Below are 54472 nucleotides of genomic sequence, written 5' to 3'. Positions count from 1 at the left end.
AAATCGAGCCGCCCCGGCTGCTTGGCGATCATCGCGGTCGAGGCGACGGCGTATTCGGCGCAGGCGCCGGTAAAGCCGGGATTGGAGACACCAAACACGGCATCGCCAGGCGTGAAATTCGCCACGCCAGGTCCCACCGCCGCGACGACGCCGGCAAGCTCAGAGCCGAGGGTCAACGGCAAAGGCGCGGACGGCGAAATCCTGCCCGCGCGGATCCACGCATCCAAAAGACTCACGCCCGCGGCCTTCACCCGAACCAGGACTTCGCCCTCGGCGGGATGGGGCCGCTCTACGACGTCGAGATCAATGACCCCTGGGGGCCCATAGCGGTGGATGCGAGATGCCGTCATCAGATTGCGAACGTGCGAGATGGGCCGCCGCGGCGTGAGAATGGAGACGTCCACCAGAGCTCCTTCCTGCCACACAGCCGGCGGCGCTTGCTCTCAGGAAGGATGCGGCGTCGCCGTGCGTGTGATAATTCCCGGAGTATTGGAAGGATCATTTGTCAGGGGCGGATAATCCGCAGAGTTCATGGATAGGCTCACCAGCCTGATTGCGTTTGGCCGCGTCGTGGAATGCGGCGGCTTCTCCGCTGCAGCGCGGCGCCTCAACATGTCGGTCACGATGGTGAGCAACCATGTCCAGGCGCTGGAGGATCGCCTCGGTGCACGTCTGCTCAACCGCACGACACGCAAGGTCAGCCTGACCGAGGTCGGCAAAACCTATTACGAGCGCTCCAGCCAGATTCTGATCGATCTTGACGATGCGGACCGAATGGTGGGCGCTCTGCACGCGACGCCGCGCGGCACGCTCAAGCTGCACACCAGTTTGCACATCGTCCCGTTCCTGGCGCCGGTCATCGACGAGTTCCTGACCCTTTACCCGGCGGTTTCGCTGGATCTGGTCGTTGGCGACCGGATGGTCGACCTCATCGAAAATGACCGCGATCTCGCGATCTGGACCGTGTCGCCACCGGATTCCAGCCTGGTGTCCCGGCGCCTGACGCCTTGGCGCCACATCCTGACCTGCGCGCCGGCCTATCTCGAGGCACACCCCGCGCCCACCCGAGTTGCCGACCTCGCGCACCACAACTGCCTGCGATACGTGTTCTACCCTTACGGCGATGATTGGCGTTTCGAGGGGGCAGGCGGCAAGCCGGAGACCGTTCGAGTCACGGGCAACGTCCTGACCAACAGCGCGGAGACCCTTCGCGCGCTGACCTTGAGCGGTCGAGGCATCATGCTGGCGCCGAGCTTCATGATCGCCGGCGAGATCGCGTCCGGCGAGCTCGTGCGGCTTCTGCCGGATCACCGACCGGTGGAATTTGCGATCAACGCCATCTACCCACACCGCCATCACCTCTCGACCAAGGTGCGCAGCTTCATCGATCTCGCCGTCGAGCGCTTCGCCGAGCATCGCAAATGGATGACCGCGGGTGCCGGGGACGAAGAGTAGATCCCCGACGTCGCTCGGCGTGGTCGCGCCCTCGGCCCGATCGCGGAGAGGCCTTACACGACGGCTCGACCGCCCGATTGCGCCATCATGCCACCGGACCGTTCAGCAGTCGTGACGACCTATGTCCGCTCGAGCTATCGGTGGGCCAGCTGGTGCGCCACGGCCCGCTATGCAGCGCGCCCTGCGACGCACTCAACCGTCTCGGCGGGTGGTTTCAAACAGGAACCAGTGCCTGCGCTCGGCTTCGTCGATCCAGTTTTCCAGCAAGCTGGCGCTCGCCACATCATTGTGCTCGTCGCAGAGCTCGTGCGTCTCGCGCATCAGGGCAATCAGCAGCTTGTTGTCCTCGCGCAGCTCGGCGAGCATGCCGTCCGGCGTGACGAAGTCCGCGTCGTTGTCGGAGATGCGCTGGAGGCGTGACGCATGGCCGATGGAGCGCAGCGTCGTGCCGCCGATCTTACGAGCACGCTCGGCAATCTCGTCCGTCATAGCGAAAATCTGAGCGGCCTGTTCGTCGAGCAGGAGATGATAGTCCCGGAAATGCCGGCCCGACATATGCCAATGGAAATTCTTGGTCTTGAAATAAAGCGCGAACACGTCCGCGAGCAGCGCCGTCAGAGCGGCCGCGATATCCTTGGTGGCATTCGCCCCTAGGTCGGAAGGCGTGTCGAGAGCGGCATGCTTGCGATCACTGGCGGCACCAATATTCGACATAGATCGATCCCTCTGATGGTTCGGCGCAAGTGGTCGCTGGCCTCCGAGGAGACGGCCGAGCATCCCATCGTGCCGATGTCGATTGCAGCATCCTTCGATTATCGGATCTCGGGTCGCATCCTGTTCAATCTGGGATAGTCAGGCGCCGTTGTCGGGACCCGTCAGGACCGCGCAGATCCGCATGTGCAATTTCATGCCAGCGCGTCAGCGGCTAGTCTACCCTTCCGCGACGCCCTCGGGCTCGAAGCGACATCAACGTACAAATAAGGTGCCAAGCTCCAATACTTCGGAACCGCGTCGGCTCCACCATTCACGCCTAGGCCCCACCAAAATCTAACGGGATCGCGAGCCGCTGCCGCGCGCGATTCTATGCTTGCGTGATACTCAATCGGAGAGAGTAATGACCGATTTCCTGACGGTTAGCGATGGAACCGAGATCTTCTACAAGGACTGGGGCCCGCGGGACGCGCAGCCCATCGTGTTCCATCATGGTTGGCCGCTGAGCTCCGACGAGTGGGATCCGCAGCTGATGTTTTTCCTGTCGCAGGGCTTCCGGGTGGTTGCCCATGACCGGCGCGGACACGGACGCTCGTCGCAGACCGAACGCGGCACCGATATGGACACGTATGCGGCGGACGTCACCGCCCTCGTCGAGCATCTCGACCTGAAGGGCGCGGTGCATATCGGACACTCGACCGGCGGCGGCGAAGCAACGCGGTACGTCGCGGGGGCGAAGCCGGGCCGGGTGGCAAAGGCGGTTCTGGTGGGCGCGATTCCGCCGGTCATGCTGAAGTCGGAGAAGAACCCCGGCGGCCTTCCCATGGAGGTGTTCGACGGCTTCCGGAAGGGGCTTGCGGCCAATCGCGCCCAGTTCTACCTCGACGTCGCCAAGGGGCCCTTCTATGGCTTCAACCGCCCGGGCGCAGCCATTCAAGAAGGCACCGTCCAGAACTGGTGGCGCCAGGGCATGGAAGGCGCGATCAAGCCGCATTACGACTGCATCAAGGTCTGGTCGGAGACCGACTTCACGGAGGACCTGAAGCGGATCGACGTGCCCGTGCTCGTCATGCACGGCGATGACGATCAGGTCGTCCCCATTGCGGATTCCGCGCTGCTGTCGGTCAAATTGCTGAAGCAAGGCGAGCTCAAGGTCTACAAGGGGTACCCGCACGGAATGCTGGCGACCCAGGCCGACGAGCTCAACGCCGACATCCTCGCCTTCATTCGCAAATAGCCCGGGAAACGCACCGGCACCCGCCTCGGATCAACAGAAGGGATAAGTCCGGTGCGAACTTCCCACGAGCGACAGCGTCCCACAAAAGTCGGATACCGAGGTTTCCTATGACGGCATTTCGATCAATCCCGATCGTGCCGGCCGGGTTCTTCGGCATCGTGCTGGGCCTGGCGGGCCTTGGTGGCACCTGGCGCGCCGCCCATCAGGCATGGGGACTTCCCGAGGCCTTCGGTGAAGTCATCATGCTTGTCGCCGCGGTCGTGTGGGCGGTCTTGCTGGTGCTTTACGTCCTGAAATGGTTTGCCGCGCCCGACGCGGCGCTGGCCGAGATTGCTCATCCCGTCCAGTGCTGCTTCGTGGGCTTGATCGGCGTCGCAACCATGCTCGTGGCTGGCGGCGCCGCGCCCCATGCGCACGCCTTTGCCGTCGCGCTCTACATTGTCGGCTTTGCCGCGACCATTGGGTTCGCGGTTTGGCGCACGGGCGGACTCTGGTTCGGCGGGCGTGATCATAGTCACACCACGCCCGTTCTGTATCTGCCGACCGTCGCGGGCACTTTCGTCGCCGCGGCCGTCGGAGCCGTGCTCGGGTTTGCCGATTGGGGGCAGCTCGCATTCGGCGCGGGGCTGTTCTCCTGGCTCGCCATCGAATCCGTCCTGCTTCATCGCTTGCTGACCGAGCCAGGCATGGCGAGCGCGTTACGCCCGACGCTCGGCATTCAACTCGCGCCTCCGGTCGTTGGTGCGGTCGCCTTGCTCAGCGTCGCGCCCGACGAGTCGACCTTCTTCGCCCACGCCCTGATCGGCTACGGTCTCCTGCAGTGTCTGGTGCTCCTGAGGCTGCTGCCTTGGATCATGGAAGAACGGTTCACGCCGTCGTATTGGGCCTTCACCTTCGGCGTCACGGCTCTCGCGACCGCTCCACTGCGTCTCGTCGCCCAAGGCGATACGGGTGCGATGACGGTCGTCGCCCCGATCGTGTTCGTCTTCGCCAATGGCGTCGTCGTGCTGATCTCGGCGTTCACCGTCGTTCGCGCACTCGAGGGGCGCCTATTGCCGTCCAAGGGAGGGCAGCACGAAACCGCCAAGCCAGCTGGCGGATCTGAAATGCCGGATCACAACGGAGGGAAGGCCTATGAGCGTTGAGGTGAAGGAAGCCGCCGAACCCGACTATGATGCGATCCTGCGCGCCAATGCGCAGCAGGTCTTCAGCGAACGCGATCCCGCCGCGCGGCGCGACGCACTTGAGCGGCTCTGGATGCCGGATGGCGTCCTGTATGAAGCCGGCCATGTCGTGACCGGCCTCGACGAGATTTCAAAGGCCGTGGGCGCGCTTCTTGATACGCTCCCCCAAGGCATGACCTTCGCACCTGCCGGTCCCGCCGTCGGCCATCATGGTCTGGGACGCCTGAGGTGGCGAGCGCTCGATGGCAATGGGCAGCCGGCACCCGTTTCGGGAACCGACGTTGCGATCTTCCGGGAAGGCAAGATCGATCAGCTCTACGTCTTGCTCGACCCAAACGAATAGCATGACAGCGGACCTTGAGAGACGCCTTCGGGCTCTGGAGGACGAGGCGGAAATCCATCGTCTTGCCGCCCGCTTCAGCGATGCCGTCAACGAGCGCGACCTGGCGGCGTTCGGGCGCTTGTGGGCGGAGGCAGGGGCGGTCTGGAGCATCGGCCCGCCTTTGACGTCACGAGCCGAGGGGCGGGAAGCGATCGTCGGCCTGCTCGAGAGCCTCTACAAGCTCGAGCGCTATTTCATGCAGATGACGCATTCGGGGGTCGTCACCCTGGATGGGGATCGAGCAACCGCTCGATACGTCGTGCGGGAACACGGGCGCGGCGATGGAACCTATTACGAGAATCTCGCCGTCTACAACGATGAGCTCGTCCGGGAGGCCGACGGCTGGCGCTTTGCCACGCGCAGTTATGTCTATCGGTTCCTGAGCCAGAAACCGGTCGACGAAGAGGCATTCGAGGTCACGGGGGACCATCCCGACCAAATTTCTCAATGAGAAACTCGATCAGGACTCTTACCTTTCGGGTGAGGTGTTGCGCAGACGGTCGCACGACGAAGATGCCGACGGATGGCAGCGAGTAGTCCGTCATCACACGGACCAACTCGCCGGAGGCCAGGTCGCGTTCAGCGATGACATCCGGCAGAGCGGCGATCCCGACACCCGCTGCCGTGGCTTCTGCGAGTGCGATCGCGCTGTCCGCCTTGAAGCGGCCGTGTGGGTGGATGGGGAAGGTCTTGGTGCCGTCGCTGAACTTCCAGCTCTCCCTGCCCTGCAAAATGGCCTCGTGCGCGAGAACCTCCTCCGGCGTTTTCGGCGCGCCATGTTCGCTGATGTACTGCGGACTGGCAAAGAGATGCACGGCGAAGGATCCGATCTGGCGCGCGAGCAAGTTGGAGTCGGCCAGATATCCCACGCGGATTCCGCAATCGAAGCCCTCGCCGACGAGGTCGACATAGCGGTCGCTGTAATGGGTATGGATGTGCAATGCGCGGTGGCGGCGAGCGAGCTCGGCAAGCGCTGGAGCGAAATGGGAAGGGCCGAACGAGGAGGGGGCAGCGATCCGCAGCCGGCCCCGCAATTCTCCAGAGGGCAGGACGTCTTCGCGCGCCGTCTCGATTTCGGCACAGACCCGGGCGGCATGATCGCGAAAGGTCACCCCGGCTTCTGTCAAAGCCGCGCCCCGCGTGCTTCGTGCCAGCAGCTGGACGCCGAGCTCGGCCTCGAGCCGGGACAGACGCCGGCTGACGATGGACTTGGCGACGCTCAGGCGTTTCGCAGCCGCGGAGATACCTCCCGAATCCGCAACCTCTACGAAGGTCTCCAGATCCTCGATTTCCATAACGTTGTTCCCCGATTTGAAACAGAGCATGCCGGATCGTGGAGCTAGTGTGCCGGCGTGCGGGACGCTACTTTAAGCCTCAAGATTTCGCTTCTGCAAAATGCGCCCCTGATAAATTACGGGTGGTAGAGGCGGACGAACGAAAGGACGTCACATCATGGAACAGCTCAAGATCGAACCGGCGATGAGAAGAGGCGACTGGAATAGTGGCTTCAGCATCGAGATCTTCTATCCGGGCGACGCGCTCAACACCGGCGACAGCGGGATCGGCGCTTTCGGCCGGATCGACCGCGCACGAATCCAGGCTGGCCATGTCATTGCCATGCATCCCCACCGCGACGACGAGATCCTGACCTATTTGCGGGCTGGCACCATGTTGCACCGCGACAGCGTCGGGAACGAGGAGAGGCTGAGCCCGAGCCGCCTGATGATGATGAATGCAGGCCGCGAATTCCAGCATGAGGAAGAGATGCTCGGATCGCAGCCCGTCGAAGCCCTGCAGATTTTCATGCGCCCGCGTGTCGCAAGCCTGGACGCACGGGTGCAGTTCCACGATTTCGACGACGCGCTGAGCCGAGGCGCGTGGCGTCTGCTCGCCGCCCCGCAAGGTGCGCCGTTCGAGGTTCGCGGCCAGGCCTGGGTGCAGGATGCCCATCTCGCGGCGGGCGAGGGCCTCACCTCGCCTAAGCTCCCGGCCGATGGTGCGGAGAGATTCCTGCATGTGTTCGCCGGTGAGGTTTTCATCGACGGTGTGGAGGTGCATGCGGGTGAAACCCTCTATCTCGCGGCCGCCGATTGGAAGGTGATGGCTCGAACCGTGTCCGACCTGGTGCTGTTCACGACCGATGCAGACGCCCCCGTGTTCGCCGGCGGCATGTTCAGCGGCAATGTCCGCGCGGTCAGGAAGCAGCTTCCCGTGTCAGCCTGACCCATTCCCGCCAGAAATGCACTCTCACCGACAACGAGCGCGAGACTATGTCCCACGGATTCTTAGATATCGCTGTCACCCCAAGCGTTCGCACAGTTCAGGCGAAGATGGGGGGTGGATCACATATGGGATGACTTCAACGGAAGCAGGACGTTCGATCGCTTCGGCGATAACGAAGCCGCCTTTATCTCGACGCGCGATAGTTTCTACATGGCATCCGTCTCAGAAACGGGATGGCCTTACGTCCAACACCGAGGCGGCCCTCCCGGCTTTTTGAAGCTGGTCGACGAGCGCACGCTCGCCTTCGCCGACTATCGCGGCAACCTCCAATACATCAGCACCGGCAACATCGCGGCCGACAGCCGGGCTTGTCTTTTCCTCATGGATTACCCCCACCGCGCCCGACTCAAAATCTATGCTCACGCCGAAATTGTCGAGCTCGGGCGCGATCCCGCCCTAACCGAGCTTGTGACCATGCCGGGGTACCGGGCAAAGATCGAGCGCATCTTCCGGTTGACCCTGAACGCCTTCGATTGGAACTGCCCCCAGCACATCACCCCGCGGTTTACCGAGCAGCAAGTCTCCGAGGCGGTGCAGCCCCTTCGCGACCGGCTCGTTCGTCTCGAAGCCGAGAATTCAGAGCTCCGCTCTCGCCTGGCGGAGCTCGGCAAATCTCCAGCCTGATCCAAGCGGGGGCGGCGCTGGGCGCGCCTCACGCCGCGTCTTACGATTGGAAGGCTGTCGTCTCGTCCTGCAGGCGATCTCTCAATCGCGGAGCGGCGAAATCGAGGAACGCGCGCAACTTCCTCGGCGGCAGCTGCTGGCCCGCATGGACAAGGCTCACGGGCCAAGCCGGCAATTCGTACTCGGCGAGAACGACTTCGAGCCGACCGGTGCGCTTTTCGCGTGCGATCTGGTAGGACAGCAGGCGGGTGAAGCCCAACCCCGCCACTGCCCCGTCCACTGCAGCTTCCGCTGTGGTCACCGTCAGCCTCGAACGAACCGGCACCTGGACATCGCCATTGGGCGACGAAAACCGCCAGCCCGCCGGCGATGCCAGATTGTCGAAGGTGACGCAGATGTGTCGCTTCAGGTCCTGGGGTTCCTGCGGCCGACCGTGGGTCGCAAGGTAGGTCGGGCTGGCGCAGGTCACGCGACGCACGGCGCCGACCCTCAGCGCGACCAGGCTGCTGTCGTCCAGCTCGCCGATGCGAAGCGCGACATCGACATCTGCCTCGAGGAGATCGAGGAGGCGATCGGCGAGCACGAGCTTGACGTCGATCTCGGGATATTGGGCCAGGAACTCCGCGATGATCGGGATCATGTGCGTTCGTCCGAAGACGACGGGCGCTGTCACGGTCAGCTGCCCTTTGGGGTCCTTGTAGACGCCCATCGCCGAACGCTCGGCCTCCTCGACCTGCTCGAGGATGCGTCGGCTCGCTTCCACGTATAGTCGCCCCGCCTCGGTGAGGCTCAGCCGCCGGCTCGTTCGGTTGAGGATGCGAGTGTCGAGATGTGCCTCGAGCTCGGCGATGCGCCTACTCACCGTCGCGAGCGGCACACCAAGTTGCTTGGCCGCGGCCGAAAGACTTCCCGTCTCCACAACCTTCAGCAGAATTGCCATCGCACCCAATCTGTCCACGCTTCGATCCTCTCAAATCTAGCAATCTATGTTCTCGAAACGAGATGTTTTGTCGATTTCTGCAATCATATATTGAAAAGTTCGAGAGCAACCACACTCCTTTTGAGGGCTTTCGAACGATGTCGACTAGCCCGCCCTGCCTCGAAACGGATGATAGCGCCAAGCTATTCGATCGATGGCTTGGTGCGCGTCCGACTTCCAGCGCGGATAGCGACCTCGTTTCGACACTGCTCACCGAAGCGCTCTCGCTGTTCGAAGAGGACCCGCCCGCGGCGCGGCGCTGTATCGAGAGCGCTCGCCTGCTTATTCGCGCGCCACCGAATGAGGAGCGCCCGAAAAATTGCCGCCTTGCCGATTGGCAGGTGCGGCGCGCGAAGGAATTCATCTGCAGCAATCTTGGCGCCAGCCTGAGGATCGAGGCGGTCGCCAAACTTGTGCATCTGAGTGCCAGCTATTTTTCTCGATCGTTCAAATCCACGACTGGCATCGCCTATTCGGACTATGTCGCCGGCGCCCGCATCGACCTGGCGAAGAAAATGCTGCTCACCACCGATGCCCCGATTTCGGAGGTCGCCTTGGTGTGCGGCCTGGCCGACCAGTCGCACCTGACAAGGGTCTTCAGCCGCATCGTTGGCTTGCCGCCCAATACCTGGCGCCGTCAGCTCCTGGGAAGCGAGCTCGCGAAGGATCCCTCCGGGAGACAGTCGAATGCGGCTGCCGCGCCGGACGCTCTTGTGGCGGGCGATCTCGCCGATCACGAATGGGAGAATTCGGAAGCGCTAGAGGTTCAATATGCCGCAGAATAAGGACCATTTCAGCACCTCCGTGTCGCAGAGCGGCCGCGACGCCTACTCGACCTTCTTCAGGATCTCGCCGGAGGAGCGCAAGCGCGAAGGCGATCGGCGCGATTATTTCGCGCGGTTTTGGGCCGAAGCAGGCCCCGATGTGCGGGCTGCCTACGATCGCTTCATCTCCGCCTGCCCGTTGTCGGACGGTGTAACCCTCGAGCAGGTGGATGAAGGCGAGGTTGGCGGCTGGTGGCTGCGTCCGGACCATCCGCCAGCCGGCCAAGCGATCTTGTTCATTCACGGCGGTGCCTATGTGTTGGGTTCCGCGCTCGCATATCGAGGCCTCGCCAGCCAGGTCGTGGACCGCACGCGGATTCCTGCGCTCGTCATCGACTATCGCGCGGCAGATCTGATCAAGCAAACCTTCGGGACCTGACTGATGCGGGTTCGGTGAAGACACCCGCTCTCTCCACGATGAGCCGGTCGCTGCCGCTCCGGGCGCTATTTCCAGCAAGCGAAGAAAGCAAGACATGCGAGCTGTATTCTACGAACGCCAGGGTGCGGCCGAGGACGTTCTCGTCCTCGGGGATCTGCCCAAACCTCTGCCCGCCGCCGGCGAAGTGCTTGTCCGCGTCCACGTGTCGGGGATCAATCCCAGCGACATAAAGAACCGGACCGGATTCGTATCCAAGATGGCGTTTACCCGCGTCATCCCTCACCAGGATGGCGCGGGTGTTATCGAAGCAGTCGGCGAGGGTGTGGCGCCGGACCGAATAGGGGAGAGGGTCTGGATCTTCGAAGCGCAGACCGGCCGAGCCGGCGGAACCGCTGCCGAGTATGTGGCGGTGCCGTCGGACAATGCCGTGCGGCTCCCCGATGCCACATCATACGAAGTCGGTGCGTCGCTCGGCGTTCCGGCACTGACGGCGCATCGCTGCCTCTTTGCCGACGGCGACCTTCGTGGGCGGCGTGTCCTGGTCCAGGGCGGAGCGGGAGTGGTCGGCTCCGCCGCCATCCAGCTCGCCAAATGCGCGGGTGCATGGGTCGCTGCCACGGTTCGTCGACCAGAGCAGAAGGAAGTCGCGCAGCAGGCGGGAGCGGACCTCGTCCTCGATCTCAACGCCGCCGACGTGGCGGCGAAGATCAAGGCCGAGACCAACAACGCAGGTGTTGACCGCATCGTGGAGGTGGATCTCAGTTCGAACATCGAGCTCGATCTCAGATGCCTTGCGAATGGCGGTGTGATCGCAGCCTATTCCGCCCACGACGCGGCGGAGCGGGTCCCTGTTCCGATGGTGCCGGCGATGGTCGTCAATGGCGCGGTCAGGTTCGTCTATGTCTACACGATGCCGGACAGCGCGAAGAAGGCGGCGATCGCCGACATCAACGACTGCCTGCGAGCCGGTTCGTACAATCCTCGGATCGCAATGATCCTGCCCCTCTCGCGTACCGTCGATGGACATGTCGCGGTCGAAAAAGGCGCGATCGGCAAGACCCTCATACGAGTCGTCGACGAATGACCTCGGCTCGCCGCTGGTCCGATCCAGATGCGACGTTCCGGCGGCTCGTGCGCGAACAGATCGCAGGGCGGTGAAAATCGCCAACGGGTTCAGCGATCTCGCGGCGTGCGTCAGAGCAGCGGACAGATCCGCCCATGGGTCCGATGGCGACGGTTTCGTAGCCTGCCAAAACGTCACAGTTTCCGCGAGACACCAACGTTCAAAGGAAGCACGAGCCTTCAAGAATTCCAGCCTGGCCCAGGTCAATAATAGCCTGAATGGTCGGAATGATCGGATCGATGCGACGGATGAATTCTCCCAAAGGCTCCTCCACCGACGAAGAACGGGCAACCTCCGATTCCGTGTCGGCCGGGCTTGGGGATTTGGCATCTGCGTCGGAATGGCCCTCTCTTAGCCCGCTGGAAACCGGCCTGCGCGGCCGCTGCCCTAGATGTGGTCAGGGGCGTCTGTTCAAGGGTTTTCTCACGCTTCGACCCCGCTGCGACGTCTGCGGGCTCGACTATTCTTTCGCCGACCCGGCTGACGGCCCAGCGTTCTTCGTCATGATGTTCTGTTGCCTGCCTTCAGTCGGCTTCGCGGTCTGGCTTGAGATCGCATATGAGCCGCCGGCTTGGGTGCACTTGGTCACGACGCTGCCATTGACACTGCTGACCTGCATCCCGCCGCTGCGACCGCTCAAGGGATGGTTGGTCGCTTCCCAATATTTCTACAAAGCGGAGGAGGGTCACCTGGCCCCACCCGAGGAAGCGAACAAGTCCTCCTAAAATAAATCGCTTCTTTTCAATGGCGCATTTCTTCCGAACCACAAGCTCAGGTCCAACATCCACGACACCGGTCGAACGGGCTGAGGCCACTGACCGAGGATGATTGTGAAGAATGTTCGGCGAGGCGCCGCTGGGGCTGCCGCGATGTTCTAAGCGGCGGCCCACCATACAGACGCTTTTGCGACCAAACCTGTTTCTGACCCAGAAGGAGATCGAGAATGTCACGTCCGCCACTGCCGCCTTTCAACGAGCAGACCGCCATCGAAAAAGTTCGGCTCGCCGAGGATGGCTGGAACACCCGTGACGCCGCCAAGGTCGCGCTCGCCTATACGCTCGATACGCACTGGCGAAATCGTGCCGAATTCGCAACCAACCGCGCCGAAGCCCAGGCCTTCCTCACCCGCAAATGGAATCGCGAGCTCGACTACCGGTTGATCAAGGAGCTCTGGGCGTTCACCGGCAACCGCATCGCGGTGCGCTATGCCTACGAGTATCGCGACGACAGCGGCCAATGGTTTCGGGCCTATGGCAATGAAAACTGGGAATTCGCCGAGGACGGTCTGATGCGCAACCGTCACGCGAGCATCAATGAACACCCGATCGCGGAATCGGAGCGGAAGTTCCACTGGCCGCTCGGCCGGCGGCCGGACGATCATCCTGGTCTCAGCCATTTCGGCTTCTGAGCCGCCCGCGTTTCATCGGCCGGGGCGGACGGGTCACCCTCGTGGCCTCTTCGCCCCAACCGATGCGCGCCGCTGTCGAAGGGCACGGGCGTAAGCCCGGCCCATGGTCCATCACAAGGAGATCATCATGACTCGCACTCACCACCCGATGCTCACACGCCGCGGCTTCTGTCTGTGTTGTGTCGCTGCCACCGCTTTCGGAGCTTCGGGCGGGTGGCTCACGCCGCGAGAGGCATTCGCGCAGGCCAAGAATATCGTCGACCTGATCCGGGAGCATGCGGCGACCGATCCGATCAAGGTGACGAAGCTGCGTGGTGGTGTGAGCGTCCTCGAAGGCTCGGGCGGCAACATCGCCGTTCTTACGGGTCCGGACGGGAAGGTATTGATCGATGCCGGGATCACCGCATCGAAGCCTCGGATTCTGGAAGCCCTCGCCGGCCTCGGCAAAGAGCCCATTAACAGGCTCATCAACACGCATTGGCACTTCGACCACACCGACGGCAACGAATGGCTTCATGGCGCCGGCGCCGTGATCCTGGCGCATGAGAACACCAGGAAGCATCTTGAGTCTGCTCAGCGGGTCGAGGACTGGGACTTTACGTTCCCGAAATCCCCATCAGGCGCGCTGCCGAGCGAGACCATGGGCGCGGCAAGCACCCTCAAAGCCAATGGCTCGACACTGCATCTGAAATACTACGGACCGGCCCACACGGACAGTGACATCTCGGTCCATATCGCCGAAGCGGATGTGCTGCACACCGGCGATACCTTCTGGAACGGCGTCTATCCCTTCATCGACTATTCGACCGGCGGAAATATCCGCGGCACGATCGCCGCGGCAGAAGCCAACGTCGCCATGGCGAGCGACAAGACGATCGTCATCCCCGGTCATGGTCCCGTGAGCGACCGGGCCGGATTGGTCGCCTTCCGTGACATGCTCGTCGCGATTCACGCGAACGTCGCGAAATTGAAGGCCCGGGGCATGCCGCTCGAGGAGGTGATCGCCGCCAAGCCGACCGCCGCCTTCGACGAGAAGTGGGGCCAGTTCGTGATCAATCCCGCGTTCTTCACGCGCCTCGTCTACGCGGGCGCCTGAGACGCAGGGTCGGCGGTCTTGGGGCGCTGAGAGAGCGCCCCAAGACCGCCGACTGATAATTTCCTCGGAAACCAACCCTCGGGTGTCGACATGCTGAGCAGAGACAGCACCAGAGCCAGCTCTTCCGAGCTGGTCAACCGCCGAAAGTTCCTCGTGGCGGCCTCTGCCGGCATCGCCGGCAGCACGGTCACGTAAGGTGCTGCCGCCGAGAGTCTCGCCGATGTGCCTCCTCGCGAGCCGGGCGCCGATCTTACCGGTCTCAGCGCTCGCTCCCGCTACGTCAAGATCAGCCGCATCCCGGAGGCCGGCCCGGGCCGCCGCAGCATCGATCCGAGCGAGGCGATCAATTCGAAGGCGCCTCTCCAGGACCTGGTCGGGACCATCGCCTCAGGCCAGGCTCGACAAGAACGCGCTCGTGAATGTTCGGATGCCGAACCGCGATGGGTTTATCCCCGAGCCCGAATTCAGCGGCGCCAAGAAATGAGCTCCGCCAAGGTCTTGGGGCACCGATTGTTCCTTCTGTTCGCGCGCATCGGCATGCTGATCACGCGCGGCCTCGACAGCGGCACCGTTCCGCGGCTTCGCTCGGTCGCCATCGTCGTGGTTGCGGCGAGCGCCTTTGTTTCAACGATCTCATTGGGAGGGCCGGCTATGGCCGCGGATGGATTGATATCGGTGAAGAGCCAGTACCAGCCGCAGGAGACCTTGGCGCGGCTGGAGGCCACGATCTCCGAGCGCGGCTTGACCGTCTTCGCGCGGGTCGACCATGCGGCCGGTGCCGCGCAGGTCGGCCTGTCGCTGCGCCCCACCGTGCTGGTGATCTTCGGCAATCCCAAGGCGGGCACGCCCTTGATGCAGTCCGTTCAAACGGCGGGTATCGACCTTCCGCTCAGGGTGCTGGTCTGGCAAGACGCGGACGGGTCGACGTGGCTGTCCTACTATGACGTGGCCTGGATCGCCGGCCATCATGGAGCAGGGGCGGAGGCAAAAGCTGCGGTCGCTAGAATGTCGACTGCTCTACAGGCGATCGCTTCGCAAGCCGCCGAAGGGTGGCCACCTACGAAGTAGATCTTTGCTTTCTACCGTGGACAGCGGGTCGGTTGTTCACCCACCAACGCCCGCGACGCAGCTTATGGTCGCGTCGCCGAGAGTCGGCGATGAGATTTGGTCGGCCAAAGTTGATGACGCGATGACTTGCGCAGAGAAAGCGGCGGGGCCATCGAAAAGAATCCAGTCGAAATGGGCCCGTTTCGAAAGGCTCGTGACTGCGGCACTCCCGATTGGCTGCGCTCGCTCGCTATTAAGAGGGCTGTAAGAGCAGGATCGGTCTGCTCTCCGCACTTGTCCTCACGCCGAACGAACGAGGTCACCTAAAAGGTGGCGCATATTGCAGGCCCCCGTTCGTCCACAGCGCGTTGAGACCCCGTTCGAGCGCCAGTCTGGAGCCCTTTCCAAGGTTTCGCTCGAAGCTTTCCCCGTAGTTGCCGACGGCTGCAATCATGCGCACCGTCCAGTCGTTGGATACGCCTGGCCCTTCTCCGAACCTGCCGCCGATGCCCAGGAAGCGCCTGATTTCAGGGTTCTCCGTCTTGAGTAACGTCTTGACATTGGCCTGAGGGTCAGGACTCACTGATCAGAGCCAGAAGATGACGGTGGCAGCGAGTGCGATCGCCGAGAAGAAGGCGGTAGGGCAGCGGTCGTAGCGGGTGGCGACACGGCGCCAGTCCTTCAGGCGGCCGAACATGATCTCGATCCGATTGCGGCGCCTATAGCGGCGTTTGTCGTATTTGATGGGCTCGTTGCGCGATTTTCGGCCCGGGATGCAGGGCTTGATGCCCTTTTCCTCCAGCGCGTCCCTGAACCAGTCGGCATCATAGCCTCGGTCGGCGAGCAGCCATTGCGCCCTGGGAAGTTCGTCAATCAGGGCCGCCGCACCGATGTAATCGCTGATCTGGCCGGCGGTCATGAAGAAGCTCAAGGGACGGCCGTTGGCATCGGTAACGGCATGGAGCTTGGTGTTCATGCCGCCCTTCGTCCGGCCGATCAGGCGACCGAGATCCCCTTTTTTACCGCCAGGCTCGACGCCGTGCGGTGCGCCTTCAAATAGGTCGCGTCGATCATCACCGTCTTGCGCTCAGCGCCGGCCGAAAGCCCTTCCATCATGCGCGTGAAGACGCCCATCTGACCCCAGCGCTTCCAGCGATTGTAGAGCGTCTTGTGCGGGCCGTAATCCTTCGGCGCATCCCGCCAGCGCAGCCCGTTACGATTGACGAAGATGATCCCGCTCAGCACGCGCCGATCGCCCACCCTCGGTCTGCCGTGGCTCTTCGGAAAATACGGCTCAAGCCGCGCCTTCTGCTCGTCCGTCAGCCAGTACAGATCGCTCAAATCCAGTCTCCTCACGGAGCCTGAATCACATCACGCCGCTCACATCAATGGGTCCTGACCCTAGGGCCATTTGTATCGCAAACCGGACTGTCGGCAAACCACCCCAACATCGACAGACCGGCAACATATCCTGCGCGTTAAAGCGGCCATCCGCGCAACCTTGGATGGCCGCCCAACGTCAGATTTCCGTCCGCTCTGCCAGCAGCAGTGCGTCCTCCACGTCGACACCCAGGTATCGGACCGTATTCTCAATCTTGGAGTGACCGAGCAAGATCTGAACGGCGCGGATGTTGCCCGTCGCAGATCATGGACGCCTTCGTGCGACGGAGCGAGTGGGTGCCATACTCCTCTTGACGCAGCCGATCGCGGGAGCGGACATTCGATGCCGCTCCAAGGTAAGTGGTAGCGGAGGCCTTTGACGGCGTGCCCTAGCGCGTGTAACTGCCGCGTCCGCGCCGCTGTCTGTCAACATCGCCGCGACTGAACTGATGCGGATCCCGTTTCGCGTCCTGCTCAGTCCTCGTCCTGCCACCTGCGCAGATCCGTCTGGTCATGATAGGCCATGCGGTCCGGCGTGGTGATGAATTCCATCGTCGTGCCCCAGGGCATGCGGCAATAGCAGACCTTGTTCCCCGGGCCTTTTTCGGTTGCGTAAGGGATAGCGCGCGGTGCGGTAAGCGCGGTGCCGCCAGCCTTTTCGAAGCGCTCTACCGATGCGTCGATGTCGTCGGTGTAGACACCAAAGTGCGTAATGCCGAAGTCGCTCGCTCGAACCGGCCGCGCTTGTTCGGGTCCATGCATTTCAAAGAGCTCGATGTCAGGTCCGGTTCCGATTTTGACCATGGCCTGCGCGCGGACGACCGTTCCGGGAAAAGCGCCGGTGGCCCGCTCGAATTCGGGTCCCTGCCGCGGGGGAGCCTGCGGTCCGAAGGACTGGTAGATCACCTGGCCGCCGAAAGCTTCCACCAGGAACGATTTTGCTGCTTCGATGTCGGGCACCGTGATGCCGATATGATTGACGCCGCGAATGACAGGTGGGGTCATGATAGTCTTCCTCTCTTGTTTGATTGATCGAACGCGATCGGTGTGGGCGCAACTCGCCCGCAAACTCATGATCCGCCCGTCCCACGACGGCGTGGGCGCAGAGTTTCAATTGGCTTTGAGGAAATCGATGAGCGCGGCTGCGACTTCATTCGGCCGCTCGTCAGCGACATAGTGGCTGCACCGCGCGATGGGGCCGCCCGTCACATTGGTGGCGAACTCCTTGAGCATCGGCACCATCTGCGCACCGAACCGCTGGTCCCCACCTAGGCCAAGCACCGGTATCTGGAGCGGCTGCTTCTTGTACTCGAGCGCAGTCGCATGATCGGCCGCGAGGGAGCGATACCATTCCATGCCGCCACGTGTGCGACCGGGAAGTGCCATCGCTTTCGCGTAGACCGCGATGTTCGCCGGATCGAAGGTGCTGTGATCGTAGAACCGCTCGGCCATGAAGGCCGAAACATAGTCATATTCACGGCCATGGATCAGGCGCTCGGGTAGGTCCCGGTTCATATGAAAACTGAAGTGCCAGATCCTTGCCGTCGTCGATTCCCATTGCGTCCATCCGGGAAGTGGAACGTCGAGGACAGCAAGATGCGTGACAGCCTCCCGATAGATGGCGGCCTGCGGCAAGGCGACCATTCCGCCGATGTCATGCCCGCACACGGCGTAGTGTTCATGCCCAAGGGCAAGCATCACTTCATGCGCATCGCGCGCCATCGTCGCCTTGTCATAGCCGCCCTGCGGGCAGTCGGAAAAACCCGCGCCGCGCAGATCGATAGCCACCACGCTGAAATGCTCGGCCAGCAGCGGCATCACATGGTGCCATTCCCACCATGTTTCCGGCCAGCCGTGCAGCAAGAGGATCGGCGGACCTGAGCCTCCGGTGACGGCGTTGATCTTGATGCCGTTCGCCGGCACCAGTTGCTCGGGAAACCCCTTCAAAGCTGCGATCATGATCGCTTTCCAATCGATGTTGACGGTCAAACAGAGTTCGCCGCCGGCGCTCAGGACTGGTCGAAATCGGTGGCGATTGTGATGTCACGCCAGGCATCAATGTCGCTGCGGAAAGCCGCCAGCTTCCGCTCGGCGATCGCGTGAGCGGCCGGGCCGAGCGGCAGATGGAGTGGAGCGTCTTCGGCGTCGACTGCCTGCAGGATTACCGCGATCGCCTTGTCGGGATCGCCCGCCTGATTGCCGTTGCTGGTTTCGCGATAGTGTTTGCGTGAGCTTGCGGCATATTCGGACATCTCGTTGGCCGCCATCATGATCGATCGGCCAAGGAAATCGGTACGAAACGGCCCGGGTTCGACGATCAGCACGCGAACTCCGAACGGCTTCAGCTCACCGGCGAGCGCTTCGGAAATTCCTTCCACGGCGAATTTGGCGGCGTGGTAATAGCCTCCGCCGCCGCGGCCCTCGATACCCGCACCGGACGACATGTTGACGATCGTTCCGCCCGAACGTCGTAGGAGGGGTAGCGCGGCTCTGGTGGTTTCGATCAGACCGAAGACGTTTACATCGAACATCGGCCGATATTCTTCGGGTGTGCCTTCCTCGATCGCGCCGAACAGTGCGTAGCCGGCATTGTTCACGAGCACGTCAAACCCGCCAAAGGTCTCCACCGCCTTTACGACCACTGCCTTGGCTGCCGCCGGATCGGTCACGTCGAGCGGCATAGTGATCATGCGATCGCCGAAAGGTTCGGCCATCTTCTCGATCGCCTTGACATTGCGAGCCGTCGCTATAACCCGGTCGCCGCGCTGTGCCGCGGCGAGCGCGAGCCGCTTGCCGAAGCCGCTCGAACAGCCTGTGATAAGCCAGGTTTTCATTACTTCTTCTCCGAGTTGTTTCCCAGGCAGCCGCCCTCATGTGGTGGCGGAATCGCCAGAAGGACGCGCCCCAGACGATGGCGGGAATCTAGGTGCTTAGATTTGTTCTTTAACTGACATAAATGTACTCTCGACGTTCAGTTTTGTGTGGGTGTGGCGATGGAATGGAGTGACGTCAGAATCTTTCTTGCTATTGCGCGATCCGGCACGCTGGGCGGCGCGGCGCGTTCTCTTCACACAAGCCATCCCACCGTCGGCAGGCGCCTTCGCGCATTTGAGCAGGCGATCGGCCACACACTCTTCCAGCGCACGGCGAACGGTCTTGTCCTGACCGAAGAGGGCCACGGAATCGTCGCGCTGGCGGAGCAGATGGAAGAAGGCGCGCTGGCCATGGAACGCCGGCTTGCGGGGCAGGAGCAGAATCTCAAAGGCAGTCTGCGAATTTCATCGGCGGACTGGTTCGGAGCCTATGTCCTGCCTCCTATCTTGGCCAATTTCTCCAAGGCCTATCCCAATGTCGACGTCGAGATCCTGACCGGCACGCGCCGGGTCAGCCTTGCCCAACGGGAGGCCGACGTCGCTTTTCGTATCGTTCCGTTCGACACTGCCGATGTCGTTCAGCGGCGGCTCTTCAGGCTCGAATACGGTGTCTACATCGCCGAGGAGGCGCCTGATCCCAACTATGGCGACGGGACCGGTTTCCGGCTGATCACCCATGACACATCCACGGGCCATTTCCCTGACATCGCGTGGCTCATCGAGAGTTTCCCCAACGCGAAACCGGTCCTGCGATCGAACAACCGCAACGTCCAGGGGCGCATGTGCAGGCAAGGCGTCGGAATCGCCGTCCTGCCCCGCGTGGTCGGCAGTCAGATCCCAGGTATCCGGAGACTGGAACTGCCGACGCCGCCGCCGGCGCGAGACATCTGGATGGGATACCATCGGGACCTACGGCGTCTTCAGCGTCTTCGCGCGTTCATCTCGACGGTATCAGATCATCTCGTGAACGCTATCGCATGATGTGCGGCCCTGAAATGACTCAAGGTTCCCGGAGAAATTCCAAGATCGGTGCTGGCGCGTTCGCGCGGACGGTGGCGCCGCGAGGTCTGGAATGCATAGGCGTTCGCCACGAGCGTCTTGGTCGGCCTGCAGCCGGCGCCAGCCATTCCGGCGCCAGAGGCGTCGGAGACGCACGTCAGATCGCAACGGCCTTCGAGCGCCGACGCGCGTCGCTGATGGTCAGCGAGACCGCAGAAATGAGGAAGTAGAAGGCGCCGAAGGCGGCGTAGGCCGCGATGTCGGCGATGCTGACCGGCGCCGTGCCAACGGCCTTGCTGAGCATGTACGCTCCAGCGAGCCCCGATTGGGCGCCGCTCAAGATCATGGCCCACTGCGCGCCATAGGACTCCAGCGGCGTACCCCGGTGAGAAGCTGGAAGAGGCCGGAGAGCACCGCCCACACGCCGAAGATCTGAAGCACCGCGTGCATGCCGTGCGGCAGGGTCGCCGCGACGGCGACCGCCGTCACCACGCTGACGACAAAGTTCAGCATCTGGATCTTGTTCCTGGCCAGGCCGCCGCTCCGGTTGGCATCGATAAAGTTCGCCAGCGCGTCCCACGCGGGATAAGCGACGAGCATCACCGCGGCCAGCGGCGGCATGGCCTTCGCGACCGTGAAGGCGAGCGCGACCCAGATGACGGAGACTGCGAAGCGCAGATAGTAGTAGGTCCTGAGCCAGTCCCGATCCGGAAACTTCGCGTCGGTGATGAACTTCATGGCATGGTTCCTTTCTGTGATGGAGGCGCACGTCTCCAGTCCCGGGGTTGGGGTGGGTTGGTGGTCGGTGTTCAGGCGGTGTGCGGCTCGTGATCTGCCGCGTCGTCCCCGATAGGTGACACAGACGCTGACGCTGTCGGACTGAGCGTTCGTGTCCGCTTCGTCTGCTTGGCCACCTGGGTGAATGCCGGAATTCAGGCGGCGAAGCCGCCGTCGATCGTGTGCATGGCGCCCGTGATCCCGCGTGCCTGCGTTCCAGCGAGATAGAGCGTCAGGCTCGCGACCTCGTCGGCGGTGCCGTAGCGCTTGATAGCCATCGGCTCGAGCATGCCCGACGCGCGCGGACCATTGGCCGGGTTCATGTCGGTATCGGTAGGGCCTGGCTGGACTACGTTGATCGTGATGTCGCGCGGACCCAGATCGCATGCCAGGCCGCGCGCCATGCCCTGCATCGCCGCCTTGGTCAGCACATAGGCGGCAAGTCCGGGGAACGGCGTGCTGTCGGCGGTATCGGATCCGATGATGAGGATGCGCCCGCCTTCGGGCATCAGGCGCGACGCCTCCACGCTGCCGAAATAGGCACCCCGTACGTTGACGTCGATCATGCGGTCGACCTCGTCGGCATCCAGCGCCAGCGGATCGCCGAGCACCAGCAGACCGGCATTGTAGACGAAGATGTCGATCGGGCCGGCGTCACGGACCGCCGCGATCAGCTCATCGCGCGCGCCCGCGTCCGCCTGGAGCGCTTGCGCGCCGGTCTCCGCGGCCAGCCGGTCGGCCGCGCCGGCGGAGGCGGCATAGGTGAACACCACCGTCGCGCCAGCAGCAGCGAAACGCCGCACGATCGCGGCACCGATGCCGCGGCTGCCGCCGACGACGAAGACCTTGCGATCCGCGAATTCCATCGTGCCAGCCCTGAGATTGGAGAAAGATACTGATCGGTGAGTGGCGCGCGCTGTCGGCTTTGCCCAAGCGCCAACCGGCGCGATCAGAGCGGAGTGCCCGCGGCCCGTGACACCGTTGCATCCGTGAAGCGGGGAACGTCCGCCATCACGGCCTCCGTCTCGGTCGATGCCAGCGCGGCGCGCAGCGCGTCCTCGTCGCGGAACCGGTAGATGCCGACGGAAACATCCGCGGCGTTGGCGTCACGTGGGAAGAACGCGGAGGTGCTCTCCAGCCCGTACCGCTGCCAGCAGGAAAGCGCCAAGGGCAGGTGGACGTCGACGTAATGGTCGCGATCGAAGTAGGTGCCGCCGCTGCACGTGACGATCAGTGTTGCATGTGCCATCGGCGAGTATCTGGACCGATTAACGCTGCCCGTTAACTTACAGGATTGAATTCTCTCTGTTCAGTATTGTGGGTGGTTCGCTAGCCGCTGCTGGTTTTCATCCCCGCCATATTGATCGGCAAGCCCCCACGGCCATCGAACTGTTCAAGGGAACGCTTGTAGCGAGCAGAGCCATGTGGAGGCTTGGGGAATCGTCGACCGACAATTGCGCCACTCGATCATCCTCCCCCACATCGGCGACGGGGTAGCGGCAGCTCTGCTCCAGATTGTCTGCCTGCCAAGTTCGCGATGCCAATGTAAGCATCGTTCATCGAGCGATATCGTTATCGATCGACCTGTCGAACTCCCGGCTCCCAGGGTCCCCTGGCACCGACTCATCAACTCATTCGGAAAACGATGCTCAGGAGAGCGCCAGAGGCAGCTATTCCGCATCTAAAGGAACTACAGAGTCGGTCGGACAAAGTCCAACATTTCAGCCATGCGCGCCCGGCTCATCGGAGGTTGACTTTCAAGCCGTCGGCTTGAGACCCTGTGACCGAGATGAGGGCGCAAAGCGTACCTTGCTGCAGGGCAGTCGAGGGGGAGGTATGGGGCTGCCCGCGGACTGTCTGCTTCTGGCTGATATAGTGAGAAAGCTGACGCTCAAACGACCCCATGTTGGCCTGCTGCCCGTTTCGCGGACACTGTAATAAACTGTTCCATGGGAAAGGAGAGCTGGAATGCAGTGACAGAGGTTCAGGCGAACGAGACGAGGTCGGCTAGCGCAGTACCAACTTTGCTATCAACGTCGGCTAAGTCTGCAACGATGCGCATGTGATCCACTCCCACAATTGTTAGCATGTCTCGCTTTATGGCGGCGTGCTTTAGGTGGAAGGCAAAGTCGCTGGCTTGCTTGTGAAAGGGCAAGGTTTCACGGGCGCCAACCATGATCGAAACCGCCGGACAGGTGCCATAAGCGATACGCAGCGGGCTGAAGCGCTCCACGTCGTCCTCGGTGATATCGATGTGCTCCCTTAGAAAGGAATGTCGCAGCGGCGCGAGATCGTAGATGCCGCTCAGGAATAGCGCACCTGCAATGACGCCGACAGGCTGGCTAGCGTCAAGCAACAGAGCACCCAGATGCGCGCCAGCGGAATGGCCGCTGATTGTAAAACGTTCTGGGTCGCCGCCGTGTTCAGGGATATGGCGCAGCACCCAGTCCCGTGCGCGCCGCACCTGCGCAACCACTGTAGCCATCCCCACCGACGGCATAAGCGCGTAGTCGATTACGACCGCGATCGCTCCAGCGGCGGTGACAGTCTCTGCCACGAAGGAGAAGTCCTCCTTGGCGAACATGCGCCAATAGCCGCCATGGACGAACATGTGCACGGCGCCGGTTGCCAGATGCGGCGGCGGGAGGAAAATGTCGAGCTTCTCGGCCGGAGACGGGCCATAGGCGATGTCGGACAGCATCGGCAGGCGTGCCCGCGTCGCCGCGCTGCGCTTAGCGTAAGCGACCACGTGTTGGTCAAAATCCGGCACGTGGTCGCTGGTGCGAAATGGGTCGGTCATCATGCGGCTACTGGCGGTCAGAGCGTCGTGGCGATGTATTTTGCCTCCAGAAACTCTAGCACGCCATGGGTGCCGCCTTCGCGGCCGAGGCCGGACTGCTTGGTGCCGCCGAAGGGCGCTGCCGGATCGGAGACGAGGCCTCGGTTGAGGCCGACCATGCCGGTCTCGATCCGGCGCGACACCCTGAGCCCGCGCGCCAGATCGCGCGTGAACACATAGGCGGCGAGGCCGTATTCGGTGGCGTTGGCGAGCGCGACCGCCTCGTCTTCCGTCTCGAACCGGCTTAGCGCGGCGACGGGCCCGAAGATCTCCTCGCATCCCATCTTGGCGTCGGCAGGCACGTCGGCGAGCACCGTCGGCGGATAGAAGAAGCCCTCTCCCTCCGGCCTCACGCCGCCGCACAGGAGCTGCGCGCCGCGGGCGAGCGCGTCGCCGACCAACCGCTCGATCTTGTCGACGGCCTTCGCGGTGATCATCGGCCCACATTCGGTCCCGATGTCCTGGCCGGGTCCGACCTTGAGCGCGGCCATGCGGCGGACGAGTTCCTGCGTGAAGCGCTCATAGAGGCCGCCCTGCACATAGATGCGGTTGGCGGCGGTGCAGGCTTCGCCGGCATTGCGCATCTTCGCGAGCATGGCGCCTTCTAGCGCCACGTCGAGATCGGCATCGTCGAAGACGATGAGCGGCGCGTTGCCGCCAAGCTCCATGGAGCAGCTGATCACGCTCTTCGCCGCCTCGGCGAGCAAGGTGCGGCCCACCGGCGTCGAGCCGGTGAAGGAGAGTTTTCGCACGCGAGGGTCGGCCAGCATCGCGGCGGTCACCGGGCCCGGCGCCGTGGTGGTGATCACGTTGACCACGCCAGGCGGGACGCCGGCCTCCTCATAGAGCGTGGCAAGCGCATAGGCGGTGAGGGGAGTCTCACTCGCCGGCTTCAGCACCGCTGTGCAGCCCGCCGCGAGCGCCGGAGCGATCTTTCGCGTGGCCATCGCCGCAGGGAAGTTCCACGGCGTGATCAGCACGCAGACGCCGATCGGCTCGTAGTCGACGACGATGTGGTTGCCGCCGGCGGGCGAGAGAGTGAAGTCGCCGCCGATGCGCACGGCCTCCTCGGCGTTCCAGCGGAAGAATTCGGCGGCATAGGCGACCTCGCCCCGTGCGTCGCGCAGCGCCTTGCCGTTCTCCAGCGAGATCAGGCGGGCCAGATCGTCGGCACGTGCCGTCATCAGCTCGAAGCAGCGGCGCAGGATCTCCGAGCGGCGGCGCGGGCTTGTCGTCCGCCAACCCGGCGCGGCGGCCACAGCGGCGTCGATCGCCGCCATTGCTTCCGTTACCGTGGCGTCCGGTACCTCAGCCAGCACCTGTTCGGTCGACGGATCGACGACGGGAATGGCCGCGCATTCGGCCGGCCAGGACCATTGCCCGTCAATATAGAGGCCGCGCGCGCCGGCGGCCGGATCGATACGCGGCGAAGCGCCGGAGGTGGAAGTCGGGGGCGCGGCGATGTTCATGATTGGGCTTCCTGTTCGAGGGCGACGGCCGCCGCCGCGATGTTGCCGGTATAGGCCGCGTCGATGAGGCGACGCATATCGGCAGGAGCAACGGGACGCGGATTGTTCTTGATCAACCGCTCGATGCCGAGCGCCTGCTCGCCGGTCCAGCCGAGCTTGTCGGCCGGCAGACCGAGCGCCGCGAGCGTGGGGGTGATGCCGATGGCAGCGAGCAGCCGTGTCACCTCGGCGATGGCGGCGTCCGCGAGCCCTTCGCGCGAGTGGCCTTCGCTGGAAAGTCCGAGCGCGATAGCGATCTCCGCCATTTCGCCGAGAGCGGCATCACGGTTGAAGCGCATCACATAGGGCAGCATGGTCGCGACGCCGAGGCCGTGCGCGGTGTGGGTGAGCGCACCCACCGGATACTGGATCGCGTGCGCAGCGGCCGTTCCCGCCGTGCCGAAGGCGCAGCCGGCGGCGAGCGCGGCCAGCATGACGTCGGCCCGTGCTTCCTCATCGCCACCATCGCGGCAGGCGCGCTCCAGGCTGCGGCCGATGAGGCGGATGGCCAGCAGCGCGAAGTGATCGGTCAGAGCGCTCTTGCCGATGAAGACGTGCCGCTGCGCGAGCTCGGCCGAAGGTGGCCGCCGTCCGGCGGTGAACGCCTCGATGGCGTGGGTGAGCGCATCCGCGCCCGCGATGGCGGTGAGCGCGGCCGGGCAGGACAGCGTCAGGTCGGGATCGCAGATTGCGGTTCGCGGAATGAGGTATGGGCTGGAAATGCCAACCTTCAGCGTGCGGTCGGGATCGGAGATCACCGCCACCGGCGTCGCTTCCGATCCGGTGCCCGCCGTCGTCGGCACGGCGATGATTGGCAGCACGGGTCCGGGGACCCTGTACTCGCCGTAATAGTCGGGAAGCCGTCCGCCGTGGCTGATGAGAAGCGCCGCGCATTTGGCCATGTCGAGACAGCTGCCGCCGCCGATACCGATCACGAGGTCCGGGGCGAAGCTCCGGGCGGCCTCGGCGCAGTCCGCCGCGCTGTCGCGGGGCACATCCGGCTGCACGCGGTCGTCGACCCGGACCGCCAGCCCGGCCGCCTCCAGCCCGCCGCGCATCCGGGCGAACTCGGCAGAGCCCGACAGGCGTTCATCGGTGCAGATCAGCACACGCGAGCCGAGACGACGCGCGACGTCGGGCAGCGCATGGCGCTGGTCTTTGCCGAACAGGATTTCGGTGGGCAGCCGGATGGCGGCGAAGGGGGTCACTGACTTCATCCATTTGATATGGCTAATCAATTAGCCAGATGGCGCTTCCAACACGAAATCGTATATGATATCGTATTGAATGAAGTGGAAGATCATGCTAGCTCTCGATCGTTGTCAAGGGGCAAAACCGTGCGCAGTCCGAAAGCTCTCGCCACTCCCGCATTCACCGCCGCGCCGCGTGATGGCTCGCAGGCCATCCAGCGGGCGCCCGGCCTGTCCGAGGAGGTTTACGAGGCGATCCTGGCGCGACTCATGGCACTCAAGATCCCGCCGGGTGCGCGGATCACGGTCGACAATCTCGTGCGCGAGCTCGCGGTTTCGCAGACCCCGATCCGCGAGGCGCTCGGCCGGCTGGAAGGCGAGGGATTGGTGGTGAAAACTCACCTGGTGGGTTACAGCGCCTCACCGCAGATCACCCGCCGCCGCTTCAACGAACTCTACGAGCTGCGCCTGCTGCTGGAGCCGGATGCGGCCGGGCGGGCGGCGCTGGCGATGACCGACGACATCCTGGCCGGGCTGACGCAGGCCGCCGGCGTGATGTCGCGGGAAGGCAGTGCCGATGATCGCGCGCGCTACTCGCAGTTCGCCCGCCAGGACGCGCTGTTCCACGACCGGATCCTCGAGGTCGCGGGCAACGAGCTGATCCGCGAGACGCTCGCCCACCAGCACACCCATTTCCACATCTTCCGCCTGATGTTCCATGCGCGGGTGACCGAGGAGGCGTTGGACGAGCATGCCGCGATCCTCGCGGCGTTCGCCGCCCGCGACCCCGAAGCGGCCCGGCAGGCGATGCGCGTGCATATCGAGCGCTCGCGCGACCGGCTGCTGCCGGCGTTCGACCTATGACAGCCGCCCACGCCGCTCTCGCCCCGGCCGGCCTGCCCGGCCCCGTCCTCCGCGCCGAGCGCCTGGCGAAGGAGTTCAGCGGCGTGCGGGTGCTGTCGGACGTGTCGCTGGACCTGCGGCCGGGCGAGATTCACGCGGTCATCGGCGAGAACGGCGCCGGCAAGTCGACCCTGATGCGGCTGCTCTCGGGCTATCTGAAGCCAAGCGAGGGCACGCTGTTCATGGATGGCGCGCCGGCCGAGTTCCACGCGCAGGCGGACGCGCAGGCGGCCGGCATCGCGCTCGTCCATCAGGAGATTCTGCTCGCCGAGGCGTTGACCGTCTCCGAGAACATCTTCATCGGCCGCGAGATCGCCCGTTTCGGCCGGCTCGACGAGCGGGCGATGCGCGAGGCAGCGGCCGCCCAGCTCGCCGAGATCGGCTGCAAGGTGTCGCCGAACGACCTCGTGCGCGACATCTCTCTCGCCAACCGGCAACTGGTGCAGATCGCCAAGGCGCTGCTCGGCACGCAGCGCGTGGTGATCTTCGACGAGCCAACCGCCGTGCTGACCCATGACGAGGTCGATCCGCTGCTGGACATCATTGTCGAGCTGAAACGGCGGGGCGTCGCCATTCTCTACATCAGCCACCGGCTCGACGAAGTGGAACGGCTCGCCGACCGGGTGACGGTGCTGCGCGACGGGCGGATGGTTGGCACATACGACGCCCACGGCCTCACGCCGCGTCGCATGGCGAGCCTGATGGTCGGGCGCGAATTCGCGAGCCTCTATCCCGCCCGGCAGGATCCGGCGCGGCTCGGCCAGGACGAGTCCACGCCTGCCCTTGAGATCGAAGGCGCGCACGTTCCCGGTTTCGTCACGGACGTCTCGCTGACCCTGCGCAAAGGCGAGATCCTCGGACTCGCCGGGATGATCGGTGCCGGGCGGACCGAGTTGTTCGAAGGCCTGCTCGGTTTGCGGCCCTCAAGCTTCCGCGCGGTGCGGCTGCACGGCAAACCTGTCGGCTTCCACTCGCCGGCGCAGGCGGCAAAGCTGGGTGTCGGCTACCTGACGGAGGACCGCAAGGGCAAGGGCCTGCTGCTCGAGGAGAAGCTGGCGCCGAACCTCACCCTCGCCGCGCTCGATCGGGTGCATCCCATCGCCGGCCTCGATCTTGCCGGCGAGGCGGACCTGCTCGACCGGGCCGTTGCCAGCTACGACATCCGCCTGCGCAGCCGCGACGCGAAGGCCGGCCAGCTTTCGGGCGGCAACCAGCAGAAGCTGCTGCTGGCCAAGGTGATGCTGAACGAGCCCTCGGTCCTCATCATCGACGAGCCCACGCGGGGCATCGACATCGCAAATAAGAGCCAGATCTACGCCTTCATTCAGTCGCTGGTGCGCGAAGGGCGCTCCTGCATCGTCATTTCCTCGGAGATGCAGGAACTGATCGGCCTGTGCGATCGCATCCTCGTCATGCGGGCCGGCCGGATCAACGGCGAGCTCGCTGGCGACGCCATGACCGAAAGCAATGTCGCGCTCTGCGCCACCAGCAGCGCGACCAACGAAAAAATCCCTGGGAGGAACATAGATGGCTGATCTTGCCGCCGCGCCGCCGCGCGCCCAGCATGGCTGGTCCATTGGCTGGGGCGACGCAGGCCCCTTTCTGGCGCTCGCCGCGCTGGTGCTGATCGGCTTCCTCATCAATCCCGACTTCCTGTCGGCCAACAACATCGCCAACGTCGTCACCCGTAGCGCCTTCATCGCCATCATCGCCATCGGCGCCACCTTCGTCATCGCCTCCGGCGGGCTCGACCTGTCGGTGGGCTCAATGGCCGCGTTCATCACCGGCGTCATGATCCTGTTCATGAACTGGGCGGCACCGAGCGTGGGAACGGCTGCCATCCCGCTCGGCATGGCGGTCGCACTCGTCACCAGCATCGCCTGCGGCCTTCTGAACGGCACCATCGTCACCATCGGCCGCATCGAGCCGTTCATCGCCACGCTCGGCACCATGGGCATCTTCCGCGCGCTCATCACCTACATGACCAATGGCGGCACGATCGCCATAGACCGCAGCCTGCGCGATGCCTACCGCCCGGTCTATTTTGGCGACGTACTGGGCGTGCCGATCCCGATCCTGGTGTCGCTCGCGGTGGCGCTCGTCGCCGCCTATGTGCTCTATCGCACCCGCTACGGCCGGCGCTGCGTGGCGGTGGGCGCGAATGAGGACGTCGCGCGCTATTCCGGCATCTCGGTCGCGCGCGTGCGCACTCTGGCCTTCGTCATTCAGGGCGCCTGCGTCGCCATTGCCGCCGTTTGTTATGTGCCGCGCCTCGGTGCGGCGACGCCGACGACCGGGCTGCTGTGGGAGCTGCAGGTCATCACCGCCGTCGTCATCGGCGGCACGGCGCTGCGCGGAGGCCGCGGCCGCGTCTGGGGCACCGTGGCGGGCGCCGTGATCCTCGAGTTCATCGCCAATTTAATGGTGCTTTCCGACTTCGTCTCCGAGTACCTCGTTGCCGCGGTGCAGGGCGTGATCATCATCATCGCCATGCTCATCCAGCGCATGTCGAAAAGGTAGCCGGGACGCGAAACCGGGACGCGCGAGGCAGCCGCAACGCACCGGCCATCAATCAAGACTGCCGCACCTGTGGAGGAAACCATGCTCAGAAATGCCCTGATCGCCGCTGGCGTGACGACCGCTCTGCTGGCCGCCGGCCCCGCATCGGCCGCCGAGAAGAAGACCATCGCCGTCTCCATTCCTGCGGCCGACCATGGCTGGACCGCGGGCATCGTCTACCATGCCAACGCCACGGCCAAGGAAATCAACAAGGCTTTTCCGGGCATCGAGGTGATAGTGAAGACCTCGCCCTCGGCGAGCGCGCAGGTGAGCGCCATCGAGGACCTGTCCGCGACGCGCAAGCTCGACGCGCTGGTGATCCTGCCCCACACCTCCGAGGAACTGACCACGCCGGTCAAGGCCATCAAGGAGAAGGGAAGCTTCATCACCGTCGTCGACCGCGGCCTCAACGATCCGCATATCCAGGATCTCTACGTCGCTGGCGACAACATCGCGGTCGGTTTCAACACCGCGAAGTTCCTGGTGAACAGGATGGGCGGAAAGGGCAATCTGGTGGTGCTGCGCGGCATCCCGACGGTGATCGACGATGAGCGCATCAAGGGCTTCCGCGACGGCATCGCGGGCAGCGACCTGAAGATCCTCGACATCCAGTATGCCAATTGGAACAGCGACGAAGCCTTCAAGCTGATGCAGGACTATCTCGCCAAGTACCCGCAGATCGACGCGGTGTGGGCGAATGACGATGATATGCTTCTGGGCGTGCTGGAGGCGATCAAGCAGTCCGGCCGCAAGGACATCAAGTTCGCGCTCGGCGGCAACGGCATGAAGGAGATCATCGAGAAGGTGATGGCGGCCGATCCCGTCACTCCGGTGGAGACGCCCTATCCGCCGTCGATGATCAAGACCGCGATCTACCTGACCGCCGCGCATTTCGCCGGCCATGCCCCGGTGCGTGGCTCGCTGAAGCTCGACGCGCCGCTGATCACCAAGGAGAATGCCGAGGAATACTATTTCCCGGACTCGCCCTTTTGAGACTTGCGGCGTCGCCAGGTCCTAAAAACAAGCCCGACAGAACCGCCCAGGAACGAACAAACGGAGGAAACCACCATGCCAGGCAAGAAGATCCTGATGCTGACCGGCGAATTCACCGAGGAATACGAGATCTTCGTGTTCCAGCAGGGAATGGAAGCCGTCGGCCATACCGTGCATGTCATCTGCCCCGACAAGAAGGCCGGCGAAAAGATCCAGACCTCGCTGCACGATTTCGAGGGGCACCAGACCTATGTCGAGCGCTACGGCCATCTCGCCGACATCAACAAGACCTTCTCCGAGGTGAGGCTGGAGGAGTATGACGCGGTGTATTGCGCAGGTGGGCGCGGGCCGGAATATATCCGCACCGACAAGCGCATCCAGGCAATGGTCCGCCATTTCCACGAGGCGGGAAAGCCGATCTTCACTATCTGCCACGGCGTGCAGATCCTCATCGCGGTGGACGGCGTGGTGACGGGCAAGCGGGTCGGCGCGCTCGGCGCCTGCGAGCCCGAAGTGCGTCTCGCTGGGGGCACCTATGTCGACCTCTCGCCGACCGAGGCGCTGGTCGACGGCAACATGGTCTCGGCCAAGGGGTGGACGGCGCTCGCCGCCTTCATGCGCGAATGCCTGAAGGTGCTCGGCACCGAGATCCGTCACACGGAGGCGGGACCGGCCGCCGCCGACCGGGCGGCGTGAACGCCGGATGAAACCCGGTCTCCCCGGCCCTCCGGCGCCGGGAGGCCGCAGGGCCACGGACGCCGTCTTCGCGCCCGTGGCCATTGGGCGGCCTTTGGCCGCTGCGCCACCTTGGCCTTTGCGCCCTTTGCAGATGCGGCTCACCCGCCGACAACCGGCCGGGGCCGACGGTCGGAACCGATGGCGACGAAGGTGAAGGTCGCCTCCGTCACCTTGTTCATCGTCTCGCCCTCACGGGGGCGCCGCCAGGCTTCGATGCGGATGCGCAGCGAGGTGCGGCCGACCGACAGCACCTCGCCATAGAAGCTCACCTCGTCGCCCACCAGCACCGGGCTGAGAAAGCTCATCGCCTCCACCGCGATGGTGGCGACGCGTCCCTTGGCCCGGCGGGTCCCCACATTGCCGGCGGCGAGGTCCATATGCGCCATCAGCCACCCGCCGAAAATGTCGCCGGCGGGGTTGGTGTCGGCGGGCATGGCGATGGTGCGGATGACCGGCGAATGGGGCGGCGGCGAATGGGGTGGCGGCTCGGCGGCGGTCATGGTCGGGAGTCCATCAAGTGTGCCGGGCGGGCAACGCATCCCCCGATGCCCTGCCCGCCCCGGCGGTGAGGCGCTATTCGGCAAACACGTCCTCGCGGCCGCGGCGGAAGCTCGGCAGCAACACCACGATCAGCATGATGGCGGCGATGAGGAGCAGACCGGCTGAGATCGGGCTGTCGACGAAGGTGGCCATGTCGCCGCGCGAGACCAGCAGGGCGCGGCGGAAATTCTCCTCCATCAGCCGGCCGAGCACGAAGCCGAGCAGCATCGGTGCCGGCTCGAAGCCGAATTTGGCGAGAATGTAGCCGGCAAACCCGAACAGCCCGATCAGCAGCACCTGCACCGGCTCGGAATTGATCGAGAAGATGCCGATGGAGCAGAACATCAGGATGGCCGGGAACATAAGCTGGTAAGGCACCTTCAGGAGCTTCACCCACAGCCCGATCATCGGCAGGTTGATGACAAGCAGCATCAGGTTGCCGATCCACATGGAGGCGATCATCCCCCAGAACAGGTCGGGCGAATTGGTCATCACCAGCGGGCCGGGCACGATGCCGTGGATGGTCATGGCGCCGACCATCAGCGCCATTACCGCATTGGGCGGGATGCCGAGGGTCAGAAGGGGGATGAAGGAGGTCTGCGCGCCGGCATTGTTGGCGCTTTCCGGGCCCGCCACGCCCTCGATCGCCCCCTTGCCGAAGCGGCTCGGATCCCTGGCGATCTTCTTTTCCAGCGTGTAGGCGGCGAACGGCCCGAGCACCGCGCCATTGCCCGGCAGGATGCCGAGAATAGAGCCGATCAGCGTACCCCGCAGGATCGGCGCCGCCGACTGGCGCATCTCCTCCCGTCCCGGCAGCAGCCGGCCGATGGACTGCTTCACCACGTCCCGCGTCTCGACATTGTCGAGGTTGCGCAGGATCTCCGCCACGCCGAACACGCCCATGGCGAGGACGGCGAAGTCGATCCCGTCAGCCAGGAAGTCCATGCCGAGGGTCATGCGGGCCTCGCCGGTCTCGAGGTCGATCCCCACCGTCGAGAGCAGGATGCCGAACAGGATCATGGCGATGGCCTTGAGGATCGAGCCATGCGCCAGCACCACGGCGAAGACCAGGCCCATCACCATCAACGAGAAATACTCCGCCGGGCCGAAGACCAAAGCGAGGCTGGTCAGCGGCTTGGCGAGCGCGGCGATCAGCAGGGTGGCGAAGGTGCCGGCGATGAAGGAGCCGATGGCGGCGATGCCGAGCGCGATGCCGGCACGCCCACGCCGCGCCATCTGGTGGCCGTCCAGCGTCGTCACCACCGCCGTCGCCTCGCCGGGAATGTTGACGAGGATCGCGGTGGTCGAGCCGCCATACTGCGCGCCGTAATAGATGCCGGCCAGCATGATGAGCGCCCCGACCGGGTCGAGCCCGAAGGTGATCGGGAGCAGCATCGAGATCGTGGCGATCGGCCCGACGCCGGGCAGGATGCCGACCAGCGTCCCCACCAGGCAGCCGGTGAGGCACAGGACGAGGTTCTTGAGCGAGAAGGCGACGGCGAGGCCGAGGCCGAGATTGCCGATGAGGTCGAACATGGCTCAGCCTCCTTTCGTCGCTGTCGGGACTTTGGCGGATACGCGCCGCCCGACGAGCAGCACCAGCACCCCGGCGCCGGCCATCAGGGCGGCGGCGAGCCGCAGCGCGCCGCGATAGCTCCAGCCCGCCAGCAGCACCTCCTGCACATAGCGGGGCATGATCGGGATCGGCAGGTTCAAAAGGTCGCCGAACAGCACCAGGCTGAAGGGAGTGAGGAAGAGCGCCAGCGTCACCAGCGGTCGCAGCCGGGCCTCCGGCGAGGCGTAGCCGCCGATCACGATCGCCAGCGGGCCGGCCACGACGAGGCCAAGCTCGGGCGTGCTCCAGCCCTCGAAATGCGAGCTCTTGATCGTCAGGGCGAACAGGGCGGTGGCCGAGAGCACCAGGGCCGGCCCGCGTAGCGAGAAGGTCAGTTCCCCCGGCTCGCCCGCCCCGCGCAAGGCGCCGAGGAGAATGGGGATGGCGCAAAGTCCGAGCAGGACGGACAGCGCCTGCGGCAGCATTCCAGCGCCGACCGAGCGCAGCGTGCCCCGCGGCAGCTCGGAGGAGAGCGCGAAGCCCAGCACGGCGAGCGCGATCAGGATCGCCGCCGCGCCCAGTTCCTTGCGGGAGACGGCCCCCGCCTGCTTGCGCGAGCCCAAGGCCCCGCGCGCCACATCCGTCATGATGCCCTCCCTGAGCGTTCGCCGGGCTCCGGCCCTTGGCGCGTGGTGGCGTTACGGCGTCCCGGTCTTTCCGCGCTCCGGGCCGGGCTCGTCCTTCGCGGCGACACCGTCCCCGCGCGGCATGGTCGCGCCCCGGTCGAAGCCGGGACGCGGAAGGCTCAGTCGATGGAGATGCCGGCCTGTCCGAGGAAGGTCGCCCAGCGGGCGCTTTCCGACTTCATCATCGCGGCAAATTCCTGCGGCGTGTCGCCGACGATGGTGGTGCCCTCGGCACCCAGACGCTCCTTGATCACCGGGGCGGCGAGCGCTTCGAGCGTCGCGCTGCGCAGCTTGTCGATCACCGGCTGCGGCGTGCCCTTGGGCACGGCGAAGCCGTACCAGGCGGCAGACTCGTAGTTCGGATAGCCGCGCTCGGCAACGGCGGGCACGTTGGGCAGCTTGGCGACCCGCTCCTTGGTGGTGACGGCGAGCGGCACCATCTCGCCGCTGTCGACCAGTCCCAGCACCGAGGGGAGCGTCGTCACCATGAAGTCGCCGCGTCCGCCCAGCATGTCGTTGAGCGCCGGGCCGGCGCCCTTATAGGGGACATGCACCGCGTCGATCCCGGCCTGCGCGAGCAGCAGCGCCGTCGCCAGATGGCTCGCCGAGCCATTGCCGGCCGAACCATAGGTCAGGGCGCCGGGGTTCGCCTTGCCGAAGGCGATGATCTCCTCGAAGCTCTTGAACTTGGAGTTCTTGGAGACCACCACCACCAGCGGCGTGCGGGCGATCAGCGTCACCGGATCGAAGGCGGTCAGCGGGTCGAGCTTCAGGCTCTTGAACAGATGCGGGTTGACCACCATGGGCCCCTGGTTGGCCATCAGCACCGTGTAGCCGTCCGGGTCGGCGCTCGCCACGCGCTGGGAGGCGACATTGCCGCCGGAGGTGCCGTTGTTCTCCACCACCATGGGCTGGCCGAGCTTCTCCCCGACGCCGCTGGCGACGAGGCGGGCGATCGCATCGGTGCCGCCGCCGGCGGCGTAGGGCACGACCAGCTTCACCGGACGCATCGGATAGGCGTCCTGCGCATGGGCGGCAGGAAAGACGCCGACAGAGGCGCCGGGAAGGGCGGCGGCCAGGCAGCCGGCCACGAGGAGCAGGGTGAGATGGCGACGGTTCAACATGGTTTCCTCCGAGTTCTTATGTCTTTGGCATCCGCGCCGTCGCGTCGCGAGACACGGGCGATCAGGTTGGGCGATCAGGCTGGGCAATCAGTTTGGACGACGAGGTTAGCCGGACCTTGGGTGCCGCCGGTTTCCCGCTGTTCCGGCAGCGGCACGATGACCGTCCCCTCGAAGATGCGGCGGGCGGTGCGGATCAGGCTGGCGCGGCCCACCTCGCCCGCCGCGTCCAGTACGAGATCGACATCGATCTTGCCGCTGGGATGCTCGATGACGAGCGGCTTCCCGGCAGCCGGCAGGCGCGCCACGGCATGGGCAACGGTGCCGGGCGTGGCGGCGGCCACGGCAACGCAGAGCGCGCCCGTGACCGCGTGGGCACGGTGGGTACGGTGAGGCACGAGGTAGCGCGAGGTGATAGTGCCCTCGGGTCGGACCGGCGGAGCCATCAGCCCGATCTTGGGCACGACCGCATTGGAGACGTCCCCCAACCCCATACGCCGCCCGGCCTCCCGCCGCAGCCGCTCCAGACGCCGGAACAGCGGGCGGTCGGCGTCGAGTTCCTCGGGCATCTCGGTGCCGGCGAGGCCGAGGGCCGCTGCCTGGATGATCATCATCGGCATGGCATAGTCGATCAGCGTCACCGGCACATCCTCGATCGTCTCGGCGAACTGGCCGGTCGGGAACAGGCTGCCGGTCTTCGAGCCGTTGGCATCGAGAAAGGTGAGCTTGATCGGGGCCGCGCGTCCCGGCACGCCGTCGATCTCGGTGTCGCCGCCATAGGTCACGCTGCCGTCCGGCGTCTGCACGATCGCTTCGATCGTCTTGCTGGTGTTGCGGTTGAATATCCGCACCGTGGTCTGGTCGGGGCCGGCGGGCAGTAGCCCACTCTCGATGGCGAAGGGGCCGACGGCGGAGAGCATGTTGCCGCAGTTGGGCGTCATGTCGACGACGGGCTGGTCCACCGCGACCTGCGCGAAGAGATACTCCACATCCACCCCGGGGCGCTGCGAGGGCGCGACGATGGCCACCTTGCTGGTCAGCGGGTTGCCGCCGCCGATGCCGTTCACCTGCAGCGCATCGGGCGATCCCATCATGGCGAGCAGCACCTGGTCCCGAAGCGCGGGGTCGCCGGGCAGATCGCTTTCGAGGATGAAGGGACCGCGGGAGGTCCCGCCTCGCATCATCACCGCGGGGATGCGCATGTCCGTGCTCTTGTGCATCTGATACGATCCTCGCATGAATGGGTCTCATTCATGCTTGTATCGGCGGATGTTCTGCACATTAAATGCAAAGATCGTAAGGATTGATGCGTCTTGAATATCAATTGCGACATTCTCGACCTGCGCGCCTTCCTTGCGGTCGTCGAGTTGGAAGGCTTCCACAAGGCGGCGGAAGTGTTGAACCTCTCTCAGCCGGCGCTCACCCGGCGCATCCAGAAGCTGGAGCAGGCGGTCGGCGCGGCGCTGCTGGAGCGCACGACGCGCCGCGTCGCGCCCACCGCTCTGGGCCGCGAGATGGTTCCGCTGGTGAAGCGGATGTTGGAGGAGTTCGAGAGCTCGCTGTTCTCGGTGCGCGAGCTCGGCCAGCGGCAGAATGCGGTCGTCACCATGGCCTGCCTGCCGACGGCGGCGTTCTACTTCCTGCCCGGCGTCATCAAGCGCTTCAACGAGATCTACCCGCAGATCCGCTTCCGCATCCTCGACCTCAGCGCCAATGACGGTTTGCAGAGCGTGGCGCGCGGCGAGGTCGAATTCGGCATCAGCCTCATGGCCTCCTCCGATCCGCAGCTCCAGTTCACGCCGCTGATGGACGACCCCTTCGTGCTCGCCTGCCGCCGCGATCATCCGCTGGCGGTGGAGGGACCGCTGCGCTGGTCGGAGTTGGAGCCGCACCGGCTCATCACCGTGGGGCGCACCAGCGGCAACCGAACCCTGCTCGACGCCGCGCTGGCCCGTTCAAATCTCAGGCTGCAGTGGTTCTACGAGGTCACCCATCTGTCGACATCGCTCGGCCTCGTGGAGGAAGGTCTCGGCGTTTCCGTGCTGCCGCGTCTCGCCACGCCACGATCCGACCACCCCTTCATCATGACCCGCCCGCTGATCGAGCCCGAGGTGTCCCGTCCGATCGGCGTCGTCCAGCGCCGCAGCGGTCGCCTCTCGCCAGCCGCCCAGCGATTCCTCGACATGCTGCTGCGGGAATGGCGGGAACAGGACTAGGCCGGGACGCCGCCCGGCGTCCTCAGCGATAGGCGGAACCGTCTTCCGGGCGAGCGGGCCGGTCGAGATAGGCTCCCTGAGAGGGCTTGGCGATCGTTTCGCACTCGTCGCCGAGCCGCCGCAGCGCGCGGCGCGGACGACGATGGGCGATGTCGGGCGCCACCTCCCGCGTGCCGTCACCGCGCCGTCGGTCGACAGCAGCGCTTGAGATGGGATGCGGGTGCGGTCCCGTTCGCCGGCGCGGGGCGCAGGCTTCGCTGCGATCCGCCGCCCGCGCCTTCCCGCCAAGCGCGCGAGGCGCGGCATGGTTGCCGGCGAACCCGCGCAAGAAGCGGCCGCGCTCAGCCGCGATCCCGTGACGTGACCAGGCTGTCGATGTTCTCCAGGAAGTATTTGAGCACGGGCGAGGGATTGTCCGCCCGATAACCCGCCGCGATGTCGATCACCGGGGGGTTGCCTACCAGGGGGCGGCTGACAACCGGCCGGGGCAGGAGCGGCTCGACATAGGCTGGCAGGAGGGTCACCCCGCCCGTCGAGGCCACCAGCGAAATCCCGGTCGCGATGCCATCGAGGAAGCTCGTCGGGGCCATCGCTACGCCGCGATCGGCCAGATAGCGGTCGACGATGCTCCGCAGCACATGCGGCGAGTCGGTGTACCCGATGAAGGAATCGGGCCTGATGTCCCGCACGTCGATCGCCGAGCAGGCCGTCAGCGGATGGTCGCGGGGGAGCACGACCCGTATCGGTTCGGAGGCGATGACCCGGTAGGTCACGTCCGGTTGAGGCTCGATCCGGCAGAAGCCGAGGTCGACGTCGCCGCGCTGCAGCGCCGCGCCGATCTCGACGGAAAAGTCGCTCGAGACCCGAAAATCGATGTCTTTCAGCTGGTCGCGCAGCACATAGCTGACATGGCGCAGCCATTCCACTTCCTGCCCTGTGAGGAAGCCGACCGAGAAGCTCGGCTTCGGCGGCCGCGCAGCCCGACGAGCCGCGCCTACAGCCTCAGCCGCTGATTTGAGCGCCAGACGGGCGTGCTCCAGGAAAGCCCGGCCCGCCGGGGTCAATCTGACGCCCCGTGCACCGCGCTCCAGCAGTTGCGCCCCGACCTCGTGCTCCAGATCGCGCAGTTGGCGGCTGAGCGAAGGTTGCGCCGTGTGCAGGCGCTTCTCCGCCGCGACGGTCATGCTGCCTTCCTCGGCTATCGCGACGAAGTAGCGGAGATGCCTCAGCTCCATCAGCCATGCCTTTCAGCTATGGGTGAGAGATAAACGAAGTCGTTCTCACGCGCAACCGCTCGGCCTATTCAATGAGGGTCAGCCCAGCGGAACCAAGCCTTCCGGCGGTTTCCGCAGGCCACAGTCTCCCACGGACCGTTAGTCCGGCAACCGACCATCCCCTCCGGCGAAACCCGCCGAGTATGACGCGCCCGTGGTGCGAGGAGCCGACCCATGTCTCATGAGTTCCGTCTTCTGATCGACGGCATCGAGCGCGCTGGCTCGGCGGCGCAGTCTTCCGACGTCGTCGACCCTGCCACCGGCGAGGCGATCGGCTCGGTCGCCCATGCGACCGCCGATGACCTGACCGAGGCCGTACGCGTCTCCGTCCTGGGCTTGCGCAGTTGGTCGACCACCTCGCCGTGGGAACGCGGCCGCATCCTCAAGCGCGCGGCGGACTTTTTGCGCGCAGACATGGAGGTCGCGGCCCGGACGATCACGCGGGAGCAGGGCAAGCCTCTGGTTCAGGCGCGCCTTGAAGTCGAGCGTTCCGCGGACTTTCTGGAATGGGGTGGCGAAGAAGCCCGGCGGATTGCTGATTACTCCGTCGCGGGGCGCAGCCCCGGCAGCCGCACCGAGGTGCAGGTGCATCCGGTCGGCGTCGTGGCCACCTTCACACCCTGGAATTTTCCCATGGCCCTGGCCGCGAAGAAGTTCGCCGGTGCCCTCGGAGCCGGCTGCTCGGTGATCTGCAAGCCGTCTCAGGAAACGCCGGGATCCGTGCTGACCTTGGCTCGCGCCTTGCTCGAAGCGGGAGTGCCGCCCGCGGCGATTTCGGTCATCTTCGGCGAACCCGGCATGATCTCCGACCATCTGGTCGCCGCGCCGGAAGTGGCCAAGCTGTCCTTCACCGGCTCGATCCCGATCGGCAAGCGCCTCGCCGCCGCGGCCGGCGCGCGCATCAAAACCGTCAGCATGGAACTTGGTGGCCACGCGCCCGTGATTGTCTGCGGCGACGTCGACCCGATCTGGGCCGCCGACATGCTGGCGACCGCCAAGTTCCACAATGCCGGCCAGTTCTGTCTCAGCCCGTCGCGCTTTTTCGTTGAGAACTCGATCCGCGACCGGTTTGTCGCCCGCTTCGTCGAGCGTGCCGAGGCCCTGCGGGTTGGTCCCGGTCAGGATCCGGGCATCGATATGGGGCCGGTCGCCAATGCCCGCCGCCTCAGTGCGGTGGAAGCCATGGTCGAGGACGCGCGGATGCGTGGCGCGACCGTCCTGACCGGTGGTCGCAGGCTTCGCAACGAAGGCTATTTCTACGCGCCGACCGTGCTGGACGACGTGCCTGAAGACGCTTCGGTCCTGAACGAGGAGCCTTTCGGTCCGATTGCGCCGATGCTCGGCTTCACGGACGAGGCCGAGATGCTGCGTCGCGCCAATCGGCTGGACTTTGGACTGGCATCCTACGTCGTCACCCATGATCCGGTGCGCCAGCGCCGCCTGATCGACGCGCTCGAATACGGCGTCGTCGGCGTCAACGGTCCCATCACCCACAACCCCGAAGCCGCGCTTGGCGGCTGGAAGGAAAGCGGCATGGAGACCGAGGGCGGCCCCGAGATCCTCAAGCCTTACCAGCGCACCAAGCATCTGAGCCTCGCGGCCTGATCCGGCGCGCTCCCCGATCCTGGAGGTCAAACGTGCTCGAAGACCCCTTCGCCTCCCTGTCTTTCATCGCCGGGCCGGCCATCCTGACCAACGCCAGCGCTATCCTCCAGAACCGCGCCACGACGCGCTACAACCTGGCCATCAGCCACTGGCGCGAAACCCGCGCGGCTCTTGAAACCGATCGGCACAGCCTCTCGATCCGCTACGTGAACCCCACCGAGGCCCTTCATCTGATCCGTCGGCGCGTCTGGCTGCAGCTGAAATGCCTTGGGCTGCTCAACGCCGCCGTCGCCCTCTTTGCGGGTACCACGCTGCTCGGCCTGGCCGGCGCCCTGATGCTCCGCATCCGCAACGGCCCGGCGGACCTGCTGATGACCGGGATGTTCGTCTCGGCCGGTCTGGGCCTCGCCGCCCTTCTGGCTGCGACCCTCGCCCTCTTCATCGAGAGCGCCTCCAGCGGCGCCCTGCTGCGCCTTGATCGCGAGCACGGCGAGGCCGCGCTCCGCAACACCAAGATTGGCTAACCCTCACTCTCAAAGGACGAAGACCATGACCACTCTCTCCATCGTGACCGGCGGCAGCCGTGGCCTCGGCCGCAACACCGCTCTCAACATCGCCCGCCATGGCGGCGATGTGATCCTGACCTACCGCAGCCGCGCCGACGAGGCGCAAGCGGTGGTCGCCGAGATCGAAGCCATGGGCCGCCGCGCTGTCGCCCTCCAGCTCGACACCGGTGACGTCTCGGGCTTTGGCGCTTTCGCAGGCCAGGTGCGCGACGCGCTGACGTCCCTGGGCCGCGACCGCTTCGACCATCTGGTCAACAACGCCGGACACGGCGAGATGGCCGGCTTCGCCGAGACGACCGAGGCACAGTTCGACCTCCTCTTCAATGTGCATGTGAAGGGCGTCTACTTCCTGACCCAGGCGCTGCTGCCGATGCTGGCCGATGGCGGCCGGATCGTGAACTTCTCGTCCGGCCTCACCCGCGTCTCCTACCCCGGCTTCTCGGCCTATTCGGCCGCCAAGGGCGCTGTCGAGATCATGACGCTCTACATGGCCAAGGAACTGGGCGGCCGAGGCATCACCGCCAATGTCGTCGCACCCGGGGCCATCGCCACCGATTTCCTCGGCGGCGCCGTGCGGGACACCCCAGCCTATAATGACGCCTTCGCCGCGATGATCGCGCTCGGCCGGGTCGGCCTTCCCGACGATATCGGTCCGGCCGTGGCCAGCCTGCTCGGGCCCGACAACCGCTGGATCACCGCCCAGCGCATCGAGGTCTCCGGCGGCCAGAACATCTGATCCCCCAGTTCCTGACCCGACGGGCGGGCGCCGAGCGTCCGCCCCTTCAAGGAAACACAACCATGAAGTCCATCCTCATCGTCCTGTCCGCCGCCGATCACTGGACCCGCGCGGACGGTTCGCTCTACGAGACCGGCGTCTGGGCGGAGGAGTTCATTGTCATCGACGAAGCCTTCCATCAGGCCGGCTTCCGGGTCGATCTGGCGACGCCCGGCGGGGTGACGCCGACCATCGACGCGCTCAGCCTGTCGCCCGATCTGATTGGCGAGGACACCGCCGGTCGTTACCGGGGCTACCTCGACCTGAACGCCGGCCGCCTGACATCGCCTTTCGTCCTCGCCGACATCGATCCGCTGGCCTATGACGCCATCGTCATTCCCGGCGGCCACGGTCCGGTCGAGGATCTGTGGAAGGACGCCGACATGGGCCGGGTCCTGGTGGAAGCAGACCGCGCGGGCAAGCTGATCGGTTCGGTGTGCCATGGCCCCGTCGCCCTTCTTGCGGCCAATGAGGATGGTCGCTGGCCGTTCGAGGGTCGCCGTATGACCGCTTTCACCGATGAGGAAGAGATCGAGTTCGGCACGGCCGAGAATGCGCCCTGGCTCCTCGCCCGGAACCTGCGGGAGCGTGGTGCGGTGTTCGATCAGGGTTCGAACTGGGGCGTTTTTGTCATTGAGGACGGCAACTTGATCACTGGGCAAAATCCGGCCTCCAGTGCGGCCGTCGCGAAGGCGGTCATCACGGCGCTGGAATCTTAGACTTTGCGTCCGATTGCTTTTCTGGACGGGTCAATACGGGACCGCCCCCAGGCACCGACAAGGCGCGTCGCCTTCCCTGGTCATCGATCGTCTGTCGGCTGTCTCAATAGCTTTAATGCCGGGCGATCCGCGGGTGGCCCGCGTTCCGCGGAGCGGTCTCACCCGACCAGGTCAAGTCTCGCGCTTGCGGCTCACGCCCCGCAGTCATCCCCGGCATTTCTTCGAGGCCGACGTCGAGGTTACGCCAGGCAATTCAGGGCTCCGCGCCGCTCGCGTCGCCTCTCTGCGCCGGCCAATGGCAGATCGACATGATGGTGTTCCGCAGCCAACGGTGCGCGAGGTCGGCCTCCATGCGGGGATGCCACATCGCCGAGACGACGATTTCGGGTGTTGCGACCGGAAGCTCGAAGCTGGCACAGCCGTTCATGAGCGACGGGTCGCCAAGGCACGAGCGGGGTACAAGGGCGACCAGGTCGGTGTGACGGGCGATGCGCACGGCATCGGGAAAACCCGGCATGACAGCGACGATGTCCCGCCGAAGCCCCAGCGCCGCCAGGGCCTCGTCGACCGGCCCTTTAGAACCGCCCTTGCGCGAGACCACGACATGCCCAGCCGCGGCATAGCGTTCCGGCGTCACCGACATAGACAATAGCGGGTGCCCTGCCCGCACCACGGCGAGGAAGCGGTCGCGGAAGAGCAGACAGGTCCGCACTTCGGGGGCGAAATCGCCCAGCACCCCGATCTCGATGTCGATCGCGCCTTCCCGCAGAGGCCCGGCGTCCTTCGCGGGCTTCGGCACGAAGCGTAGCCGTGCACGCGGCGCCGCTTCCAGGATGGCAGTGACCAGAGGGGCGGAGAACAGCCGGACAAAACCTTCATTGGCCCGAATGGTGAAGGTCCGGTCGAGCGTCGCGAGTTCAAGCCGATCATCCGGCGGGCGAAGAACCTCCTGCACCTCCCGATTGAGCGTGTGCACCCGATCACGCAGCGCCACCGCGCGCGGCGTCGGCACGAGTCCGCGACCGGCGCGCACGAGCAGCGGATCGCCGGTCGCGGCCCGCAGCCGCGCCAGTGTCCGGCTCATGGCGGAGGCACTCAGGCCGAGGCGCCGCGCCGCGCGGGTCACGCTCCCCTCGGCGAGGAGAGCGTCCAGGGCGGGAAGCAGGTTGAGATCGGCGGCATCCATCGTCCGACTTTAGACCGTCGGGCGGATCAGACATAGCGTCTGGCACAACAATAGTTTGCATTCTATGTGCCTGGTACATTGCCTCCGTCGCTCGCATCTTCGCCGTGGATATCGAAGAGAAAGGCACCCTCCAATGACCCCGATTGATCCCAGCCAGGCGACAGGCACCGTGCTTCTCGTCGGCGCGTCGCGTGGCCTCGGCCATGCCATGGCAGCTGAGTTCGTGGCACGAGGCTGGACCGTCATCGGCACCGTGCGCGGCACCGACCGGACCCCTCTGCACGATCTGGCGCAGGCCCATCCCGGCCGCGTCGAGATCGAGCCGCTCGACATAACCCAACCGCACGAGATCGCCGCCCTGCGGCAGCGCCTTACCGGGCGCGGCATCGACATTCTGTTCGTGAATGCCGGCACGGCCAACGCCGATCAGGACGAAACCATCGCCGAAGTTACGACCGAGGAATTCATTCGCGTGATGGTCACCAACGCGCTGAGCCCGATGCGCGTCGTCGAAGCCTTGCAGGATGTCGTGTCGCCGGCCGGGATGATCGGCGTCATGTCATCGGGGCAGGGCAGCGTCGCCAACAACGTCAAAGGCGGCCACGAGGTCTATCGCGGCTCCAAGGCGGCATTGAATCAGTACATGCGGAGCTTTGCCGCCCGCCATGCCAGGGAACCCCGCGCCTTGGTCCTGATGGCGCCGGGCTGGATCCGCACCGGACTGGGCGGCCCCGACGCCCCCTTCACGATGGAAGAGACCGTGCCGCAGATCGTGTCGACGCTCCTCGCGCAGCAGGGCCGGCCCGGTCTCCGCTACCTCGACCGCGAGGGACATCCCGTCCCATGGTAAGTTCCGTTCCACGAGGGCGATGGCCCCCGAACGGTCGGCCCGGCAAGCAAATCGTCACGCGAAGTCGGCGCTTAGCTGCGAAACAATGCCCGGAGGTCGCCAAGACAGCCGCGAGCATTATGGTGACAACTGGCGGAGGATCAGACGCGCACCATGCGGGCAACCCTTGCTGCCCGTATTGTGCCGCTCAGCGAGATCGCGGATCTGTCTTCCGGTACGCGGCTTGAAAGACTGGGATAATGCGTGGCGCCGCTTTGGCGGCGGCACCAACCTGGCGATCCTTCCGACCGCGCTTTTCGCTCGCCACACGGTCATGGATCACCATCCAATTCATCCGGCCGTCGAGAACCAATGGTCGCTCCCAAGCTGAAGGGTCAGAATCCAGCCAGAACATTCGGCTCACCACACCGGCGGACTGTTGAGCACACCTATCGCCCCGTCGCTGAGGCAAGGCGAAGTGTGCAACTCGTGGAAGCTCCGTTTTTTCATTCCGGTCGATGCCACTGGCCCCAGCATCCTCGCAAAGCTGCTCGACACCTTCCCGGTGGCACGCCCGACCAATTGGCAGTTTACATCGGACCCTGGGGCCGCGGGCAGCTTGTCGCGATAAGCCGTTCTCCAACAGTCCCGACACTCGCCGCAATGGGCCAGAGCCGTCCTCGGCAGAGCCCTGCGCTATCGGCACCGCTTTACGTGGTCGACCAGAGCCCGCAGCTTGGGGGCGAGATTTCGCCGGTTGGGAAAGTAGAGGAAGAAGCCCGCGAAGGGCGGGCAGTAGTCTTCGAGGAGAGGCACCAACTGGCCGGAGGCGACATAGGGCCTAAAGGTCTCTTCCATGCCGAAGGTTATCCCTCCCCCCGCGCAGGCGATGCGGATCATCAGCCACATGTCATTGGTAGTGATCTCGGGATTGACGGCGACGTCGTATTCACGCCCTTCTTCGCCGAATTCCCAACGGTAAGGCGCCGTCTGCGGCGCAGGACGCCAGCCGATGCAGCGATGCTGCGCCAGATCGGACGGATGCGAAGGCCTGCCGAACCGCTCGATGTAAGCAGGTGCGGCGACCACGGTCTGGCGCTGCTCGCCCGAGACGGGAATAGCGATCATGTCCTGGTCGATCACCTCGCCAAGCCGCACCCCGGCATCAAAGCCCTCCGCCACGATGTCGAACTCCTCATCGGTGACGGTCACATCGATCTGAACGGCCGGATAGGCGTCGGCGAAGCCGGCCAGCAGCGGTCCTGAGATGAACCGTTCCGCGATCGAGGACACCGCCAGCCGCAAAAGGCCGCTCGGCGCCATGTCCCTATCCGCTGCGGCGTCCAGGGCCAGGCCGACCTCGGCGATGGCCGGCGCCACGCGCTGGAAAAGCTGCTCGCCGGCCTCGGTGAGGTTGACGCTTCGCGTCGTGCGCTGGACGAGCGCGACGCCGAGGCGATCTTCGAGCCGACGGATGGCTTGGCTTACCGCCGGCCGCGTCACGCCCAGATGCGCGGCGGCCGCGCGGAAGCTCCGCATCTCCGCGACGGCCAGAAAGACAGAGATTCCCGTGAGATCAATAGCCATTGGTAATGTGAAATTACCAGCGTAGTCACGATTGGGCAAGTTGTCCGCTCGGCTGCCGGCCCCTAGTTTTCACCCAGTGAATGAGGGCGCTGACCAATGAGACTCGCTGATTACCGGTTGCTGGGTCGCTCGGGCTTGCGTGTTTCGCCGTTGAGCCTCGGCACCATGACGTTCGGATCGGACTGGGGGTGGGGCGCGGACAGCAACGAGGCGCTCCGCATCTTCGATCTCTACATCGATCATGGCGGCAATTTCATCGATACCGCGGTGAACTATACCAACGGAGCGGCTGAACGCTTCCTTGGAGAATTCATCGGCGACAAGCGGGAGCGGCTCGTCCTCGCCACGAAGTTCACCATGGCCCGCGACCCCGGCAACCCGAATGCAGGCGGCAACCATCGCCTCAACATGGTGCGGTCCGTCGAGCAAAGCCTCAGGCAGCTCGCCACCGACCGGATCGATCTCCTCTACCTCCATGCCTGGGACATGACGACCCGGGCTGATGAAGTGATGCGGGCGCTCGACGACCTCGTCCGGTCCGGCAAGGTCCTCTATCTCGGCATCTGCAATACGCCCGCCTGGCGGATCGCCGAGATGCAGACCCTCGCCGACCTGCGGGGATGGTCGCCCTTCGTCGCGCTCCAGATCGAATACAGCCTGGTGGAGCGCACCGTCGAGCATGAACTCATGCCGATGGCCGCAGCGATGGGGCTCGGCGTGCTCCCATGGTCGCCGCTGGGCGGCGGCGTGCTGGCCGGCAAATACACCAAGGCAGACGTTCAGGATTCACGCGAGGCTGCGGTGTCTGCCAGCCGCAAGGGCGTCATCGCCTCGTCAGGGCATCTCACCGAGCGCTCGATCGAGATCGCGCAGGAGGTTCGTGCGGTGGCCGAGGAAGTGGGAGCGACGCCGTCCCAGATCGCGCTGGCCTGGACGCTCGCGAACCCGACGGTCGTGTCGCCCATCATGGGCGCCCGCACCCTCGCCCAGGCACAGGAGAATCTGGGCGCCTTGGACGTCGCTCTGTCGGCGGAACAGCTCGATCGTCTGAACCGAGTCAGCGAACCCGATCCGATCTTCCCGGCCCGCTTCGTGGAACGTCCCCTGGTTCAGCAACTCATCTTCGGCGGAGCTTCCGTGGCGCGCCGCAGCTGATGTCGGAGGAGAGCGACATGCAACTCTCCGGCTTCTGACCGGCCGCAACGAGACAAGACGTACGGCCCCCCGCATGCCAACGAAAGGAACGATCCCATGACCCTCTTTTCATTGAGCTCCCGCCTTGTCGGCGCGGGCTACAGGCTGCTCATCGCATCGGCATTCCTGGCCGTCATCGCTCCGGCGCATTCCGAGATCACGGCATCCGACCCGGCCGCGGAGACCCATGACACGGCCGTCGAACGACGGAACAAGGCCATCGTCCACGATGCTTTCGAGAAATGGCGCGGAGGCACTTATGTCTTCGGCGCGCTTCTCGCCCCCGATGTCGTCTGGACGATCCACGGTTCCGGCCCGGTCGCCGGCACGTATCGCAGCCAGGAAGACTTCGTCGAACGGGCATCGCGCCCCCTGACCAGCCGTCTCGACACCCCGATCGTGCCGGAGGTGCGCGGCATCTATGCCGTGGGAGACACGGTCCTCATCCGCTTCGACGGCTCGGCCACGACGACCTCGGGCGCCCCCTATCGCAATCGGTTCATCTGGATGCTGCGGATGAAGGACGGGCTGGTCGTCGAGGCCGAGGCGTTTCTCGATCTCGTTGCCTATCAGCGCGTCGTCGAGAACAACGAGCCGCGCCCGCAATAGCCGAGAAGCGGTCTGCGCCGCGCACCACGCGCGGGGCGGCCAACCTCAAAACCCTCGCAGCGCCAGTTCGGCCTTCGCGGCCGACAGCCCCCGTCGATGTTGAGGAGCCCGTTTATGCGACAAGCATTCGCCGTCCTGATGACCGCCACACTCTTGAGCCAGTCCTTACAAGCCGAGGAGCCCGCATTGCAGCCTAACCATCTCTATAGCGGCATGTGGGTGACCGACGATGGTCGCGTTCGCCACGAGCTTCTGCCCACCGGTCGCTATGTCGAGGCGCGCGGCACACGCGAGCGCGCCTATGGAGGCCGTTATGAAGTGACCGGCACGCATATCGACTATTGGGACGACGCCGGCTTCACCGCCGATGGCGACTTCGTGGATCTCAATACCCTGCATCACGGCGGGATGGTGTTGCGCCGTCGGGCGGGTCAAGCGGCAACGCCGTGACGTCCTACGAGCGGCGGACCGACGCGCTCTCGCGGGTGTCACCCCTTCCTGTCCCACTGCTTCAGCAGGTCGATGAAGGCCCGGAGCGGCGACGGTACGTGCCGACTGCGCGGGTAATAGAGCGCCAGACCCGGTGTCGGCGGGCACCAGTCGTCAAGAACGGTCACAAGCCGGCCGGATGTCAGAAACGGCGTGGCGAAGGGCTCGGGAACATAGGCGATGCCGTGCCCGGCCGCCGCTGCCTGCACGAGAAGATCATTGTCGTCGAGGGTGAGATTGCCCGGCACGTCGACCGCGATCTCGGCGCCGCGTCTGGCAAATTCCCAGCGATAGCGCTTCCCGCTGGGAAGACGTTGACGGATGCAGCGATGCGCCTGCAGGTCGTCAGGCGTCGTCGGTGTTGCGCGGCCCTCCAGATAGGACGGCGCGGCCACGGCGATGAAACGCACGTCGCCCCCGAACCTCACCGCGACCATGTCGCGCGGCACCGCCTCCAGCAGGCGCACGCCGGCATCGAAACCCTGTTCCACGATATCGACGAGGCGCCCCTCCGACACCAGATCGAGCTCGACATCGGGATAGAGATCGAGAAATCGCGGCACGACGTCCGCGAGCAGGATGCGGGCACCGCTCTTGTTCGCATTGATCCGCAGCGTGCCGCTGGGAGTGCCGCGCTCTTCCGAAAGAGTATCGAGCGCCTGGTCGAGATCCTGAAGAACCGGGTCGAGGCGTGCGAGCAGACTTGCGCCGGCCTGGGTCAGCGACACGCTGCGCGTCGTTCGGTTGAACAGCCGGACGCCCAGCTTTCCCTCCAAACCGATGATGGCGTGGCTGAGGGCGGACCGCGAAACGCCCATGACATCGGCGGCCCGGCGGAAGCTCCGGTGGCTGGACACGGCTGCAAAAGCGGCCAGGTCGTTCAGGCTCGGACGGGCCATTCGTGACTGATCTTCACCACATCATCCCATTCTGGCGATCTTATATCACCAATATCCACGATCTACATCTGGAGGCGCACGAACGAGGAGCTCGCATGCCAAAGACATGGTTCATTACCGGCGCCACTTCGGGACTCGGCCTTGAGATGGCGCAACAGCTGCTGGCCGACGGTCACATGGTGATCGCGACAGCCCGCCGCCCGGAAGCGCTGGCACGGCTCAGGCAGGATCACTCGAGCCGTCTGGATATCGTCCAACTCGATCTGGCAGAGCCGGGCAGCATTGCCTCGGTTGTCGAGGGTGCTTTCGAGCGGCATGAAAAGATAGACGTGATCGTCAGCAATGCGGGCTACGGCCTGTTCGGGGCTGCGGAAGAGCTCACCACGGCGCAGATCGACCGGCAGATCGCCACCAACCTTGCCGGGTCTATCCATCTGATCCGTGCCGCACTGCCCTTTCTTCGGAGGCAAGGCGGCGGACGGATCGTCCAGGTTTCCTCCGAAGGCGGGCAGATCGCCTATCCGGGCTTCAGCCTCTACCACGCGACCAAATGGGGCATCGAGGGATTCGTCGAATCCGTCGCACAGGAAGTGGCGCCTTTCGGCATCGACTTCATCATCGCCGAGCCGGGGCCGACGGGCACGAAGTTCGGCGCCAACCTCGACCGTGCCGAACCCTTGGCGGCCTACGAGGACACCCCCGCCGACGCCGTTCGCCGCGCGATCAACGACGGACGTTTCGCGATCAAGGGCGACGCGGCGCGGACAGTGGCCGCAATTCTCTCGGCGGCGCAGAGCGCCGCGCCGCCGCTGCGGCTGACGCTGGGCAGCACGGCCTATTCTTCGATCTCAACGGCGCTTGTCGCACGCCTGTCTGCCCTCGAAGCGCAGCGGGCAACGGCCCATTCCGCGGATCGGCAGGATCTGTGAGACGCGGCCGCGGTCTGGACACGCAGACCTCATGAAGAGGAAAGGAAACAACATGCCTATTCGGCCGGTTGTCTTAGCTCTCGCCTTGAGCATCTCGTCTTCTGCCTTCGCGCAGACCGCCGCACAGAACCAGGTGGTGGGCACATGGCGCATGGTGTCGGCGACGATTGACCCCGGCGGTAAGAATATCGCCGCCTATGGAGAGAAGCCCAACGGTCTTCTTGTCTTCACTCCCGACATGCATTTCGTTGAAGTTCTTACCGACGCCGACGTCCCGCGGTTTGCGTCCAATGCTCGGGGTGAGGGAACGGATGATGAAAACCGCAGGGCCATGTCGCGCGGTATCGGGTTCTTTGGAACCTACACCGTTGATGAAACAGGCGAATTCAGCGGAAACCGCGTGGAAGGGGCGACATTTCCGAACTGGGTGGGCAGCGTCCGCACCCGCGACGACCTCACGCTGGTCGTTGCCGGCGACCGCATGACCGAACGCTTCCGACGACCGGAAGGGACCGAGATCAGGATCGAATTGCAGCACGTCGAATGAGGCTCGAAAGGTGGGCGGTGTGGGCAAGGTCCCGATCTTGCTCCCGCTGTGTTTGACATGGTTGCGACCGGCTACGGCAAGATGCTGAGCTGCCGGTCTGCCGCTCGGGCTTCCCAGTCGTAGGCCCTCACGTAGTCGAGAAAGGCGCGCATGGTAGCGCTCGGGAGGCGTCGGCTCGGATAGTACAGAAACCAGTGCGGCAATGTCGGGCTCCACTCGGAGAGGAGCTCGACGAGCCCGCCATTCCGGATATGGGGCTTGGCATAGTCGTCGAAGACATGCGCTATTCCCCTGCCGGCCACCGCCGCCTGGAGCTCATTGTGCGCCGAGCTCACCATCAGGCGGCCCGTGGGAGTGATCTCCATCTCTTCGTTTCCGTCGGCAAACCGCCAGGTGACCAAAGTGCCCCCGGGAAACCGGCGCTTTATGCAGTTGTGACGGACGAGATCGAGCGGCGACTGCGGTCGGCCGTGCTTTTCGATGTAGCCCGGTGAAGCGACGATCGCATAGCGAAGCGCGGGGCCGAGCGGGAGCGCGATCATGTCCTGCGCTAGCTGCTTGCCGAATCGGACGCCGGCATCGAAGCCCTGTTCCACGATGTCGATGACTGCCGCATCGCTGATGATTTCAATGTTCACCTCGCGATAGGCCTCCATGAAATCGAAGGCCAGCGGGCAGAGAACATGATCGACCGCCGGCGCCGGGGCGTTGATCCGCAGCGTCCCGGACGGCGTGTCCCGCAGCTCGTCGACTTCCGCGACCGCGAGCCGGATATCGCTCAATGCGGGAGCCAAACGTTCGAGGAGGCGCTGTCCGGCTTCCGTGGGCGACACGCTCCTCGTCGTGCGATTGAGCAGCCGGATGCCGAGGGTCTCTTCGAGCGCGTTCATCGTCTGGCTCAGGGCCGATGACGACACGCCGCGCTCGAGCGCCGCCGCGCGGAAACCGCCACAGCGGACGATCGAGGCGAACGCATCGAAGCTGTCGAGCCGGATTGGGGTCATTGAGAAGTAAATCTAATCAAGCTGATCATGATTGCGCGTCTTATCGGTTCAATAGCCCTGTGCGACGGTTGCCGCAAGGGTAATTGCCGCGCCCGGCTTGCTCCTGTCCCCGGCCCCCTGCGGCCGCGACGCCGGAACGAGCGCATGCGCCCAAGCGAAAGGGAAGACCGATGACTGCCTTCACCCTCAACCGACGCGCCATCATGCTCTCCGCCGTCGCGGGCGCATCGAGCGCGGTCGTCCCGGCCATTGGCGGATCCAGCAGAGCGAGCGCCCAGGCCGCGCCCTCCCCGCGCGGCAATTCCGGCTGCTACCGCTTCCATGTCGGCGACATAAGGGCGACCGTCCTGAGCGACGGCGTCATTGGCGGCCCGCCGCGTGTCTATGCGAGCGACGCGCCCGAGGAGGAGCTTCAGGAGGTACTACGGCGCACCTTTCTTCCCGCCGACCACATGACGCTCAATCTCAACACGCTGCTGATCGAAACCGGCGGGCGGCGGATCCTGATCGAAGCGGGCGCGGGCAAGACGATGGGGCCGAACGGCGGCCGCCTCTTTGAAAATCTGGCGGCGATCGGGCTTGGTCCTGCCGATATTGACCTGATCGTCATCTCGCACACCCATCCCGATCATGTGGGCAATCTGAGAACGGCCGACGGCGGCAAGGCCTTCCCGCGCGCCACGGTCTTCGTGCCGAAGGCGGACTGGGATTTCTTCGTCCGCACCGACCCGGACCTCTCCTACATGCCGGTCCCGCAGGATTTCCGCGTGCGTTTCGCGGCAGCCATCAAGAGCAGCCTCGCGCCGGTCATGAACGATGTCGAGCTTTATGAGGCCGGCGCGGAGATCGTGCCCGGCCTCACGACGATTGTCGCATCCGGCCACACGCCGGGCATGGCGGCGTTTCTCGTCCATTCCGGCGGCGACCAGCTGCTGCTGACGGCCGACCTCGCCTATCACCCGGTCGTCAACGTCGACAGGCCCTGGGTTCCGGGCCCCGACCGCGACAAGGAAGCGGCGCTCGCATCTCGCCGGCGCATCTTCGACCGGGTGGCGGCCGATCGCATACCCGTGCTTGGCTTCCACTTCCCGTTCCCCGGCCTTGGCCGGCTGCTCAAGACCGACGGCGCCTACGTCTGGGTGTCCGCCAATTGGCAGTTCTGACGCTCAGGACAGAGGAGGACCTCATGGAGCCGTCGAAGATCAACCGACGTCGCTTCCTCGGCACGCTGGGCGGGGCGGCGACGGGGCTCGGCCTCGCCTCCCAGGCGACGGCACACGCGCAGGTGACAGCACAGGCCCAGCAGACGGAGCCGGCTTCGCCCGCTTCGGGAGCCAATCGGGATGTACTGACCCGCACTTTGCCGCGCACCGGCGAGCAGCTCACGACGCTCGGCCTCGGCACCTTCCTGACCTTCGACCTGAAGCCCGGCATGAATCGCGACGCTCTCCGGCAGGTCTTCGAGCGATATGTCGCCGCGGGTGGCCGCGTCGTCGACACCTCGCCGCTCTATGGCTCGGCCGAGGTCAGCGTCGGTCAGTTCATGGGGGAGTATGCAGGATCGGACGGGATCTTTCTCGCCAACAAGGTCTGGGCCACCGGGGAATATCTCGGTGATGAAAGCCACGCCGAGGAAAGCTTGCGGCAGTCGCGGCTGCGCACCTGGCGCGACACGATCAATCTGATGCAATGCCACAGTATCACCAACGCGCCGGTCATCATCCCGCTGATGAAGGCCTGGAAGCGGGAGGGCCTGATCCGCCATGTGGGTGTGACCCACCACGAGTCGGCGGCGCAGGATCAGCTGACGGCCATCGTGGAACGCGAGGATGTGGACTTCGTCCAGACCAACTACTCGATCTTCAACCGCGCCGCCGAGCGCCGCCTGCTCCCGGCGGCCGCCGACAAGGGCGTCGGCGTGCTCATCAACCTGCCGCTTGAAAAGGCACGGCTGATGAAGGTGGTCGAGGGACGGCCATTGCCGGGCTTCGCGCAGGAATTCGGCGCGACCAGTTGGGCGCAGCTCTTCCTGAAATGGGTCATGGCGCATCCGGCCGTCACAACCGTGCTGTGTGGCACATCCAATCCCGACCACATGAACGACAATCTCCAGGCGATGACCGGAGCGCTTCCCGACGCGCGCATGCGCGCGCGCATGGTCGCGCACATGGAGACAATCCCCGGCTTCGGCTCCATCGGCACCATGCCTTGGTATCCCGGCAAGGAGAACATGTATGCCGGACTGATCCGCGAGGCGCAGGCCAACGCCATACGACGCCTGCAGTGATCGTTCGCGTCGCATCCGCACCACGTGCAATTCAAGAGCTGGAGATTGATCTTGCCCTCAAGCCGACGCTCCTTCTTGACCGCATTTCTGACGTTGCCGTTGATCCACGCCGCCAGGACCACGGCGTTCGCGCAAGCGGGTTCCGAACTCCCTTTGACCCCGGAATGTCGTGATGCAGAGGATCTGACACTGGAGCGGGAGGCCGGGCCGTTCTTCAGGCCGAACTCGCCGAGAAATCGGGAACTTCATGCAGACGCCCTCGACGGCGAACGGATAACGGTTGCCGGATTTGTCCTCGACTGACCTGAGACCCTGATCTTCCTCCAGATTTAGGTAGAGTCCGTCGATCATGGAGACGGACGAT

57 protein-coding genes and 3 pseudogenes (1 of these 60 cut by a window edge) are annotated in these 54472 nt (G+C 64.9%); 33 read left to right on the top strand and 27 right to left on the bottom strand.

Annotated elements, in window-relative coordinates; all coding sequences use genetic code 11:
• Positions 1 to 404, bottom strand: partial view of an NADP-dependent oxidoreductase gene (locus tag KHC19_RS05040; protein WP_343207656.1) — the 5' end (the start) only. It extends 583 nt beyond the left edge of the window; only the first 404 of its 987 coding nucleotides appear in the window; the start codon lies at positions 402 to 404; the stop codon falls past the left edge of the window.
• 127 nt (positions 405 to 531) lie between these two features.
• Here KHC19_RS05040 and KHC19_RS05035 point away from each other — a divergent pair, with 127 nt between their 5' ends.
• Positions 532 to 1455, top strand: a complete 924-nt coding sequence (locus KHC19_RS05035; RefSeq protein WP_213351165.1) for a LysR family transcriptional regulator — start codon at positions 532 to 534, stop codon at positions 1453 to 1455.
• A gap of 192 nt (positions 1456 to 1647) precedes the next feature.
• On the opposite strand, the gene KHC19_RS05030 is transcribed toward KHC19_RS05035, so the two are convergent.
• Complete coding sequence (locus KHC19_RS05030) at positions 1648 to 2169, bottom strand: Dps family protein (RefSeq protein WP_213351163.1); 522 nt, start codon at positions 2167 to 2169, stop codon at positions 1648 to 1650.
• Positions 2170 to 2569: 400 nt separating this feature from the next.
• Between KHC19_RS05030 and KHC19_RS05025 the strand changes: the two genes are divergently transcribed.
• From KHC19_RS05025 to KHC19_RS05010, 4 genes are all read left to right on the top strand, one after another.
• A complete protein-coding gene (locus KHC19_RS05025) occupies positions 2570 to 3403 on the top strand; it encodes an alpha/beta fold hydrolase (protein ID WP_213351161.1) in 834 nt (277 codons plus the stop codon).
• A 107-nt stretch (positions 3404 to 3510) separates the two neighbouring features.
• On the top strand, positions 3511 to 4548 hold the full coding sequence (gene tehA / locus KHC19_RS05020) for a dicarboxylate transporter/tellurite-resistance protein TehA (RefSeq protein ID WP_213351159.1): 1038 nt from the start codon (positions 3511 to 3513) through the stop codon (positions 4546 to 4548).
• Positions 4538 to 4930, top strand: coding sequence for a nuclear transport factor 2 family protein (locus KHC19_RS05015; protein WP_213351157.1), 393 nt, complete (start codon positions 4538 to 4540; stop codon positions 4928 to 4930). Before tehA ends, KHC19_RS05015 begins: the two co-directional genes overlap by 11 nt.
• Position 4931: 1 nt before the next feature.
• Positions 4932 to 5420 (top strand): nuclear transport factor 2 family protein, encoded by a 489-nt coding sequence (locus KHC19_RS05010; RefSeq protein ID WP_213351155.1) that lies wholly within the window; start codon positions 4932 to 4934, stop codon positions 5418 to 5420.
• On the opposite strand, the gene KHC19_RS05005 is transcribed toward KHC19_RS05010, so the two are convergent.
• Positions 5386 to 6264: a LysR family transcriptional regulator gene (locus KHC19_RS05005; protein ID WP_213351154.1), complete on the bottom strand. Its 879-nt coding sequence runs from the start codon at positions 6262 to 6264 to the stop codon at positions 5386 to 5388. The two genes, KHC19_RS05010 and KHC19_RS05005, sit on opposite strands and share 35 nt — an antisense overlap.
• 157 nt (positions 6265 to 6421) lie before the next feature.
• On the opposite strand from KHC19_RS05005, the gene KHC19_RS05000 reads away from it, so the two are divergent.
• Complete coding sequence (locus KHC19_RS05000; protein ID WP_213351152.1) at positions 6422 to 7192, top strand: pirin family protein; 771 nt, start codon at positions 6422 to 6424, stop codon at positions 7190 to 7192.
• Positions 7193 to 7239: 47 nt separating this feature from the next.
• Positions 7240 to 7876 (top strand): annotated as a pseudogene (locus tag KHC19_RS04995) (pyridoxamine 5'-phosphate oxidase family protein).
• A 40-nt stretch (positions 7877 to 7916) separates the two neighbouring features.
• Here the strand turns inward: KHC19_RS04995 and KHC19_RS04990 are convergent.
• Positions 7917 to 8834 carry a LysR family transcriptional regulator gene (locus tag KHC19_RS04990; RefSeq protein ID WP_213351150.1) on the bottom strand — a complete coding sequence of 306 codons (918 nt, stop codon included), beginning with the start codon at positions 8832 to 8834 and terminating at the stop codon, positions 7917 to 7919.
• 119 nt (positions 8835 to 8953) lie between these two features.
• On the opposite strand from KHC19_RS04990, the gene KHC19_RS04985 reads away from it, so the two are divergent.
• The 7 genes from KHC19_RS04985 (at position 8954) to KHC19_RS04955 (ending at position 14753) form a co-directional block, all read left to right on the top strand.
• On the top strand, positions 8954 to 9640 hold the full coding sequence (locus KHC19_RS04985; protein WP_213351148.1) for a helix-turn-helix domain-containing protein: 687 nt from the start codon (positions 8954 to 8956) through the stop codon (positions 9638 to 9640).
• Positions 9627 to 10058 carry an alpha/beta hydrolase gene (locus tag KHC19_RS04980; protein WP_213351146.1) on the top strand — a complete coding sequence of 144 codons (432 nt, stop codon included), beginning with the start codon at positions 9627 to 9629 and terminating at the stop codon, positions 10056 to 10058. The genes KHC19_RS04985 and KHC19_RS04980 overlap by 14 nt, the downstream gene beginning before the upstream one ends.
• A gap of 94 nt (positions 10059 to 10152) precedes the next feature.
• A complete protein-coding gene (locus KHC19_RS04975; protein WP_213351145.1) occupies positions 10153 to 11142 on the top strand; it encodes an NADPH:quinone reductase in 990 nt (329 codons plus the stop codon).
• A 266-nt stretch (positions 11143 to 11408) separates the two neighbouring features.
• Positions 11409 to 11906, top strand: a complete 498-nt coding sequence (locus KHC19_RS04970; RefSeq protein WP_378297264.1) for a DUF983 domain-containing protein — start codon at positions 11409 to 11411, stop codon at positions 11904 to 11906.
• A 218-nt stretch (positions 11907 to 12124) separates the two neighbouring features.
• Positions 12125 to 12589: a nuclear transport factor 2 family protein gene (locus tag KHC19_RS04965; protein WP_213351143.1), complete on the top strand. Its 465-nt coding sequence runs from the start codon at positions 12125 to 12127 to the stop codon at positions 12587 to 12589.
• 127 nt (positions 12590 to 12716) lie between these two features.
• Complete coding sequence (locus KHC19_RS04960) at positions 12717 to 13685, top strand: MBL fold metallo-hydrolase (protein WP_213351141.1); 969 nt, start codon at positions 12717 to 12719, stop codon at positions 13683 to 13685.
• Positions 13686 to 14165: 480 nt separating this feature from the next.
• The gene (locus KHC19_RS04955) at positions 14166 to 14753 is read left to right on the top strand and encodes a DUF302 domain-containing protein (protein ID WP_343207655.1); all 588 of its coding nucleotides are present in this window, start codon (positions 14166 to 14168) and stop codon (positions 14751 to 14753) included.
• Between the two features lie 565 nt (positions 14754 to 15318).
• On the opposite strand, the gene KHC19_RS04950 is transcribed toward KHC19_RS04955, so the two are convergent.
• From KHC19_RS04950 to KHC19_RS04935, 5 genes and pseudogenes are all read right to left on the bottom strand, one after another.
• Positions 15319 to 16073, bottom strand: a protein-coding gene (locus KHC19_RS04950; RefSeq protein ID WP_213351139.1) for an IS5 family transposase whose coding sequence is annotated in 2 segments (ribosomal slippage) — positions 15319 to 15743 and positions 15743 to 16073 — 756 coding nt in all. Because the reading frame shifts where the segments join, the coding sequence is not laid out codon by codon here.
• Between the two features lie 178 nt (positions 16074 to 16251).
• Positions 16252 to 16432: pseudogene (locus tag KHC19_RS25765) on the bottom strand (tyrosine-type recombinase/integrase); the annotation flags it as partial.
• A gap of 154 nt (positions 16433 to 16586) precedes the next feature.
• Positions 16587 to 17117 carry a VOC family protein gene (locus tag KHC19_RS04945; RefSeq protein ID WP_213351138.1) on the bottom strand — a complete coding sequence of 177 codons (531 nt, stop codon included), beginning with the start codon at positions 17115 to 17117 and terminating at the stop codon, positions 16587 to 16589.
• Positions 17118 to 17222: 105 nt separating this feature from the next.
• Entirely contained in the window at positions 17223 to 18071 is an 849-nt protein-coding gene (locus KHC19_RS04940; RefSeq protein WP_213351193.1) for an alpha/beta fold hydrolase, read from the bottom strand.
• A gap of 50 nt (positions 18072 to 18121) precedes the next feature.
• Entirely contained in the window at positions 18122 to 18946 is an 825-nt protein-coding gene (locus KHC19_RS04935) for an oxidoreductase (protein ID WP_213351136.1), read from the bottom strand.
• A 159-nt stretch (positions 18947 to 19105) separates the two neighbouring features.
• Here KHC19_RS04935 and KHC19_RS04930 point away from each other — a divergent pair, with 159 nt between their 5' ends.
• Positions 19106 to 19966 (top strand): LysR family transcriptional regulator, encoded by an 861-nt coding sequence (locus KHC19_RS04930; RefSeq protein ID WP_213351134.1) that lies wholly within the window; start codon positions 19106 to 19108, stop codon positions 19964 to 19966.
• A 175-nt stretch (positions 19967 to 20141) separates the two neighbouring features.
• On the opposite strand, the pseudogene KHC19_RS04925 reads toward KHC19_RS04930, so the two are convergent.
• From KHC19_RS04925 to KHC19_RS04900, 6 genes and pseudogenes are all read right to left on the bottom strand, one after another.
• Positions 20142 to 20722 (bottom strand): annotated as a pseudogene (locus KHC19_RS04925) (DUF308 domain-containing protein).
• Positions 20723 to 20916: 194 nt separating this feature from the next.
• Positions 20917 to 21627, bottom strand: a complete 711-nt coding sequence (gene bdcA / locus KHC19_RS04920; protein ID WP_213351132.1) for an SDR family oxidoreductase — start codon at positions 21625 to 21627, stop codon at positions 20917 to 20919.
• Between the two features lie 83 nt (positions 21628 to 21710).
• Positions 21711 to 22010, bottom strand: coding sequence for an EthD domain-containing protein (locus KHC19_RS04915; protein ID WP_246548251.1), 300 nt, complete (start codon positions 22008 to 22010; stop codon positions 21711 to 21713).
• A gap of 735 nt (positions 22011 to 22745) precedes the next feature.
• Positions 22746 to 23561, bottom strand: a complete 816-nt coding sequence (locus tag KHC19_RS04910) for an alpha/beta hydrolase (RefSeq protein WP_213351130.1) — start codon at positions 23559 to 23561, stop codon at positions 22746 to 22748.
• Positions 23562 to 23578: 17 nt separating this feature from the next.
• Positions 23579 to 25069 (bottom strand): NAD-dependent succinate-semialdehyde dehydrogenase, encoded by a 1491-nt coding sequence (locus KHC19_RS04905; protein WP_213351128.1) that lies wholly within the window; start codon positions 25067 to 25069, stop codon positions 23579 to 23581.
• On the bottom strand, positions 25066 to 26316 hold the full coding sequence (locus tag KHC19_RS04900) for an iron-containing alcohol dehydrogenase (protein WP_213351126.1): 1251 nt from the start codon (positions 26314 to 26316) through the stop codon (positions 25066 to 25068). The genes KHC19_RS04905 and KHC19_RS04900 overlap by 4 nt, the downstream gene beginning before the upstream one ends.
• 129 nt (positions 26317 to 26445) lie before the next feature.
• Here KHC19_RS04900 and KHC19_RS04895 point away from each other — a divergent pair, with 129 nt between their 5' ends.
• The 5 genes from KHC19_RS04895 to KHC19_RS04875 all read left to right on the top strand — a co-directional run bounded on the left by KHC19_RS04895 (position 26446) and on the right by KHC19_RS04875 (position 31449).
• The gene (locus tag KHC19_RS04895) at positions 26446 to 27162 is read left to right on the top strand and encodes a GntR family transcriptional regulator (protein ID WP_378297270.1); all 717 of its coding nucleotides are present in this window, start codon (positions 26446 to 26448) and stop codon (positions 27160 to 27162) included.
• Positions 27159 to 28736, top strand: a complete 1578-nt coding sequence (locus KHC19_RS04890) for a sugar ABC transporter ATP-binding protein (protein WP_213351122.1) — start codon at positions 27159 to 27161, stop codon at positions 28734 to 28736. The genes KHC19_RS04895 and KHC19_RS04890 overlap by 4 nt, the downstream gene beginning before the upstream one ends.
• On the top strand, positions 28729 to 29721 hold the full coding sequence (locus tag KHC19_RS04885) for an ABC transporter permease (RefSeq protein ID WP_213351120.1): 993 nt from the start codon (positions 28729 to 28731) through the stop codon (positions 29719 to 29721). Before KHC19_RS04890 ends, KHC19_RS04885 begins: the two co-directional genes overlap by 8 nt.
• Before the next feature lie 81 nt (positions 29722 to 29802).
• Positions 29803 to 30753 carry a substrate-binding domain-containing protein gene (locus KHC19_RS04880; RefSeq protein WP_213351118.1) on the top strand — a complete coding sequence of 317 codons (951 nt, stop codon included), beginning with the start codon at positions 29803 to 29805 and terminating at the stop codon, positions 30751 to 30753.
• Positions 30754 to 30828: 75 nt separating this feature from the next.
• Positions 30829 to 31449, top strand: coding sequence for a DJ-1/PfpI family protein (locus tag KHC19_RS04875; protein WP_213351116.1), 621 nt, complete (start codon positions 30829 to 30831; stop codon positions 31447 to 31449).
• A 140-nt stretch (positions 31450 to 31589) separates the two neighbouring features.
• On the opposite strand, the gene KHC19_RS04870 is transcribed toward KHC19_RS04875, so the two are convergent.
• The 5 genes from KHC19_RS04870 to KHC19_RS04850 all read right to left on the bottom strand — a co-directional run bounded on the left by KHC19_RS04870 (position 31590) and on the right by KHC19_RS04850 (position 36613).
• Positions 31590 to 31991, bottom strand: coding sequence for an acyl-CoA thioesterase (locus KHC19_RS04870; protein WP_213351114.1), 402 nt, complete (start codon positions 31989 to 31991; stop codon positions 31590 to 31592).
• Between the two features lie 73 nt (positions 31992 to 32064).
• On the bottom strand, positions 32065 to 33567 hold the full coding sequence (locus KHC19_RS04865) for a tripartite tricarboxylate transporter permease (RefSeq protein ID WP_213351113.1): 1503 nt from the start codon (positions 33565 to 33567) through the stop codon (positions 32065 to 32067).
• A 3-nt stretch (positions 33568 to 33570) separates the two neighbouring features.
• A complete protein-coding gene (locus KHC19_RS04860; RefSeq protein ID WP_213351111.1) occupies positions 33571 to 34233 on the bottom strand; it encodes a tripartite tricarboxylate transporter TctB family protein in 663 nt (220 codons plus the stop codon).
• Between the two features lie 158 nt (positions 34234 to 34391).
• Complete coding sequence (locus tag KHC19_RS04855; protein WP_213351109.1) at positions 34392 to 35396, bottom strand: Bug family tripartite tricarboxylate transporter substrate binding protein; 1005 nt, start codon at positions 35394 to 35396, stop codon at positions 34392 to 34394.
• A gap of 74 nt (positions 35397 to 35470) precedes the next feature.
• Positions 35471 to 36613, bottom strand: coding sequence for a 4-oxalomesaconate tautomerase (locus tag KHC19_RS04850; RefSeq protein WP_213351107.1), 1143 nt, complete (start codon positions 36611 to 36613; stop codon positions 35471 to 35473).
• Between the two features lie 93 nt (positions 36614 to 36706).
• On the opposite strand from KHC19_RS04850, the gene KHC19_RS04845 reads away from it, so the two are divergent.
• Entirely contained in the window at positions 36707 to 37609 is a 903-nt protein-coding gene (locus KHC19_RS04845) for a LysR family transcriptional regulator (protein WP_213351105.1), read from the top strand.
• A gap of 22 nt (positions 37610 to 37631) precedes the next feature.
• Here the strand turns inward: KHC19_RS04845 and KHC19_RS04840 are convergent, their stop codons facing one another.
• On the bottom strand, positions 37632 to 37772 hold the full coding sequence (locus tag KHC19_RS04840) for a hypothetical protein (protein WP_213351103.1): 141 nt from the start codon (positions 37770 to 37772) through the stop codon (positions 37632 to 37634).
• Positions 37773 to 37950: 178 nt separating this feature from the next.
• Entirely contained in the window at positions 37951 to 38844 is an 894-nt protein-coding gene (locus KHC19_RS04835) for a LysR substrate-binding domain-containing protein (protein WP_213351101.1), read from the bottom strand.
• A 213-nt stretch (positions 38845 to 39057) separates the two neighbouring features.
• Between KHC19_RS04835 and KHC19_RS04830 the strand changes: the two genes are divergently transcribed.
• From KHC19_RS04830 to KHC19_RS04815, 4 genes are all read left to right on the top strand, one after another.
• Entirely contained in the window at positions 39058 to 40488 is a 1431-nt protein-coding gene (locus KHC19_RS04830; RefSeq protein WP_213351099.1) for an NAD-dependent succinate-semialdehyde dehydrogenase, read from the top strand.
• Between the two features lie 32 nt (positions 40489 to 40520).
• Positions 40521 to 41012 (top strand): hypothetical protein, encoded by a 492-nt coding sequence (locus tag KHC19_RS04825; protein WP_213351097.1) that lies wholly within the window; start codon positions 40521 to 40523, stop codon positions 41010 to 41012.
• 25 nt (positions 41013 to 41037) lie between these two features.
• Positions 41038 to 41790, top strand: a complete 753-nt coding sequence (locus KHC19_RS04820; protein ID WP_213351095.1) for an SDR family oxidoreductase — start codon at positions 41038 to 41040, stop codon at positions 41788 to 41790.
• A 62-nt stretch (positions 41791 to 41852) separates the two neighbouring features.
• Complete coding sequence (locus tag KHC19_RS04815; protein WP_213351093.1) at positions 41853 to 42548, top strand: type 1 glutamine amidotransferase domain-containing protein; 696 nt, start codon at positions 41853 to 41855, stop codon at positions 42546 to 42548.
• A 253-nt stretch (positions 42549 to 42801) separates the two neighbouring features.
• Here KHC19_RS04815 and KHC19_RS04810 read toward each other — a convergent pair whose 3' ends face one another.
• Positions 42802 to 43734, bottom strand: a complete 933-nt coding sequence (locus KHC19_RS04810) for a LysR family transcriptional regulator (RefSeq protein WP_213351091.1) — start codon at positions 43732 to 43734, stop codon at positions 42802 to 42804.
• A gap of 133 nt (positions 43735 to 43867) precedes the next feature.
• Here KHC19_RS04810 and KHC19_RS04805 point away from each other — a divergent pair, with 133 nt between their 5' ends.
• The gene (locus KHC19_RS04805) at positions 43868 to 44584 is read left to right on the top strand and encodes an SDR family oxidoreductase (RefSeq protein ID WP_213351089.1); all 717 of its coding nucleotides are present in this window, start codon (positions 43868 to 43870) and stop codon (positions 44582 to 44584) included.
• Positions 44585 to 45259: 675 nt separating this feature from the next.
• Here KHC19_RS04805 and KHC19_RS04800 read toward each other — a convergent pair.
• The gene (locus tag KHC19_RS04800; RefSeq protein ID WP_213351087.1) at positions 45260 to 46150 is read right to left on the bottom strand and encodes a LysR family transcriptional regulator; all 891 of its coding nucleotides are present in this window, start codon (positions 46148 to 46150) and stop codon (positions 45260 to 45262) included.
• Between the two features lie 96 nt (positions 46151 to 46246).
• Here KHC19_RS04800 and KHC19_RS04795 point away from each other — a divergent pair, with 96 nt between their 5' ends.
• The 3 genes from KHC19_RS04795 to KHC19_RS04785 all read left to right on the top strand — a co-directional run bounded on the left by KHC19_RS04795 (position 46247) and on the right by KHC19_RS04785 (position 48403).
• A complete protein-coding gene (locus KHC19_RS04795; protein WP_213351085.1) occupies positions 46247 to 47305 on the top strand; it encodes an aldo/keto reductase in 1059 nt (352 codons plus the stop codon).
• A 96-nt stretch (positions 47306 to 47401) separates the two neighbouring features.
• Positions 47402 to 47953 carry a nuclear transport factor 2 family protein gene (locus tag KHC19_RS04790; RefSeq protein ID WP_213351083.1) on the top strand — a complete coding sequence of 184 codons (552 nt, stop codon included), beginning with the start codon at positions 47402 to 47404 and terminating at the stop codon, positions 47951 to 47953.
• 114 nt (positions 47954 to 48067) lie between these two features.
• Positions 48068 to 48403, top strand: coding sequence for an Atu4866 domain-containing protein (locus tag KHC19_RS04785; protein WP_213351082.1), 336 nt, complete (start codon positions 48068 to 48070; stop codon positions 48401 to 48403).
• A 38-nt stretch (positions 48404 to 48441) separates the two neighbouring features.
• Here the strand turns inward: KHC19_RS04785 and KHC19_RS04780 are convergent, their stop codons facing one another.
• Entirely contained in the window at positions 48442 to 49341 is a 900-nt protein-coding gene (locus tag KHC19_RS04780; RefSeq protein WP_213351080.1) for a LysR family transcriptional regulator, read from the bottom strand.
• A gap of 95 nt (positions 49342 to 49436) precedes the next feature.
• On the opposite strand from KHC19_RS04780, the gene KHC19_RS04775 reads away from it, so the two are divergent.
• Together KHC19_RS04775 and KHC19_RS04770 are read left to right on the top strand one after the other, a co-directional pair.
• The gene (locus tag KHC19_RS04775; RefSeq protein WP_213351190.1) at positions 49437 to 50270 is read left to right on the top strand and encodes an SDR family oxidoreductase; all 834 of its coding nucleotides are present in this window, start codon (positions 49437 to 49439) and stop codon (positions 50268 to 50270) included.
• Positions 50271 to 50322: 52 nt separating this feature from the next.
• Positions 50323 to 50817, top strand: coding sequence for a lipocalin-like domain-containing protein (locus tag KHC19_RS04770; RefSeq protein WP_213351079.1), 495 nt, complete (start codon positions 50323 to 50325; stop codon positions 50815 to 50817).
• 71 nt (positions 50818 to 50888) lie between these two features.
• On the opposite strand, the gene KHC19_RS04765 is transcribed toward KHC19_RS04770, so the two are convergent.
• Positions 50889 to 51821: a LysR family transcriptional regulator gene (locus tag KHC19_RS04765; RefSeq protein ID WP_213351077.1), complete on the bottom strand. Its 933-nt coding sequence runs from the start codon at positions 51819 to 51821 to the stop codon at positions 50889 to 50891.
• Positions 51822 to 51991: 170 nt separating this feature from the next.
• Here KHC19_RS04765 and KHC19_RS04760 point away from each other — a divergent pair, with 170 nt between their 5' ends.
• Both KHC19_RS04760 and KHC19_RS04755 read left to right on the top strand, forming a co-directional pair.
• Positions 51992 to 52984 carry an MBL fold metallo-hydrolase gene (locus KHC19_RS04760; RefSeq protein ID WP_213351188.1) on the top strand — a complete coding sequence of 331 codons (993 nt, stop codon included), beginning with the start codon at positions 51992 to 51994 and terminating at the stop codon, positions 52982 to 52984.
• A gap of 23 nt (positions 52985 to 53007) precedes the next feature.
• Positions 53008 to 54108 (top strand): aldo/keto reductase, encoded by a 1101-nt coding sequence (locus KHC19_RS04755; RefSeq protein ID WP_213351075.1) that lies wholly within the window; start codon positions 53008 to 53010, stop codon positions 54106 to 54108.
• A gap of 57 nt (positions 54109 to 54165) precedes the next feature.
• Here KHC19_RS04755 and KHC19_RS04750 read toward each other — a convergent pair.
• The coding region (locus tag KHC19_RS04750; protein ID WP_213351073.1) for a hypothetical protein at positions 54166 to 54472 on the bottom strand (307 nt) is incomplete at its 5' end.

This window comes from Ancylobacter oerskovii, from assembly GCF_018390555.1.
In the GTDB taxonomy this organism is placed as follows: Bacteria; Pseudomonadota; Alphaproteobacteria; order Rhizobiales; family Xanthobacteraceae; genus Ancylobacter; species Ancylobacter oerskovii.
This window is presented reverse-complemented; position numbering and strand designations above follow the sequence as displayed.

What these genes read in the sequence shown, in the direction of transcription:
- KHC19_RS04820 (WP_213351095.1), top strand. Translation starts at nt 41,038, where the DNA reads ATGACCACTCTCTCCATCGTGACCGGCGGCAGCCGTGGCCTCGGCCGC.
- KHC19_RS04980 (WP_213351146.1), top strand. Translation starts at nt 9,627, where the DNA reads ATGCCGCAGAATAAGGACCATTTCAGCACCTCCGTGTCGCAGAGCGGC.
- KHC19_RS05030 (WP_213351163.1), bottom strand. Translation starts at nt 2,169, where the DNA reads ATGTCGAATATTGGTGCCGCCAGTGATCGCAAGCATGCCGCTCTCGAC.
- KHC19_RS04830 (WP_213351099.1), top strand. Translation starts at nt 39,058, where the DNA reads ATGTCTCATGAGTTCCGTCTTCTGATCGACGGCATCGAGCGCGCTGGC.
- KHC19_RS04960 (WP_213351141.1), top strand. Translation starts at nt 12,717, where the DNA reads ATGACTCGCACTCACCACCCGATGCTCACACGCCGCGGCTTCTGTCTG.
- KHC19_RS04930 (WP_213351134.1), top strand. Translation starts at nt 19,106, where the DNA reads ATGGAATGGAGTGACGTCAGAATCTTTCTTGCTATTGCGCGATCCGGC.
- KHC19_RS04770 (WP_213351079.1), top strand. Translation starts at nt 50,323, where the DNA reads ATGCCTATTCGGCCGGTTGTCTTAGCTCTCGCCTTGAGCATCTCGTCT.
- KHC19_RS04975 (WP_213351145.1), top strand. Translation starts at nt 10,153, where the DNA reads ATGCGAGCTGTATTCTACGAACGCCAGGGTGCGGCCGAGGACGTTCTC.
- KHC19_RS04860 (WP_213351111.1), bottom strand. Translation starts at nt 34,233, where the DNA reads ATGACGGATGTGGCGCGCGGGGCCTTGGGCTCGCGCAAGCAGGCGGGG.
- KHC19_RS05035 (WP_213351165.1), top strand. Translation starts at nt 532, where the DNA reads ATGGATAGGCTCACCAGCCTGATTGCGTTTGGCCGCGTCGTGGAATGC.
- KHC19_RS04765 (WP_213351077.1), bottom strand. Translation starts at nt 51,821, where the DNA reads ATGACCCCAATCCGGCTCGACAGCTTCGATGCGTTCGCCTCGATCGTC.
- KHC19_RS04760 (WP_213351188.1), top strand. Translation starts at nt 51,992, where the DNA reads ATGACTGCCTTCACCCTCAACCGACGCGCCATCATGCTCTCCGCCGTC.
- KHC19_RS04790 (WP_213351083.1), top strand. Translation starts at nt 47,402, where the DNA reads ATGACCCTCTTTTCATTGAGCTCCCGCCTTGTCGGCGCGGGCTACAGG.
- KHC19_RS04855 (WP_213351109.1), bottom strand. Translation starts at nt 35,396, where the DNA reads ATGTTGAACCGTCGCCATCTCACCCTGCTCCTCGTGGCCGGCTGCCTG.
- KHC19_RS04915 (WP_246548251.1), bottom strand. Translation starts at nt 22,010, where the DNA reads ATGGCACATGCAACACTGATCGTCACGTGCAGCGGCGGCACCTACTTC.
- KHC19_RS04780 (WP_213351080.1), bottom strand. Translation starts at nt 49,341, where the DNA reads ATGGCCCGTCCGAGCCTGAACGACCTGGCCGCTTTTGCAGCCGTGTCC.
- KHC19_RS04945 (WP_213351138.1), bottom strand. Translation starts at nt 17,117, where the DNA reads ATGACCCCACCTGTCATTCGCGGCGTCAATCATATCGGCATCACGGTG.
- KHC19_RS04970 (WP_378297264.1), top strand. Translation starts at nt 11,409, where the DNA reads ATGATCGGATCGATGCGACGGATGAATTCTCCCAAAGGCTCCTCCACC.
- KHC19_RS04870 (WP_213351114.1), bottom strand. Translation starts at nt 31,991, where the DNA reads ATGACCGCCGCCGAGCCGCCACCCCATTCGCCGCCGCCCCATTCGCCG.
- KHC19_RS04890 (WP_213351122.1), top strand. Translation starts at nt 27,159, where the DNA reads ATGACAGCCGCCCACGCCGCTCTCGCCCCGGCCGGCCTGCCCGGCCCC.
- KHC19_RS04835 (WP_213351101.1), bottom strand. Translation starts at nt 38,844, where the DNA reads ATGGAGCTGAGGCATCTCCGCTACTTCGTCGCGATAGCCGAGGAAGGC.
- KHC19_RS04805 (WP_213351089.1), top strand. Translation starts at nt 43,868, where the DNA reads ATGACCCCGATTGATCCCAGCCAGGCGACAGGCACCGTGCTTCTCGTC.
- KHC19_RS05010 (WP_213351155.1), top strand. Translation starts at nt 4,932, where the DNA reads ATGACAGCGGACCTTGAGAGACGCCTTCGGGCTCTGGAGGACGAGGCG.
- KHC19_RS05025 (WP_213351161.1), top strand. Translation starts at nt 2,570, where the DNA reads ATGACCGATTTCCTGACGGTTAGCGATGGAACCGAGATCTTCTACAAG.
- KHC19_RS04810 (WP_213351091.1), bottom strand. Translation starts at nt 43,734, where the DNA reads ATGGATGCCGCCGATCTCAACCTGCTTCCCGCCCTGGACGCTCTCCTC.
- KHC19_RS04935 (WP_213351136.1), bottom strand. Translation starts at nt 18,946, where the DNA reads ATGAAAACCTGGCTTATCACAGGCTGTTCGAGCGGCTTCGGCAAGCGG.
- KHC19_RS04910 (WP_213351130.1), bottom strand. Translation starts at nt 23,561, where the DNA reads ATGACCGACCCATTTCGCACCAGCGACCACGTGCCGGATTTTGACCAA.
- KHC19_RS04940 (WP_213351193.1), bottom strand. Translation starts at nt 18,071, where the DNA reads ATGATCGCAGCTTTGAAGGGGTTTCCCGAGCAACTGGTGCCGGCGAAC.
- KHC19_RS05005 (WP_213351154.1), bottom strand. Translation starts at nt 6,264, where the DNA reads ATGGAAATCGAGGATCTGGAGACCTTCGTAGAGGTTGCGGATTCGGGA.
- KHC19_RS05015 (WP_213351157.1), top strand. Translation starts at nt 4,538, where the DNA reads ATGAGCGTTGAGGTGAAGGAAGCCGCCGAACCCGACTATGATGCGATC.
- KHC19_RS04875 (WP_213351116.1), top strand. Translation starts at nt 30,829, where the DNA reads ATGCCAGGCAAGAAGATCCTGATGCTGACCGGCGAATTCACCGAGGAA.
- KHC19_RS04985 (WP_213351148.1), top strand. Translation starts at nt 8,954, where the DNA reads ATGTCGACTAGCCCGCCCTGCCTCGAAACGGATGATAGCGCCAAGCTA.
- KHC19_RS04775 (WP_213351190.1), top strand. Translation starts at nt 49,437, where the DNA reads ATGCCAAAGACATGGTTCATTACCGGCGCCACTTCGGGACTCGGCCTT.
- KHC19_RS04800 (WP_213351087.1), bottom strand. Translation starts at nt 46,150, where the DNA reads ATGGCTATTGATCTCACGGGAATCTCTGTCTTTCTGGCCGTCGCGGAG.
- KHC19_RS05000 (WP_213351152.1), top strand. Translation starts at nt 6,422, where the DNA reads ATGGAACAGCTCAAGATCGAACCGGCGATGAGAAGAGGCGACTGGAAT.
- KHC19_RS04815 (WP_213351093.1), top strand. Translation starts at nt 41,853, where the DNA reads ATGAAGTCCATCCTCATCGTCCTGTCCGCCGCCGATCACTGGACCCGC.
- KHC19_RS04965 (WP_213351143.1), top strand. Translation starts at nt 12,125, where the DNA reads ATGTCACGTCCGCCACTGCCGCCTTTCAACGAGCAGACCGCCATCGAA.
- KHC19_RS04880 (WP_213351118.1), top strand. Translation starts at nt 29,803, where the DNA reads ATGCTCAGAAATGCCCTGATCGCCGCTGGCGTGACGACCGCTCTGCTG.
- KHC19_RS04850 (WP_213351107.1), bottom strand. Translation starts at nt 36,613, where the DNA reads ATGCACAAGAGCACGGACATGCGCATCCCCGCGGTGATGATGCGAGGC.
- tehA (WP_213351159.1), top strand. Translation starts at nt 3,511, where the DNA reads ATGACGGCATTTCGATCAATCCCGATCGTGCCGGCCGGGTTCTTCGGC.
- KHC19_RS04755 (WP_213351075.1), top strand. Translation starts at nt 53,008, where the DNA reads ATGGAGCCGTCGAAGATCAACCGACGTCGCTTCCTCGGCACGCTGGGC.
- KHC19_RS04785 (WP_213351082.1), top strand. Translation starts at nt 48,068, where the DNA reads ATGCGACAAGCATTCGCCGTCCTGATGACCGCCACACTCTTGAGCCAG.
- bdcA (WP_213351132.1), bottom strand. Translation starts at nt 21,627, where the DNA reads ATGGAATTCGCGGATCGCAAGGTCTTCGTCGTCGGCGGCAGCCGCGGC.
- KHC19_RS04865 (WP_213351113.1), bottom strand. Translation starts at nt 33,567, where the DNA reads ATGTTCGACCTCATCGGCAATCTCGGCCTCGGCCTCGCCGTCGCCTTC.
- KHC19_RS04905 (WP_213351128.1), bottom strand. Translation starts at nt 25,069, where the DNA reads ATGAACATCGCCGCGCCCCCGACTTCCACCTCCGGCGCTTCGCCGCGT.
- KHC19_RS04955 (WP_343207655.1), top strand. Translation starts at nt 14,166, where the DNA reads ATGAGCTCCGCCAAGGTCTTGGGGCACCGATTGTTCCTTCTGTTCGCG.
- KHC19_RS04885 (WP_213351120.1), top strand. Translation starts at nt 28,729, where the DNA reads ATGGCTGATCTTGCCGCCGCGCCGCCGCGCGCCCAGCATGGCTGGTCC.
- KHC19_RS04795 (WP_213351085.1), top strand. Translation starts at nt 46,247, where the DNA reads ATGAGACTCGCTGATTACCGGTTGCTGGGTCGCTCGGGCTTGCGTGTT.